The organism is Kribbella sp. CA-245084 (assembly GCF_050942355.1).
GTDB lineage: Bacteria > Actinomycetota > Actinomycetes > Propionibacteriales > Kribbellaceae > Kribbella.
On sequence record NZ_CP192053.1, the window covers coordinates 3,332,691 to 3,389,065 of the forward strand.

Genomic DNA, 56,375 nt, shown 5'->3' on the forward strand with positions numbered 1-56,375 from the left:
CCGAAGGTCACAGTGACCGGAGTGTTCGCAGGAACCGCAGCGGCGATCTCAGTGCGCCCACCGACCGTCGCACCGAGCTGCGGCGAGCTCATGTAGACAGGAGGTGCCTTAGCAGGCTTCGGGACCTTTGTCTGGGCCTGGTACACCGTGACGGACAGGGGAGCCTGGCTGACGACCACACGGCCCTCACGGTCGGTCTTCACCGACTTGGAGCCGCCGTAGACCGGCTTGAGCCACGTGTTCGGACCGTACGTCGGCACTGTCGCCGACGCCGCAGTCTTCGAGTTGTTGGCGACCACTAGGTACTCGACGTTGTCGCTGCCCAGCCGACTGAACGCATAGAGCCCGTTCGTGTTGGAGGAGTACCGGTGCACCTGCCGTCCGTCCGACAGCGCCGGGTACTTCGCCCGCAGCTTCGCCAGCGCAGCGATGTGCTTGTACATCGGCGAGTTGACGTCGTACCGGTCCTTGCTGCCGATAGTCGTCGTACCGGTGCCGTCCACGACCTCGTCGTCCGTGTAGTCGGCGGTCTTGGTCGCGAACATGTCCTGCCGTGCGTCCTTGTCACCGCCCGGACCGGTGAAGCCCTGCTCGTCGCCGTAGTAGATGACCGGCTGGCCACGCGTCAGGTACATCAGCGAGTGCGCCAACTCGTCCCGCGCGAGCAGATCCTGACCGGACGCGCCACCTTGCTTGAGGAACATGCCGACGCGGCCCATGTCGTGGTTGCCGAGGAACGTCGGCAGCTCGTACGCGTTCGAGTTCGTATCGGTGTAATAGTCGTCGTCGGCGTAGAAGTCCTGCAGCTTCGTACTCGGATCGCCCTTCGCGTAGGCGACCGCGTTCTGCTGGAACCCGAAGTCGAGCGTCGCCTGCAGGTCGCCCTTGGTGGTGTACGTCGACATGAACTGCGGGTTCGCGTCGAAGACCTCGCCGAACATGAAGAAGTTCTTCGTCCCGGCGCTCTTCGCCGCGGCCAGGATCTGCGGCGAGAACTTCTGCCAGAACTCGATGTTGACGTGCTTGACGGTGTCGATCCGGAACCCGTCGATCCCGAACTCGGCCCAGGTCTTGTAGACGTCGATCATCCCGTCGCGGACCTTCGGCTGCTCGGTGAACAGGTCGTCCAGCCCGACGAAGTCGCCGTACTCCGCGCTCTCGCCGGCGAACGTCGAGTCGCCGCGGTTGTGGTACAGCGTCGGGTCGTTCAGCCAGGCCGGCACCTTCACGGTCGCGTCGGCCGGGGTCCGGAAGTACGGGACGTTCGGGAACGAGGTCTGCGCGTCGAGCGGCGGGAAGGTGTCGCCGCCGGCGTACTGCTTGTCGTCGAAAACGTTGCCCTGAGCATCCTTGTACGGCGACGTCGACTTCGGGATGTAGCCGTAGTTGTGGGACTGGTAGTCGATCACGTCCGCGGTGTGGTTGGTGATGATGTCGAAGAAGACCTTCATCCCCTTGCGGTGCGCGAGGTCGATCAAGCGCTTCATGTCCGCGTTGGTGCCCAGGTGCGGGTCGATCTGGGTGAAGTCGGTGATCCAGTACCCGTGGTACCCGGCGCTCACGTCCGCCCCGGCCCCCTGCACCGGACGGTTCTTGAACGACGGGGTCAGCCAGATGGACGTCGTACCCAGGGACTTGATGTAGTCGAGCTTCTGCACCACACCGGCCAGGTCGCCGCCGTGGTAGAAGCCCTTGTCGGTCGGGTCGAGCCCGGTCTGCAGGCGATCGCCCGTGAGCCCGCCGGCGTCGTTCGACGTGTCACCGTTGGCGAACCGGTCCGCCATCAGGAAGTAGAACCGTTCCTTGGTCAGGTCCGGCCGCAGACTCGGCGATGCCAGCGACTTGTCCGCGGGGGTGACCGTCGACCCCGCGATGTCGACCGGCTTGACCGTCACAACGTGACTAGTGTCGTCGTAACTAAACTGCAGCTTCGCCGGTCCCGCGATGCTCAGCGGGATGTTCGGCCCGTTCAGCACCCCGCCCGCGCCGTAGTTCTCGTCCCAGCCCTTGTTGATCGTGACCTTGTACTCGTAGGTCCCCGCCGGTACGTCGAACACCTTCGTGTACGGCGCACCCGCCCCAAGACTGGTCGCGTCACAACCCGGATCCCAGTCGGCCGCGCAGCCCAACTCACTCTGCAGTGACCCCGCCAGAGTGACAACCCGATCCACTGCGACTTGAGCAGGCGCCGGAGACGCCGTACCCAGCCCGAGCACGACCACAGCGGCCGCGGTGAAACCTGCCGTCCAACGCCTGAACCCGCGCATCACGGTCCCCTCCCGCCGATTCACCTGCCGGGGACGCTAGCGGTCGGTTTTTACCGTGAGGAGGGCTCGAATGTCACGGTAAGGTCACGAGGTCCGGCAGGGTGGTCTCGATCGGGGTCCGCAGCACAGTCGCGGCCTGTTCGTCGTACGGCGTTGGCTGGGCGTTCACGATGATCAGCGGCTTGCCGGCGTTCAGGGCGAGGTCGCAGAGACCTGCGGCTGGGTAGACCTGCAGCGAGGTCCCGACGGCCAGGAACAGGTCGGCGGCCTCGGTGGCGGCGACGGCTCGATCGAGGACGTCGCGGTCGAGCGACTGGCCGAAGGAAACCGTTGCCGACTTGAGGATGCCGCCGCAGACCTCGCAGGCCGGGTCCTCGTCACCGGACTCGAGCCGGGGGAGCAAGTCGGCCATCGGGATACGCCGGCCGCACTGCAGGCAGTCGACGTACCAGACTGTCCCGTGGAGCTCGTGGACGAGCGACGGCGACGATCCGGCCTTCTGGTGCAGCCCGTCGACGTTCTGCGTGATCAGACCGGTCAGACGGCCCTGCCGCTCCAGCTCGACCAGTGCGAGGTGCCCGGGGTTCGGCTCGGCTGTCCACGCGGGCACAGCGAGACGGTGCTTCCAGGTAGCCACCCGGACGTCACGGCTACCGACGTACTCGTCGATGTCGAACATCGCCTCCGCAGCAGGATCCTTCGTCCACACACCCTGTGGCCCCCGGAAGTCGGGGATCCCGGAAGCGGTCGAGATCCCGGCCCCGGTCAGCACGGCAATGCGGTCGGCGTCGATCACACTCTCGAACCTATGTGGCGGAGACGCGAGGGCTGTGAGGGGGGATCCATTCGGAGGCGAGGATCGACATGACGATCTCGTCGATCCATTCGCCCTCCCAGAGCAGCGCATCCCGCAGCAGGCCCTCGACCTTGAAGCCTGCCTTCTCGTAGGCGCGCTGGGCTCGCGGGTTGAACGCGTAGACGCCGAGGCTGATCCGGTGCAGGCCGATCTGGCCGATGCCGTAGCCGACGATCAACCGGGTCGCCTCGGTGCCGAGGCCGCGGTCCTGACCGGCCGGGCCGATCAGGATCCGGAAGTTGCAGCACTTGTTGGCCGGATCCCAGTCGTTCAGCACCGCCTCGCCGACGACCTGTCCGGAAGCGCGGTCGACGATCGCCAGGTCGAGCCGGTCGGTCCGGTCCTTCCGGGTGCGCATCCACTCCCGGGCGCGCTCCTCGCTGATCTCCTCATGGCTCCCGGTCAGCCGGGTCACGTCCGGGTCGTCCATCGCGGCAGCGAGCGCTTCGTAGTCACCCTCGTCCAGCGGTCTCAGTACGACGAGATCGCCGGTCAGAGTCGGTTTGTGCGCGAAGTCGATCACCCCTCCGAGTCTGTCAGCTGACGCGCCGTACGACGTAGCGTTTTTCGTCTGATTCCACGAGCTCCTGGGATCGCATCCGGCACCAGGCCGGGATGTCGACAGCCGCGGCCGGATCATCGGCCAGAACAGTGACTGTTTCGCCGATGGCAACAGTCGGTAGCGCCTTGGCCAGTTTGATCACCGGGAGTGGACAGAGCAGGCCTTGGCAATCCAGCTCGACGCTCACATCCCCACCTCCGCCCGGATCCGCTGCACGATGCCCGGCAGCACCTGGCAGAACCTGTCGACATCCTCGTACCTCGTCTCACGGCTCAAGGACACCCGCACGTTCCCATGGGTCAGCACGCCCATCGCAGCCAGGACATGCGATGGCTTCAGGGTGCTCGACGTACAGGCGGATCCGCTGGAGACCGCGAAGCCCTGCGCGTCCAGTGCAGTGACCAGTGCCTCGCCGTCGACGTACAGACAGGAGAACGTGAGGATGTGGGGCAGCCGGTCCTCGGAGTCGCCGACCACTTCCACATCCGGTACGTCGGCCGGCACGCGTCGCCGTACCTCGTCGATCCAGGCCCGGTGCTGCTTGTTGAGCTCCTCGGCCTCACTCAGCCGGGCCTGCAGCGCTGCCGCCGCGGCTAACGCATGAGGTACGTCGGGGAAGCCGGGGGAGAGCCCGTCCTCGCGCTCGTCCATCGGCCATACCGGAGCGATCCGCGTACCCTTCCGCACCGCCAGCAATCCGACACCGGCCGGTCCGCCCCACTTGTGCGCACTAGCCGCCAGCACCGACCACCCCTCAGGCACGGCGTCATGCCCCACGGACGCCGACGCATCAACAAACAGCGGTACGTCGCCACAGTCGGCGGCGATCGCGGCGATTGGTTGCCTAGTGCCTACTTCGTGGTTGGCCGACTGGACAGCAGCCACGGCGACGCCAGGCCGCCGTACTGCGTCCGCGAAAGCCTCCTGATCAACCCGGCCGCGGATGTCCACGCCGACCTCGACAGCCTCGTCCCCAGCACTGTGGAGAACGGCGGAGTGCTCGACCGCCGTGTGTACTACGGTCCGGCCGACCCGATGGCGTGCCGCGCGTACCGCGGACAGGCCGGCCTGGATGGCCGTCGTACCGGAAGTCGTCAGGTAGAGCTCGTCCGGGCGTACTCCGATCGCGTCCGCGAGCACAGCGCGGGCGTTGTCCAGCAGCAGCCGGGCGGTCCGTCCTTCGTGGTGCAGACGCACCGGATCGGCCCATCCGGAATCCACTGCCGACAGCAACATTTCCCGTGCTGCCGGGTGCAACGGCTCCGCCGATGCCGCGTCCAGATACCCACGCTCGCTCACACGGGAAACGCTAAGCCCTACCTATGCGCAGAGACGGGAATGGTGTCCAGTAGTGTTTGGTCGTCAGTCTCACTTGGGAAGGGAAAGGCGCCCCGTGGGTTCGAACGGCACGCCCGGAGTGGAGGAGCGACCGGCAGGTTCTGCCGGCGCCACACGACCGGCGAAGCGTCGCCTGCTGGTCGGCAGTGCAGTGGTGCTCGGCACCCTCATGCTGACCGGTTGCTCGACGGCGACCACTGAGCAGTGGAAACGACTCGGTCTCCCCGAGGGCGCATCCGACCGGACCGAAGCGGTCCGAAGCCTCTGGATCGGCGCGTGGATCGCCGCGCTGATCGTCGGCGTGATGGTCTGGGGGCTGATCCTCTGGGTCTCCGTGCGGTACCGCAAGCGCAACGACGACGCACCCCGGCAGGTGCGGTACAACCTGCCGCTCGAGGTGCTGTACACGCTGGCGCCGTTCGCGATCATCGGCGTGCTCTTCTTCTACACGGTGGAGCACGGCAACAAGATCACCGCGATGTCGGACAGCCCGCAGCACACCGTGAACGTGGTGGCCCAGCAGTGGCAGTGGACCTTCAACTACAAGGACACGGTCGACGGGCAGCAGGGTGTCTGGGAGACCGGCACGATGGACAGGCCGTCCACCCTGTGGCTGCCGGTGAACGAGTCGGTCCGCTTCGACCTGACCTCGCCGGACGTGATCCACTCGTTCTGGGTGCCGTCGTTCTACTTCAAGCTCGACGTGATCCCGGGCCGGACGAACAAGTTCGAGCTGACCCCGACCAAGATCGGCACCTTCGAGGGCAAGTGCGCGGAGCTCTGCGGGCTCTACCACAGCCGGATGGTCTTCAGCGTCAAGGTCGTCAGTCGCGACGACTACGACACACACCTCCGTGAGCTGGCCGCCAAGGGCCAGACCGGCGCCGCCACCGGAGGCTCCGACGCCACCACCATTCCCGGCACAGGAGAGGGCGAGAAGTGACCGACTTCGCCGAGCGCACCGGCGCCATCGGTACCAGCACCACCTACCCGCTGCGGCGCACCAAGGGTCAGATGCTGGTCAAGTGGATCACCACCACCGACCACAAGCTGATCGGGCACATGTACCTGATCACGTCGTTCGCGTTCTTCCTGATCGGCGGCGTGATGGCGCTGATCATCCGCGCCGAGCTGGCCAAGCCGGGCCTGCAGATCGTGAACGAAGAGGTCTACAACCAGCTCTTCACCATGCACGGCACGATCATGCTGCTGCTGTTCGCGACCCCGCTGTTCGTCGGCTTCGCGAACGAGATCATGCCGATCCAGATCGGCGCACCTGACGTCGCGTTCCCACGACTGAACATGTTCAGCTACTGGCTGTTCCTGTTCGGCGGCCTGATCACGGTCAGCGGCTTCTTCACCCCGGGCGGCGCGGCCGACTTCGGCTGGTTCGCCTACGCGCCGCTGTCCAACGCGGTCCGCTCGCCCGGTGTCGGCGGCGACCTGTGGATCATGGGTCTGTGGATGGCCGGTCTGGGTACGATCCTCGGTGCGGTCAACTTCGTGACGACGATCATCACGATGCGCGCACCCGGTATGACGATGTTCCGGATGCCGATCTTCACCTGGAACATCCTGGTCACGTCGATCCTCGTCCTGATCGCGTTCCCGATCCTGGCCGGCGCGCTGCTCGTGCTCGAGGCGGACAGATCCTTGGGTGCTCATGTGTTCGATGCCGCGAACGGGGGGCCACTGCTGTGGCAACACCTGTTCTGGTTCTTCGGGCATCCAGAGGTCTACATCATCGCGTTGCCGTTCTTCGGCATCATCACCGAGATCCTCCCGGTCTTCAGCCGCAAGCCGGTCTTCGGCTACATCGGCCTGGTCAGCGCGACCCTGGGTATCGCGGTCCTCTCGGTGGCGGTCTGGGCGCACCACATGTTCGTCACCGGCGCGGTGAACCTGCCGTTCTTCTCGTTCATGACGTTCCTGATCGCGGTGCCTACCGGAGTGAAGTTCTTCAACTGGATCGGCACGATCTGGGGCGGATCGGTGTCGTTCGACACCCCGATGCTCTGGTCGGTCGGCTTCCTGACGACCTTCCTCTTCGGCGGCCTGACCGGCATCATCCTGGCCTCGCCGGCCCTGGACTACCAGCTGTCCGACTCGTACTTCGTGGTCGCGCACTTCCACTACGTCGTCTTCGGCACCGTGGTGTTCGCGATGTTCGCCGGCTTCTACTACTGGTGGCCGAAGTTCACCGGCCGGATGCTCAACGAGCGACTCGGCAAGCTGCACTTCTGGCTGCTGTTCATCGGCTTCCACACGACGTTCCTGGTGCAGCACTGGCTGGGCGTCGAGGGCATGCCGCGTCGGTACGCCGACTACAAGGCCTCCGAGGGCTTCACCACGCTGAACGAGGTCTCCAGCGTCGGCGCCTTCATCCTGGGCATGTCGATGCTTCCCTTCTTCTACAACGTGTACAAGTCGCGGAAGTCGCCGAAGGTTGGCGTCGACGACCCGTGGGGCTGGGGCCGTTCGCTGGAGTGGGCGACCAGCTCGCCCCCGCCGCGGCACAACTTCGAGAAGCTGCCCCGGATCCGTTCCGAGTCCCCGGCGTTCGACCTGCACCACGCGGAGCTCGCCCTCGCGGAGTACCCGGACAACCGGGCCGGCGCCGACAACCTGCTCGACGCGGGTGAGGACCAAGGGCGCGTGGAGCATCTCGAGGAGATCGCCGATAGCGAGACCGAGGGGAAGGACAAGGCGTGAAGGTCGAAGCCTGGGTCTTCGGGATCCTGAGCGTTTTCGTCGTGGTCGTCACGCCGATCTACTGGCTGATGTCCAACGACCCCACCGGCACCACCGCGCTGGTGATGACGTTCTTCCTGTCGCTGCTGGTGGCGTTCTATCTGAGCGTCACCGCGCGCCGGATGGACGCCCGGCCGGAGGATCGCAAGGAAGCGGAGATCGCCGAAGGAGCCGGTGAGCTCGGCTTCTTCCCGCCGTACTCCTGGTGGCCGCTGTGGTGCGCGCTGACGCTGGCGGTCGCCGTGCTCGGCATCGTCTTCGGCTGGTGGCTGTTCATCGCCGGGGTCGGGATCGGCATCGTGACGCTGAGCGGGTTCATCTTCGAGTACTACCGCGGTGACCACGCTCACTGAGTGTGCTGCCGCTGCTCGCTAGTTGAGCATCGTACGAAAAACGCCGTCCGGGAACGAACCGGGCGGCGTCTTCGTGCGTCTTTAGGAATGCCACCGGTACGGACCGTTGTGGTCCGTACCAGTTCGGTGGCGGTGCGGTGCGAAGAAATGTCGCTGCGGCAGGTTACCCTTACCGCGGTTTGACTAAACAGGGGAGAGCTGGGGAATGGTGAGCGGTTCGGTGAGGAAGCACGGGCTTGCCGTGGCGGGGATCTGCGTGCTGCTGCTGGCCGGCACGGCCTGCAGTGACACGAAGGCCGACGCAGGCAACGGCAGCGGTGGTCAGTCGACCCCGGGCACGTCCACGTCGCAGTCGCCCGGTGCGTCGACCACCCCCGGCGACTCGACCACGCCGTCGCAGACGGCCGCGGCCAGCATCGCCGTCGTGCCCGCCACGGGCGCGTCCTCGGTGCAGCCGGACAAGCCGGTGACCGTGACCACGACGGCCGGCAAGCTGGCCGAGGTCACGCTGAAGGACGACGACGGTGACAAGGTCGCCGGCAGCTTCAACACGGACAAGACCCAGTGGACCTCGACGGACCACCTCAAGCCGGGCGCGTCGTACACCGTGAGCGGCTCCGCCGAGGGCAGCGACGGCGGCACCGTGCCGATCAGCTCGACGTTCAAGACGCTGAAGGCGACGAAGAGCCTGAAAGCCTCGGTCGTCCCGCTGAACGGCGAGACCGTCGGCGTCGCGCTGCCGATCCAGATCTACTGGAACAACCCGGTCAAGGACCGCGCCGCCGTCGAGAAGCGGCTGAAGGTCACCACCTCGGTCCCGGTCACCGGCACCTGGCACTGGGTGAACAGCAAGCAGGTGAACTACCGGCCGATGAACTATTGGCCGGCCGGCACCAAGGTGTCGGTGAACATCGACACCCAGGGCGTCAACGCCGGTAACAACACCTGGGGCACCTCCAGCCGCAAGATCGCCTTCAGCATCGGCAAGTCGGTCGTCAGCAACGTCAACGTCAAGAAGCACTCGATGACCGTGACGATCAACGGCAAGCTGGCCCGCACCATCCCGATCACCGCCGGCAAGGACGGGTTCACCACCCGCAGCGGCGTCAAGGTGATCATGGAGAAGTTCACCACCAAGCGGATGGACGCGGCGACGATCGGCATCAAGCCGGGCGACCCGAACTACTACAACATCAGCGACGTGAAGTGGGCCCAGCGCGTCACCAGCTCCGGCGAGTTCATCCACGGCGCCCCGTGGTCGGCCGGCAGCCAGGGCAGCGCCAACGTCAGCCACGGCTGCGTCGGCATGAGCCTCGCGGACGCCCAGTGGTTCTTCAACCAGACCCTCCGCGGCGACCCGGTCACCGTCACCGGCACCTCCCGCCACATGGAGCCCGGCAACGGCTGGACCGACTGGAACACCACCTGGGCCGCCTACAAGAAGGGCTCCGCCCTCTCCTGAACCGAGAGGTAGGAGCGGCGGAGAAGATAAAGACAAACAAGAACAAAGACATTTGAAGTAGTGGTTGAGTTGGGCCGGACACCTCAGGGTGTCCGGCCCAACTCATTCAGCAGAGCGGGCCCGTTCTCCTCAGGCTTTGGCAGTGAACAGCGCTAGTTGGGTCCAGTCCTCCATCGCGGTCGTGAGGATCTTCTTGACCGCGGTCTTGGCCTGCTCGAGCGCCAGATCGATGAAGCACTGGCAGCGACGGAGCTCGTCACCGTTCAGGACGCAGAGCAGGATGCCGGTGATCTGCACGCCGCGGGCTGCGGCGGTTACCTTCGCATCGAACGGCAGTGGGATGCGTTCGATCAATTCCCGAGCGAAACGCTTAGCGAGGCCGCCGAAGCCCAGCAGCGACATGAGTCCGCCACCGAGCAGGCCGAGGACCTCGTGCGCTTTGTTCTTGGCGGCGAGGATGAGCTGGGCGACTTCGGCGAGCGCCTTGCAGTGATGGCGGCGCCTGGAGCGCACAAGCTTTCTGAAGGTATCCGATACCGCGTAGTCAGCCGCACGCTCGGCGACGGTCGCCTGCCAGCTGTCCGTGACAACGGCCGCGCAGAGCTCGATGGCGCCGTCGACCCTCCTGCGCTTGGCGAGCGAGAGGTTGCCGTATGAGCGATCTGGTGGTCGTCCTGGCTTGGGCTTCGGGCGTGGCCGCTTGGATGTGCCAGGGCCTGAGCGGCGCCTCCGCTTTCTTCGGGCGCTGGTTCGTGCCACGGTCCGAGCACTTGTCGCCCGGCGCACCGTCGAGCCCTTGTGCTGCCAGCAACGGACGCCGTCTCGTTTCACGGGCCGTCGGCAGGGCCGACCGTTGCGCTTGATCGCCTTGCACTTGGCCACACAAGAATCATCAGACGTTCAGGTCTGGTCCGTATTGGTGCCGGAGTGTCGGCGCCTTCAGCGGACGAACGGGGTCGACGGCTGCTCCGCGGCGAGACCGGCCAGTTCGAGGACCTAGGGAGCTCCGCCCTCTCCTGACCTCCGCAGAAACGCGTGACAACCTCCTCCCGACCGGTCGGTCGGGAGGAGGTTGTTGGTTTGTCAGCCTGCCTTTGCGTCGGCTGATGCAAACGCCGCCGCTTGGCTGAGGATTGCCGGGTTGGCTCTCCATCGGGATCGGCTGGCTTCGGGCGCGAGAGACTCACCGCCCGGACGAACGTCGGTGGGAGGCTGCGGGTCGGTGGGGTGGTTGGCGGGTCTGGGGGTAGGTGGGCGTCTGGTGGGGGGCGGGTCGGCCCACGTGGGGCGGGTGACGTGGACGGTGCCTTTGGTGATGGAGATGGTCCAGTTGCCTTGGTGTAGGTCGACGTGGTGTTGGCGGCAGAGGAGCGCGAGGTTCGAGATCTTGGTCTCGCCGCCGTCGATCCAGGAGATCAGATGATGCGCGTCGCACATGATGGGTGGTGCGCCGCAGATCACGCAGCCGTGGTCGCGGGCGTTGAGGGCGCGGCGCATGGCGCGGGTGACGAGTCGCTCGGAGCGGCCGACGTCCAGCGGTTCCGAGTTCGAACCGAGGACCAGCGGGATGATCTTCGCGTCGCAGGCGAGGCGCCGGACTGTGGCGGCCGACAGCCCGTCGCCGTACACCAGTTGGCCGCTCGCGTCCGCGGTGGCTGCCTTCAGATCCTCGAAGTCGATGGTCACCGTCAGCTGGGCCTTGGCGCCGTACCCCGGCACAGTGCCGTCTGCCGATGACGACACGTCCGTCACCTGTCCGGCCTCGACCGCTGCGGTCGCGATGCCGAGGGCGGCGGTCAGTGCGTCGGCCTGGCGCTTGTCGCGGGAGCGTGGGTCGGGCTCGCCGTCGACGGTCTTGTGAGGGCGGGCGCCGGCGTGGATGAGGGCGCGGAACAGTTCGGCGTTCTCGTTGGCGAGGTACCCGCGGAACTTCACCCCACGATCCGCGGGCGTGAGGGTCAGCGACTCGCGACCGTACGCCTTGAGTTCCTCCGGCTCGGGACCGTCGGTGTCGAGGATGTTCCGCATCTGGTCGCCGGCCTGGCGCAGCTCACCCGGTGACATGTGTGCGGCCAGCTTCACCAGCTGCCGCTCGGCGGCGTCGCGCTCGTCGATCGGCACGTCCGCCGGGACGCGCTCCAGCGCGGACACGATCGCGTCTGCCTGCGCGGGCCGCAGCAGCCATGCGTCGGCGTCCGCGCCGTCAGTGTCCGCGTCGTCGGCCACCTCGTCAGCCCGGTCGAGGGCATCAGGTGACGCGCCGGTCCGGTCGAGGGCAGCGGACACAGCCGGGTACTTCGACAGCGCCTGCGCGAGTCGGAGCGTACGGCGGGCTGTCTGCGCGTCCAGGCGGTAGCGGAAGCGCAGCAGCTCAGCGGTGTCCCGAGCGCCGAGCTCAGCCGCGTACCCGGTGCTCTCGATGCCGGCGACCACACTCAACCGGTAAGACTCCATCCGGGCGATCTCAGCATCCAGCGCGTCGAGAGTCGACAGCAGTTCGCCGCCGCCCATCGACCACACCGGCCGCTCGCCCAGGAGTTCCATACCTCGACCCTAGGCGGCTCCGCCGACGATCAACGAACCAGAATCCCCTTATTCTGTGGGCAATCCGTGGGCCCACGCAGTCAACAGACCTGCCAGCACTTCCTCCGCGTGGAGGGACGGCAACGAGTGATGGGTAGCGGTCTCGAGCTGTACGACGGTGGCCGCCGGGCTCAGCGTGGTGACGCGGCGCGTGAGCCGGGCCGGGTCCTGGCTCTTGCTCCGGCCGGCGACGAAGACCAGGGGAGCGATGGCTCGCAGCTGGTCATCCGTGGGGCGTTTGGTGCGAACGAAGGGGGTGGAGGGTTCCTCGGCGGCCAGACCTGCGAGTTCGAGGACCTGCGGGTCGACAGGTAGGCCTTGGGTCTCCCAGCGGAGGAACGAGATGCTCCGGGCACGGGACGGGCGGAGGATGCCCGGTAGCGCGCGGAGGATGTAGGGGATGCGCAGACCGGTGTAACAGTCCGTCGGGTCGAGCAGCGCCAGCCGATCCACGCGCTCAGGGTGGGCGATCGCGTAGGTCAGTGCGATCCACGCGCCGTACGAGTGACCGCAGAAGGTGGCCCGGTCGATGCCGAGGCCATCGAGGACGCCCGACAGCCACAGGTGCAGGTCGTCCGGCATCTTCGGCGTACGGCCGGTGTTGGTACTGCGGCCCGCGTCGACGATCAGGTCGATCGCGTACACCCGGTACTGCTCGGCGAGCTGCGGCGCGACGGCGAACCAGACAGGTGAGGTCGCGCCGTGTCCTGGAAGCAGTACGACGGGCGGGCCGTCCGCGGGTCCGCAGGCGTTGACGTGCGTCGTGCCGAACTCGTCGGTCAGCTCGAGTTGCTCGACCGGTACGTCCCAGCGGGTGAGGAGAGCGTCGTACGCGTCCTGGAAGGTCATGTCGCCGAGAATAGCTCACTGAGTGAGGTAATCTACCGGGCATGCGTGAAGGAGTGATGCCGGCCGACCCCGAGCGGGCGGCCGCGCTGGAGTTGGTGCACCGGCTGCGGGACATCGTGCTCAGGTGGGAGCTCGCGATCGGGGAGTTCGCCAGGACGACCGGGCTGCACGCCACCGACGTACGCGCGCTGGTGAGCCTCCTGGACGCCGAACGGGCCGAGGTGGAGGCCACGCCCAGTTGGCTGGCTCAACAGCTCGGAATGACCTCTCAGGCCACGACGGCCGTCATCCACCGCCTGGAGGCTGCTGGGCATCTCGAACGCCTCAGGAGCCGCACAGACGGCCGCAGCGCTCGCCTCCAGGTCTCCGACAGCGCCGTCGACCTCGGCTGGCAGTTCTTCGGCCCGCTCCTCGACCGCATGATCACCACCACCCGGACCCTCGACCCCGACCAGCAGAGGCTCGTGAAGGGCTACCTGACCGCGGTCTCGGAAGCGCTGGGATAAACGAAAGGGCCCCGGCGAGTGCCGGGGCCCTTTCTCGTTCGGTACTTCGTCAGCTGCGGTCGCTGGTGACCTCGCGGTAGGTCTCCGTGTCTTCCGTCAGCTCGTGGATCTCGTCGGCGTCGTGCGCGTGCTCGTGCGCCTCTTCGAGCTCCTGTGCGGTCGGCTTCTGCACCGCGTCGGCGAAGTAGAACCGGGACAGTGCGGCACGGGCCTTGTTGAGGGCCCGGCGCGGTGCGCGTACGCCGTTGTCGTCGGTCTCCGGACCGATCTCGTGCGGTACGACGCGGTCCCGTGCGGTGAGCGAATACGCCTCGTACGTCGAGATCGGCTGGTGCTTCTCGGTGTACTTGCCCTCGGGCGAGCGCACGATGACACCGGTCTCGAGGCCGTGGGTGAGCCGCGCGTAGTCGGCCCGCTGCAGCGAGATCGCCCAGCGGCGCGCCACCCAGAAGGCCAGGATCGGCCCCAGGATCACCGCGAACCGCAGGAACCAGGTCACGTGGTTCAGCGAGACCCCGAAGTGGGTCGCGATCAGGTCGTTACCGCCACCGATCCACAGCAAGGCGTAGAAGGTGATGAACGCGACGCCGACGCCGGTGCGGGTCGGGACGTCCCGCGGCCGGTCCAGCAGGTGGTGTTCGCGCTTGTCACCGCTGATCCAGCCCTCGATGAACGGATACAGCGCGACCAGCGTGACGAACGCGGGCGGGATGATCAACGCCGGGATGAGCAGGTTCCAACCCAGCGTGATACCCCAGAAGTGCGACTCGAAGCCGGGGAATATTCGCACCGCGCCTTCCAGCCAGCCCATGTACCAGTCGGGCTGTGAACCCGCCGTCACCTCTGCCGGGTTGTACGGCCCGTACAGCCAGACCGGGTTGATCTGCATCAGCGCACCCATCAGGGCGGTGACGCCGAAGACCACGAAGAAGAAGCCGCCGGCCTTGGCCGTGTACACCGGGAACAGCGGGTAGCCGACCACGTTCTTCTGCGTCCGGCCGGGTCCGGCGTACTGCGTGTGCTTGTGGTACACGACCAGGAACAGGTGGGCCGTGACGAGCGCCAGGATGATGCCCGGTATCAGCAGCACGTGGACGATGAAGAATCTCGAGACGAACTCGTCGCCCGGGAACTCACCGCCGAAGATGAAGAAGTTCATGTACGTGCCGACGATCGGTGACGCCTGGATCATGCCGTTGGTGATCCGCAGACCGGTGCCGGACAGCAGGTCGTCGGGCAGGCCGTAGCCGATGAAGCCCTCGATGATGCCGAGGAACAGCATCCCGAAGCCGATCAGCCAGTTCAGCTCACGCGGCTTGCGGAACGCGCCGGTGAAGAACATCCGGAGCAGGTGCACCATCATCGCGGCGATGAACAGCACGGCCGCCCAGTGGTGGATCTGCCGGACCAGCAGACCGCCGCGGACGTCGAAGGTGATGTCCAGCGTGGAGGCGTAGGCCTCCGACATGTGCAGACCCTTGAGCAGGCTGTACGAGCCGTTGTACTGGACCTCGGCCATCGACGGCTTGAACCAGAACGTCAGGAACGTGCCGGTCAGGATCAGGATGATGAAGCTGTAGAGCGCGATCTCGCCGAGCATGAACGACCAGTGGTCGGGGAAGACCTTCCGCAGGTTCTTCTTCCCGATCTTCGCGATGCCCAGCCGATCGTCGACCCACTTGACCGGACCCGGAAACTCTGTGTTAGCGGACACGTTTGTCACCCTCGTTCCCAGAAGCTAGGGCCGACCGGCTCGGTGAAGCCGCTCTGCGCAACCAGATAACCCTCGCTGTCCAATGCCAACGGTAGCTGAGGCAGCGGCCGGGCCGCAGGCCCGAAGACGACCTTGGCGCTGTCCGACAGGTCGAAGGTCGACTGGTGACACGGGCAGAGCACGTGGTGGGTGGTCTGCTCGTACAGCGAGATCGGGCAGCCGACGTGGGTGCAGATCTTCGAGTAGCACAGGATGCCGTCGATGCCCCAGTTCTCCCGGCCGGGCTTGGTGCGGATCTCGCTCGGCTTGATCCGGACCACGATCACCGCGGCCTTGGCCTTGGCGTTCTGGTACGCGGTCGGGTTCTCCTCCTGCAGCGGGGCCAGGTTGGCCGGCGCCGCGTTGACCAGCTGGCCGACGATCAGGTCGGACGGCTTGATCGGGCGGTCGGTGACGTCGTTGACGACCCGGATGCCCTTCGCCCAGATGGTGTTGTAGAGCGCCCGGCCCGGCAGCGGGCCGAGGTCGCGCAGGAAGATGATGGCCGGCAGCCCGAGCACACCCAGCGCGCCGATCAGCGAGTTGCGGATCATCTTGCGCCGGCCGAAGCCCGACTCGGCCGTGCCCTGCTGGAACGCCTCGGTGATCTCGGCGATCTGCTCCGGCGACGAGTGCGCCGCGTGCCGGTCCTCGGAGATCTCCTCGTCGACCATCAGCTTCTTGGCCCACTGGATCGCACCGGCGCCGATCAGGAACAGCGCGAGCCCGATGCACAGGCCCATGACCATGTTGTTCGCGTTGCCGGACAGCGGTCCGAACTGGAGGGTCGAGTTCCGCGAGATCGCGAAGTACGCGACACAGGCCCCGAGCACCAGCAGCGTGGCCAGGCCGAACATCGCCGAGACCTGCCGCTCGACGCGGTCGGCGGCCTTCGGGTCGATGTCGGTGATCCGCGGTTCGTGCGGCTCCAGACCCGGGTCCGGAATCGGCTCGGCCACCTCGACCGCGCCGTGGTGCTCGCCGTCGTCCTTCACCGCCGGAAGGTTCTTGTCGTCACTCATGAGCCTTCGCTCCCTTGGCCTTGACGCCCTTGGCGCCGATCCAGACCGCTACGCACACCAGCAGGCCGATGCCGACGAGCCAGCCCCACAGACCCTCGGAGACCGGGCCGAGCCGGCCGAGGCCGAAGCCGCCCGGGTCCTTCTGATTCTGCAGTGCCTTCAGGTAGGCGATGATGTCGGCCTTGTCCTGCGGCTGCATGACCTGGTCGGAGAAGACCGGCATCTGCTGCGGGCCGGTCAGCATGGCCTCGTAGATGTGCTTCTCACTGACGCCCATCAACGACGGCGCGTACTTGCCGTTCGGCAGCGCGCCGCCGCGACCGGCGAAGTTGTGGCAGGCCGTGCAGTTGGTGCGGAACAGCTCGCCGCCACGGGTGATCTGCTCGTCGGTGGCCTTGCTCACGTCGTACGAGTCCTGCGCGGGGACCGCCGGGCCGGGGGCCAGCGAGGCGATGTACGCGGCCAGGGCCTCGATCTCCTCCTGCGTGTACGCCGGGGTCTTGCGCGGGATCTGTGCGCCCGGCTGCATCGCGGGCATCCGGCCGGTGCCCACCTGGAAGTCGACCGCGGCGGCGCCGACGCCGATCAGCGACGGGCCGGCCATCTTGCCCGCGCCGTTCCCGCCGCCCTCGGCGTTCAGGCCGTGGCAGCTGGAGCAGCCGACCGAGAAGAGCTTCTTGCCCTCTTCGATCTGCTGGGACTGGGCCGAGTTGTCCGCCACCGCGTCGTCAGGGGCGAAAGCGGCGTACGCCGAACCCACTGCCAGGAGGCCGAACAGGAGCACGACGAGGCCGGCGGACCGGTGCCGTCGTCGCGCGGAGAGAAAGCGCGCCGGTGACAAGGAAGATCTCTTCTCACTCATTTGAGCAGGTAGATGGTCGCGAACAGGGCGATCCAGACCACGTCGACGAAGTGCCAGTAGTACGACACGACGATCGCCGAGACGGCCTGTTCGTGGGTGAACTTTCGAGCCATGTACGTCCTGGCCAGGACGAACACGAAGGCGATGAGGCCGCCGGTCACGTGCAGCGCGTGGAAACCGGTGGCCAGGTAGAAGACCGAGCCGTAGGCGGTGGACGAGATCGTCAGACCCTCGTGCACCAGCCCGGTGTACTCCGTCACCTGACCGGCGACGAACACGGCGCCCATGATGTACGTGAGGATGAACCACTCACGCATGCCCCAGTTGCGCGGGTTCGTCAGCGAGCCGATCCGGCCCACCTTGCCGTGCTCGGCGGCGAACACGCCGGCCTGGCAGGTGAACGACGACGCGACCAGGATGAACGTGTTCACCGAGGCGAACGGGACGTCCAGGAGGTGCGTCGACACCTGCCACAGCGTCTCCGTCCCCGGAGCCGCGGCGGCGGTCGTTACCGACCGGATCGTGAAGTACGCCGCGAACAGTGCGGCGAAGAACATCAGTTCGCTCGAGAGCCAGACGATCGTGCCGACACTGACCATGCTGGGACGGTCGTGGTGTCCGTGTTCACGAGACGCTGGGAGCGCGGTTGCAGTGGCCACGCCGTCATTATGTCGGTCCTCGCGTTCAGCGCTACGACCACCCCCGTGCATGTCGTGAACCGGGTGTTCCTACTGTTGAAGAGTGCTTCCCCTCCACGCCACGCCCGGCGACCAGATCGAGCCGCTGACACCGGTCCGGTTGCTGACGGCATGGACCTTCGAGCCGGTGTTACTCGGCGTGATCATCATCCTCGGCGGCCTCTACTTGTACGGCGTCCACAAGCTGCGCAAACGCGGTGACAAGTGGTCCCGGGCGCGCACGTTCGCGTTCGTCGGACTGGGCCTCGGGAGCGCCGTGATCGCCACCCAGTCGGCGCTCGGCACCTATGACACGGTCCTGATCAGCGTGCACATGGTGCAGCACATGATCCTGTCGATGCTGACGCCGCTGATGCTGGCGCTCGGCGCGCCGATCACGCTCGCGCTCCGAACGCTGCCGCAGCGGCCCCGGAAATGGTTGCTCTCCGTGTTGCATTCGCGGATCGCCAAGGTGCTGTGCTTCCCGTTGATCGGCTTCACGCTGTTCGTCCTGAGCCCGTGGGCGCTGTACTTCAGCGGCTGGTACGACGCGACGTTGCACTCCGCCGTACTGCATGACTTGTTGCACCTGCACTTCATCCTGGTCGGGTCGCTGTTCTTCTGGCCGCTGCTCGGGCTGGACCCGGTGCCGGGCCGGGTGATCTATCCGTTCCGGCTGATGCTGACGTTCCTGACGCTGCCGTTCCATGCGTTCCTGGGCATCACGATCATGTCGGCCAACAAGCTGATCGCCGAGGACTGGTACACCAGCTTCGGGCGGTCCTGGTCGCCGTCGCCGCTGCGGGACCAGTACATCGCCGGCGGTCTGTTGTGGGGTTCGGGTGACCTCGTCGGCGTGGTGTTCTTCGCCGTACTGTTCGTCCAATGGGTGCGGGAGTCGCAGCGCGAGGCACGCCGCGAGGACCGGCGCCTGGACCGGTTGGAGGAACAGGCTCGCCGGGCCGAACAGTCGCCCCGGTAGCATTCGGCGTGTCCAGTCTTCTTTGAACAAGCTTGGGATGGATCGATGAGTTCAGAGCGTCCGCTGAAGGTCCTGCTCTACAGCGACGACCGTACGACGCGGGAGTCCGTCCGGCTGGCCCTCGGCAAGCGTCCGGCGGCCGATCTGCCCGAGCTCGAGTACATCGAGTGCGCGACCGAGCCGGCCGTGATCAAGACCATGGACAAGGGCGGGATCGACCTCGCCATCCTGGACGGCGAAGCGGTGCCGGCCGGCGGTCTGGGCATCGCCCGGCAGCTGAAGGACGAGATCTTCCAGTGCCCGCCGATCCTGGTCCTCACCGGCCGTCCGCAGGACGCGTGGCTGGCGACCTGGTCGCGCGCCGAGGGCGCGGTCTCTCATCCGATCGACCCGGTCCGGATGGCCCAGGTCACCGCGGACCTGCTCCGCCTGCGGCTGTCCAAGCTGCCCGCCACCACCGCCTGATCCATGACCGCTTACACCTGGCCTCAGGTGCTCGGGCCGCTGATGCGGCGCGAAGACCTGGAGGCCTCCGCCACTGCGTGGGCGATGGAACAGATCCTGTCGGGCGCGGCGACGCCGGCGCAGCTGGCCGGGTTCGTGATCGCGCTACGGTCCAAGGGCGAGACGGTCACCGAGGTCGAGGGCTTGGTCGCGACCATGCGCGACTTCGCCACCCGGATCACCGTGTCAGGCCGGACCCTCGACGTTGTCGGCACCGGCGGTGATCAAGCCCACACGGTGAACATCAGCACGATGTCGGCGATCGTCGCGGCCGGCGCCGGCGCGAAGGTCGTGAAGCACGGCAACCGCGCGGCCTCGTCCGCGTGCGGCGCCGCTGACGTGCTCGAGGAGCTGGGGATCCCGCTCGACCTCACCGGGCCGCAGGTGGCCGAGGTGGGGGAGCGGGTCGGGATCACGTTCTGCTTCGCGTCGGCGTTCCACCCGGCCCTGCGGAACGCGGCGGTGCCGCGGCGGGAGCTCGGCGTACCGACGACGTTCAACCTGCTCGGCCCGCTGGCGAACCCGGGCGATCCGTCCGCGCAGGCGGTCGGGGTTGCGGACGGGCGAGTGGCCGGGCTGATGGCCGGCGTGCTCGCGCGGCGTGGGATCGACGCGCTGGTGTTCCACGGCGACGACGGGCTCGACGAGCTGACCACGCGTACGACGTCGCAGGTGTGGGTCGTCGGCGGCGGGAAGGTCGAGGGACCGGTCACGCTCGATCCGCGCGAGTTGGGGATCGCGCCGGTGTCGGCGGATGCGTTGCGGGGCGCGGACGCGACGTACAACGCGAAGGTTGTGCGGGCCCTGGTCGACGGCGAGCCGGGGGCGGTGCGGGACGTCGTACTGCTGAACGCCGGGGCCGCGCTGGCGGCGTACACGCCGGAAGAGGGTTCTGTGACGGCGCGGATCCGGGCCGGGATGGACCGGGCTGCCGAGGCGATCGACTCCGGTGCCGCGAAGGACGTGCTGGACCGGTGGATCGCTGCTTGCGCTTCGGTGCGCTGAGTTTGCTTGCGGAGGGCCGGCGGGGTTGACCCGCCGGCCCTTTCGTCATTTGTTGATCTGGATCTGGCTGACCTTGTGGCGGTACACGCTCTGCCAGGCGGAGGTCGATCCGGCGATATCGGCGATCGCGACATCCGCCGTACCGTCGCCGCGGTCGATCACCGAGATCATCACGGTGGAGTAGGTCTCCGCGAGCATCGGCACCTTGACGACGACCTTGGCGACGAGCTCGTGGCCGGGGTGGCCGTTCACCGTGATCGCCTTGTGCGTCGTGCCCTTCATCACCTGCGCGTCCTTGTCGTACAGGTTGATGATCGCGCGCGAGCCGATCTGTACGGCGGCTTCCCTCAGGCCTGCCGCGGTGTTCTTGTACGGGATGTCCGGCGGAAGCTGGCCGAAGGCGGTGTAGTTGCCCCAGGACGCGCCCTTGCCGTTGTAGTTCTTGTGGACGGTGAGCCAGATCGCGGCCCCGCCCCACAGGCCGGTCGTCTCGCCGTAGTTGCCCCAGGCCGAGCTCATGATCGGCATCGTGTCGTTGTTCGAGGCAACCATCGAGGTCCCGAGCACCTTGCCGTACGGCGTCGGCGTCTCCGACGGCTTCACCGACGGGCTGACAGTGTCGATCGGCGCACCACCCGACGGCAACGCGACCGGACTGACGGCATCCGCCTTCGACCAGATCCAGCCCACGCTCAACCCGGTCGTGGCAAGAGCCGCCACAACCAACACAATCGCCCCAACCAACCGAGCCCGCCCACCAATCCCAGGCAGCCCCCCACTCCCGCCATCTCCACCCCCACCAGGCAACCGCCCAGCACTTCGCGAGCCACTCACACCCGCAGCGTGCGCACCGCCCGCACCCGCAGCATGCGAGCCAGCCGCGCCGGCAGCGTGTGATCCGGCCTGGCCAGCAACGTAAGAGCCCGCTGCCCCAGCTGCGGCTCCAGCTGCCTGCGCACCGGCGGCGTGTGAGCCTGCTGCTCCGGCAGCATGTGCTCCGGCCTGGCCGGCAACCTGAGAGCCTGCTGCGCCGACCGCCTGTGCACCGGCAACTCCAGCTGCCTGCGCACCTGCAGCCGTGCCAGCGTGCGCACCGCCCGCGCCTACTCCCGGCCCAGCCGCACGCGAGATCGTCTGCCCAAGCGACGGTTGTCCAGCCGCACCGGCCTGCTGCGGCTGCCCGGCATGCTGCCCATGCTGAGGCCCAGTAGCTTGCGTCTGCCACCCAACCTGCCGAGGCCCACGCGAAGGCGCACCCTGCGGCGGCCCCCACATCTGCCCACCTTGCGCCTGCCCACCTTGCGGTTGCCCGAGGGACGGTTGCTGGGGAGCGCCATAGGCGGTCTGGTCCTGCCCAGACGGTTGTCCAGCTTGCGGGTGTCCAGCCTGCGGCTGGGCGACGGGCGGTTGCTGGGGAGCGGCATGGCCCGGCTGACCCTGCCCAGCCCACGGCTGGGCGAAGGGCGGTTGCCCAGCTTGCGGCTGGCCGGCTTGTGGTTGCCCAGCCGGCGGTTGTCCGAGGGGTTGCTGCGGAGCGGCATTGCCTCGCTGAGCCTGGCCGGCCTGTGGCTGACCAACAGGCGGTTGCTGCTGACCTGCTTGCCCCGGCTGGTGCTGACCTAGGTGTGGTTGCCCGGCATGAGCCGGACGAGCGTGCCCCGGACCTGGCTGACCTGGGCCCGGCTGTCCGCCGCTCGTCGTACCCGCCTGCGCCTGGGTCGCCTGTGGGCTACCGCCCACCGCCTGACCCGACCACGGCTGTCCGCCCTGACCCGGGGCTACCTGACCAGCACGCGGTTGACGTCCGCCCGGCTGACCTACGCCTGGTTGTCCGGCGTTGGTCGTACCCGCCTGGCCCTGGTTCGGTTGTGAGCCTCCGGCGACCGGCTGACCTGGCCACGGCTGTCCGCCGTACTCCGGGCCTACCTGGCCCGTGCCCGGCTGTCCGCCGTTCGTCGTACCCGCCTGGCCCTGGTTCGGCTGTGAGCCCCTGGCGCCTGACTGACCTGGCCGCGGCTGGCCGCCGTACTCCGGGCCTGCCTGGCCCGTGCCCGGCTGAGCTGGCCATGGCTGGCCGCTCTGACCTGCGCCTGGCTGACCTGCCGGCTGCGCCGGGCCTACCTGGGCCGCGCCTGGTTGCTGCGGCGGCTGGGCTGGGTGTGGCTGGCTCGTGAACTGCGGGCCTTGCGGTCGGGCTGCGTGCTGCGGTCCTGCGTGTTGCGGGCCGGGTTGCTGGGGAGTGGACTGCTGGGGGTTGGACTGCTGGGCAGGTGGTGGTGCGCCCCACGCCTGTCCGCCCGGCTGCTGGTCGGCCGGCTGTGGTGCCGGTTGGGGTGGTAGTTGCCAGCCTGGGTTTTGGGGGGCTGCGTGTTGGGGGCGGGTGGGGGGCGGTGGGGGTGGGGCGGGGGCGGGGGACTGGCCGAAGAGGGCGTCTGTGGTGTCGGGCGGGGGTTCTGGGGTGTTCTGCGCAGGCTGGATCCACGGGTTGGCGAGGGGGTCGCCGGGTGTGGGTACTGCGGGTGGACCGCCGTCGCCGGTGCGGGGCGGGGTCTGGTCTTCGTTCTCAGCCAACGTTGATTCCCTTGTAGGCCTGGCTCTCGGCCGCCTTGAGGTCTGGGCGGTTGTTGGGGATGCCGCTGATGTAGGCGACCGCCGTACCGTCGCCGAGGTCGAAAACGGCAACCGTCAGCGTAAGCACTCGATCGGTCACTGCCGCCGACTTCGCGGTAACGGTTTGCTGGTAGAACCAGCCCGACTTGTTCGTCCGCTTCACCGCGCCGTTCGCGACCGTCCGGTACGTCGCGGGGATCGATCCGTACATGCTCGTCCGCAGCTGCCCGGACAGCGTCGCCGCGGTCGCCTTCGCGTCGCCGTTGAAGCCCGATCCGGTACCGAGCCCGCCCACGAAGATGTCCGCGGTCCAGTCGTCGGCGCCGCTGACGTGCTCCTGCAGGACGATGTGCTGGCCGCTGGAGTCCAGCAGTTGCTGGACCAGACGCTTGCGGTCCGACCACGGCGGGGTCCGGCGCGGGAACGAGATCGCGTCCGAGGAGATCCGGCCGGTGCCTTCGTGCAGCTTCGGGTTCTTCGACTGGCCCGGCTTGGTGCTGCTCTGGTTCGTCGGCGTACCGCTCGATTGCGGCGGCGTACCAGTCGGGGTCGGATCGGCCTTCTTGTCGTCGCCCCCGCCGGTGATCAGCACGACAGCTAGGACGATCAGCAGCACGAACGCGATCCCACCGCCGACGAACAACGGCAGCTTGGCACCGGACCGGCCGCCACCACCGCCAGAGCTCTTCGACTTCTTGGTCCCGACGCCGGTACTCAGGTCGGTCTGCCCGCCCCAAGCCTCGTTCTCGTCCTCACCCCAAGCCCGCGGCCCCTGCTGCTCCGCCCAAGCCTGCTGCACGCCGCCCTGCTGGCCGCCGTTCTGCTGCTCACCCCAAGCCTGCTGTACGCCGCCTTGCTGGCCGTTCTGCTGTTCACCCCAGGCCTGCTGTGCGCCGCCCTGCTGGCCGCCGTTCTGCTGTTCGCCCCAGGCCTGCTGTACGCCGCCTTGCTGGTCGCCGTTCTGCTGAGCACCCCACGGCGGCTGCTGTTCGCCCTGCCCGTTGCCCCACGGCTGTTGTTCGCCGCCGTGATCGCCCCAGGGTTGCTGCTCGCCCTGTCCGTTGTTCCACGGCTGCTGCTCGGCCTGGTCGTTGTTGCCCCAGGGCTGCTCGCCGTTCTGCTGCATAGGTGCCGGGGTCTGCTGGCCTTGCTGACTCTGGTCCCAGCTCGGCTCGGGAGCCCAGCCGTTGGGGGTCTGCTGGTCGCCGTTCTGCTGTACGGGCCAGCTCTGCCCGCCCCACTGCTGGTCGCTGGCCTGCTGACCGTTCTGCGTCTCGGCAGCCGCCTGCGGACCCCACGGCCCTGACTCCTGTACCGCGTGCTGGTCACCAACAGCCCAGCCGTTGTCCGTCGGCGGCGCGTCATTCCCCGCGGCACCCTGCTGCGGACCCCACGCCTGCCCCTGGTCGGCCTGCCCGGCCTGCGCGCCGCTCCACGTCTGCCCCGGCTCAGTCTGCCCGGTCTGCGGGCCGCTCCACGCCTGCCCCTGGTCGGCCTGCCCGGCCTGCGGGCCGCTCCACCCCTGCCCCGGCTCAGTCTGCCCGGTCTGCGCGCCGCTCCACGCCTGCCCCTGCTCGGCACCCCAGCTCTGGCCCTGCTCGGCCTGTCCGGCGCCCCAGTTCTGGTTCTGCTGCCCGGAGTCCCAGCCCTGGTCCTGCTCGGGCTGCTGCTCAGGCGTCTGCTGTTGGGTGGGCTGGTCGGCCCAGAGTTGGACGGGTACGGGCTGTTCCTGTGTGGCGTCGTCGGCGTCCGGCATGGTCCACAGTGGTGCTGCTGGGTGGTCCGGGGTCTGGAGGTCTTCTTCGTCGCTGGCCTCTACGCCCCACGACGGCTGATCGCTGGACTGCTGTTCCTGCTCGTCGCCCGCCTGGCTGCCCCAGTCCGGCTGTAGCTGCGCGGCAACCTCGGCCGCGTCCGCCGCCTGAACCTCCGGGTCCTGCTCAGTCACATCCGCAGCCGACTCAGCAGCGTCGGCAGTCGCCACAGCACCGTCGGCAGCCAGGACGGCAGCGTCGGCAGCTGGGACGGCAGCCTCGGCAGGCTGGACGGCACCGTTGGCGGCCGGGACGGCGGCGTCGGCAGGCTGGGCTTGTTCCTTGGGCGTCGGAGCGAACCTTGGCTGCTCTGTGAAGCTGACGTCCGACCAGCCCTCGGCCGACTCAGCGGGCGCGGGCTCGGGCGGCGTGGGAGCGAGCTTGAGCGTCCAGCTGGAAGGTTCCTCGGCCTGCACAGCGGGTACGTCGGCAGCCGTCGTACCGAGCTCTGTCTCGAGCTCCTCCTCGGTGACCTCGCGCTGGGTCCAGTGCTCCGGGGGAGCAGGCGCGATCTCCGGCGCACCCCACGTCGCCTGGGCACGCTCTGCCGCGCTCGGCCCGGCGTCCTGGGCAGGTACCTCAGCGGTCACCGCACGCAGACGCGGTCCACCGTTCGCGCGGGTGCCGTCGTCGGTCTGCTCGAGGTCCCAGAGTTGTGGAGTAGCCGTCGGCTGCCACCAACCACCAGACTCCGCCTCGTCGCCCTGAGACTCCTGCACGGACCGCAGCCCCGGACCGGACCCCTCAGCCCCAACCGACTCCTGCCGCACCGGATCCTGCCCGACCGGCTCCCGCCGGCCCGGCTCCGGCCGGCCCGACTCCGGCCGAACCGGCTTCTGTCCGACCGACTCCGGCCGGCCCGACTCTGGCCGGCCCGACTCCGGCCGGCCAGACTCGTGCTGGCCCGACTCGTCGCGGCCCGACTCGTGCTGGGCCGGCTCGTGTAGAGGTTCCGGGTGTTCGGCGGTGTTCTCGTGTTCGATGTCGGTTTCGTTGGTCCACTTCTGGCCGTTCCAGAAGCGGATGGTGTTCGGCTGGCCGGTGGGGTCGGGGTACCAGCCGGCGGGGGGATTGCTCATCCGCGTCCTCGCTCGGCTGTCGCCGCGAGCGCGCCGAACACACCATGCACACCATGCACAAACCCACGAAGTACGCCGTTGTCGGCACGGAACTGGCCCCGGACGTTCATGTGTTCACCGTAACTTCAGCTCGTGTCAGTCGGATCGATCAGAGCGGTCGTCAGACACCGTTCTCTTCGCCGAGGCTGAAGGCCGCCTCCAGGTCGTGGCTGGAGTACGCGCGGAACGCGATATGCGTCTCGGTGCTCACGACGCCGGGCACCCGGTTGACGTGCTCGGGGATGACCGTGGCCAGGTCGTCGTGCCGCGCGACCCGGACGAGCGCGATCAGGTCGAGTCCGCCGGTGACGGAGTACACCTCGCTGACGCCCTCGATCGCCGCCACCTGCTCGGCGACCTCCGGGATTCGTGCGACGTCGGCCTTGATGAACACGATCGCGGTGACCATGCCGTCCTCTCCTCAGAGCTCACACTTCAACCGGCTGAATCATAGTGTGGTCGAGGCCCCGCAACGCCCTCGCCGTCGCTTCGTCCGCGGGCAGGAACGCCTCCATCCGCAGTTCCGACACGGTCACGTCGATCGCCGTGCCGAACCTGGTCAGCGTGGTGATGAGGTGTAGATCACCGTGCTGCGAGCGGAGATGGAGCGGTACGGCGAGTCCCAGGTGGTCGGGCGCCGGCCGGGGCGGGACCAGAGCGGTGAGCTCGTGGATCAGGGCGACGGCCGCGGGTGACGGGTTCTGTGCGGCCTCGCGGGTCAGCGCGTCGATGACGTGCCAGGACCATTGGGCGAAGTTGACGATTCGGGGCGCGAGGCCGCCCGGATCCAGCAGCAGCCGGGGGATGTTGATCGGTCCCGTCAACAGGCGATCGTCCACGTCGGCGGTGAGGACGTGGAAGGCGTTGTTGGCGAGGACCAGATCGCCGTTGCGGTCTACGACCACCGCCGGATACGGGCGGTGCCCCTCGAGGATCGCCTCCAGCGCGGTGCGGATCGCTCCGAGGCCAGGCGCGCCGTACGGCGTCTCGTCGTACGCCGGCGCGTAGCCACCGGCCACGAGCAGCTGGTTGCGCTCGCGCAGCGGAACCTGCAGCGACTCGGCGAGCCGGATGATCATGTCCCGACCCGGCGCCGATCGACCGCTCTCGATGAAGCTGACATGCCGCTGCGTCGTCCCGGCACGGATGGCCAGCTCGAGCTGGCTCACTCGTCGTCGGGTCCGCCACGACCGCAGGTCCGCGGACAGCTCTGATTCCATGCCGCAGTTCTAACGCACGCCACCGACAATCCATACCCAGCAGGGAATTGTCGGCCTACACACACGCCCGGCAAGGTCGTACCCATGAACAGCAAAGACCTGGCGAACCGCTATGTAGCAGTCTGGAACGAGCCCGACGCCGACACCCGCCGCAAGGCGATCGAGGAGCTGTGGACGGAGGACGGCGTACACCTCCTCGAGCCGCCCGAGGACATCGCCAAGCGCGCGACCGAGATCGGCGTGACCGCAAACCTGGAGGCCCGTGGCCACGATGAGCTCGTACGTCGGGTCACCCGCGCGTACGACGAGTTCGTCGCACCTGGCCAGTACGAGTTCGTGCCGCACGGCGAGCCGGCCGCGCTCCGCGACCTGGTGAAGCTCCGCTGGGCGATGGTCCCGGCCGGTGGGGGAGAGGCCCTTGCCATCGGCATCGATCTCCTGCTGCTCGCCCCTGACGGCCGCATCCTCACCGACTACCAGTTCATCGAGGCTTAGGGGGTGTCTGATGGTTCCGCGCCTACTGCGGGGCACTCGGCACGGCACCTCGCCGCACGGGTGCAAAGGGAACGATGCTCCGCATCGACCCCTTCGCCCCCGCGCGCCGATGCACCGTGCCGAGCACCTCCTCGCTACGGCGCGGAACCATCAGACACCCCCTAACCCACCCGAGCAGGACCCAGCGGGCGGAGGTGGCGGCGGCGTTCGGTGGGGTGGTGGTGGGCGTCGGAGTGGGAGTTGTCGAGGCGGGTGAGGTGACGGCCGGCGCCGCTGACCGGGCAGGTCCAGGTGCCGTCCATCTCGACCAGGCGGACGCCGGGGAGCTCGAGCCAGCGCAGGATCAGCTCGATCTCCTCCGGCGACGCGGCTGCCACCGGGCCGATACCCGGCAGCACGGTCTCGGCCGAAGCCCTGAGCATCTCGAGATGCGGGCGCGGATCCGTGCCGCGTGGCGTGAACCCGGCCGCCGCGAGCCGACCACGCCGGATCACATGCAGCTCCCAGCCACCGTCCTCGGTCCGCCGGGCCGCACAGATCTCGGCGCATCCGGTCACCGACGCCATCCGTTGCATCCGCGCCGAACTCCGCACGAACGCACTCAACCGATCCCGATGTACGGCGGCATCCTCGAACCGCTCGTCCGCCGACAAGAGGTCGATCCGCCGGTCCAGCGCCTCGACCACCGGCGTCGGATCCACAGTCAGCGCAGTCCGCAGCCCCGCCACGAACTCGCCGTACGAATCCATCGAGATCCGCCCGTCGCACGGCGCCACGCAGCGACCCATCTCGGCCAGCACACAGGGCGACAGCGAAGGGTGCTTCGACATCCGCGCGGTGCACTGCCGGATCGGGAACGCCTCGTGCAGCGCGGCCATCGCCCGCTCGGCCGTCTTCCGCGAGCTGAACGGCCCGAGGTACCCGGCGTCGTCGTCACGCACCTGTTTGACCAGCGACAAGCGCGGAAACGGCTCGACCGTGACCTTCAGCCAATGCTGCCGCTCGGGAAACTTCGACCGCCGGTTGTACCGCGGCTTGTGCTCCCCGATCAGCCGCAGCTCCCGGACCTCGGCCTCCAGCGGCGTACCGCACTCGATGCCGCGGACGCCGGTCGCGATGCCGACCATCTCGCCGATCCGGTTACGGGTCTCGGAGGCCGTGAAGTACGACCGGACACGGGTGCGCAGGTCCTTCGACTTCCCGACATACAGCACCTCGCCGCGGTCGTCGGTGAACAGGTACACACCCGGTGCGTGCGGCAACGACTCGGCGAGGTGGCGCTTGGCCCGCACCGCCGGCGCGACCCGCGACGAGTACGTCTGCAGGTCCTCCAACGTTTGCACGCCCAACGACCCGACCCGCTCGAACAGCCCATGCAGCACGTCGACCGTCGCGCGCGCGTCCGACAGCGCCCGGTGGTTCGGCGTGACCGTGGTGCGGAACAGTTTGGCCAGCGTCCCGAGCTTGCAGTTCGGCGCCTCGTCCGGGGTGATCACGCGCCGCGCCAGCAGCGCGGTGTCGACGACGGCGAAGTCGGGCCAGTCGTATCCGTGCACGAGGCTCTCGTGCTTCAGGAAGCCCATGTCGAACGGCGCGTTGTGCGCGACCATCACGCACCCGTGCGCGAACTCCAGGAACGCCGGCAGCACCGACTCGATCCGCGGTGACGTGGCAACCATCGAGTTCGTGATGCCGGTCAGTACGGCGATGAACGGCGGGATCGTCTCCGATGGGTTGACCAACGTCTGGAACTCGCCGACCACCTCACCGGCCCGCACCTTCACCGCGCCGATCTCGGTGATGCCGCCCTCGCCGGGTGGATTGCCCGTCGTCTCGAGGTCGACGACGCAGAACGTGATGGCGTGCAGCGGCGTACCCAGGTCGTCGAAGCTGTGCTGCACGCCGCGGATCGGCATCGCTGGATCCGCGGCCTGTGCACGCCCTGGGCTGGTCATGGTCACGACGCTAAGAGCCGCCACCGACAATTCCGCAGGTGACACGCCTGCGAGTCGACTAGGCTCTCTGTATGCGTACACAGGCGATCACTGCGAATCAGGGCCACCAGCCCATCCGCTGTGGTCTGCGTCACTGGAGCACGAGCGTCCAGGTTGCCGTTCCAGCCGGACTGCGGACCGGTGACTGAGGCCGGCACCGCCGCGAGCTCCGCCGCTACGACTTTGCCTGAACCGGTCCGGCAACGCGTCCTCAACCTCGCCGCACATGCACTCGGTCAGCTCCCTGCAACTGACATCCCGGCACCGCTGCGCCGTTTCGCCAGCTTCGCGCCGGCGAAACGGGCCAAGCTGTCCGCCTCGGTGCTCGGTCCGATCCTCGAGACCGACGAACACTTCCGCAAGCTGACGGCCTTCGAGGTACGGCGGGAGCACCCGGAGCTCGGCGACGCCGTTGCGGACGGCGTACCGGTCCCGGCGGCCGACCCGGTCGAGGTGGCCGCACTTGCGTACCTGCTCCGCCCGGACGACTGGGAGCAGCACATCGCAGCGGCCGCCCAGGTCCCGGTGGAAAACCCGCGCGCCGACGACGAGGCCGTCCACCGGCTCGCCGACCAGCTCGATCAAGCTCGCACCGAGACTCGTCAGGTCCGCGAACGTCTTCGTGAACAGGTCAACGAGCTCAAGGCCGAGAACGTCACGCTCCGCCGCAAGCTCAACGAAGCACGGCAGAAGATCACCGGTCTGCAGACCGATCTCGAGCAACGCACCAAAGAGGCCGAGACCGCCGACGAACGCGTCGATGCCGCCCGCACCGAAGTTGAGCGGGAGCTGCGCAAGCTTCGGAGCCGGATCACCGAGCTGGAAGCAGTCGAGCACGCGGCCCGACGTACGGCGGGACAGGAGCGGGAGCTTGCAACGACGCGCACCCGGCTGCTGCTCGACACGTTGCTAGAGGCAGCGAGTGGGCTGCGTCGTGAGCTTGCGCTGCCGCCCGGGGGAGAGCTCCGCCCCGCCGACACAGTGGCCGGTTCAGAGCCCGAAGCGGCTCCGGTCGGACGTACGGCGCCTGAGGACGACCCGGCCTTGTTCGACGAGTTGCTGGCGTTGCCGCAGGTGCATCTGATCATCGACGGCTACAACGTGACGAAGACCGCCTGGCCGAACTCACCGCTGCATTCGCAACGTCAGCGCCTCGTCACTGCGCTGGGTGCGTTGGTCGCGCAACGTCGCGTCGAGATCACGGTGGTCTTCGACGGCGCCGAGTTGTCGGGCCCTGTGCAACTGAATCCGCCGCGCGGGGTGCGGGTGCGATTCAGCCCGGCCGGTGTGATCGCCGATGACGTGATCAGGCAACTTGTCCGCGCCGAGCCTCCGGGCCGGCCGGTTGTGGTCGTGTCGACCGACCGCGAAGTTGCCGAAAGCATCATCAAACTCGGCGCCCGCGCACTCTCCGCGACCAGCCTCATCTCACGCATCGCTCGCACCTGACAACAGAAATTGTCGGCGGGGTTCTCTAGCGTCCTTCTCAGCCGGATGCAAGTCCGGGTGCTTCCCCACTTGGAGGATGTTGTGCTGATCGACTGCGACGCCTGTGTGATGAAGGGTCCGGGCTGCCAGGACTGCGTGGTGACGGTCGTGCTCGGATTCGCTGCTGAGCGGGCCGGCAGCCTGCGCATCGACGACGACGAGCTGGCCGCGCTGGACGCCCTCGCCGATTCCGGCCTGGTGCCACCGTTACGCCTAGTACACGCCGTCAGCAGTGTCGAGCTTGATGCTGCTGCCCAAAACCCTTCCGACGAAGGCGAAACGATCGTTGGGTCGGGATGACGCTTCGTTAATTTTCGATCAAACCCGAGGGGCGAATTGCACTGGTCACGAAACGGTCACTACTGTTACGTCTCGTTGCCTCAGGGTGTCGGCCGCTCCGGCCGACCGGGCAGCGGCAAGCCGAGGGAGTGATCCGGCGAAGCCCACGGACTGATCGTCCGTGGCGGGCCTGATCAACGGGGACGGCGCGAGCAGAGGAAGGGACCGACCGGGCTGTGTCCATCGGACGCATCAACCGCACCAAGGGAATCGCCCTCGCCGCCATCACCAGCACCGCTGTCGCTGCGGGAGTGATCCTGATCCAGGGAGCGGCCAACGCCGACCCCGCGCCCACGCTGGCGGAGGCGAAGAAGCAGGTCGCCGAGCTGCAGCACCAGGCCGAGGTGTCGGGTGAGTCGGCGAACGACCTCCGCGGGCAGATCAGCGCCTCCGGTGCCAGGGTGAAGGCGCTGCAGACCGCGATCGCCAAGCAGCAGGGCCAGGTCGACGGTGTGAAGCGGCAGATCGGATCCCTCGCGGTCGCCGGCTACCAGACCTCGGGCATCTCGACGACGGCGCAGCTGCTGCTGTCGACGAACCCGGACCAGTTCCTCAGCCAGGCCTCCACCGCCCAGGCCTTCGCCGGCCAGCAGAACTCCGCGCTGCGTCGCTACCAGGTCGCCCAGGGCAAGCTCACCGACCTGCAGGCCAGCGAGCAGACCGAGCTGGCCGCGTTGCAGGCCGTGCAGGCCAAGCAGGACGCGTTCAAGACGCAGCTCCAGACGAACCTCGACAACGCGGAGAAGGTGCTCGACAAGCTCAGCGCCGCCGACCGCAAGCGGATCGAGGAAGAGAACGCCAAAGAGGCCGAGAAGGCGCGCAGCGAGCGCCCGACCCGCGGCGGCGACCGGGAAGACACGGACCTGCCGAACGTGCCGGCCAGCGGCCGTGCGGCGATCGCGGTGAACGCCGCGCTGTCCCAGCTCGGCGACCCCTACGTCTGGGGCGCCGACGGCCCCAGCTCCTACGACTGCTCCGGCCTGATGATGTACGCCTGGGGCAAGGCCGGCGTCTCGCTGTCGCACTCGTCGAAGGCGCAGACCGGTGAGGGCCGCCACGTCAGCAAGTCCGACCTGATGCCGGGCGACCTGATCTTCTACTACTCCCCGGTCAGCCACGTCGCGATGTACCTCGGCAACGGCCGGATCGTGCACGCCCCGCGTCCGGGCAAGAGCGTCGAGATCGCCCCGATGGACGAGATGCCGTTCAACTCCGCGGTCCGCCCGGGCTGACCTGCGCCCTTGACATACTCTGCGGCTCCGGGGGATCCCTCCCCCGGAGCCGATTCATTTGATGACGTAATGTCGGAGGAGGCCGGGTGTCCCGCCTGACTGGGGCAGGTGAGCAGCGAAGGGTCGAGGTGATCGACGATCAGGGCGACACGGTGCCGCTGCCAGTGATCCCGTCAGCCGATGACCCACGGGAGCCGAGTGGCCACCGGCAGATGCAGATCCTCAAGAAGGTCGCTCTCGGTGTCGCCGTCTGTCTCGTCGCCGGAGCCGGGTACGCCGGTCTGCGGCAGGTCGCCAACGCGCCCGCCGACCCGAACGGTTCGCCGGCGCACTCGCATCCGGGCACCTCGGCGACACCGGACCAGGCCGAGGCCGGAGTACGCCGGGCCGTCGCGGGCGAGGCCGTCCTGCAGAAGATGACCGACGCGGTCGAGAACGACAACCGCACCGAGTTCCTGGACACCATCGACCCGAAGGCCACGGACTTCCGGGGCAGCGCGCGGACGATCTTCTCGAACCTCACGACGCTCCCGATCAGCACCTTCCAGTTGCGCTACGTGAGCGACGACCCTGGCGCGCTGACGCCGGACCGGCAGACCCAGCTCGGCGGCACCCAGTCCTGGCTGGCCCAGGTCGAGGTCTCCTGGCAGCTCTCCGGGTACGACGTGAAGCCGGCCCGCGAGACCCTTCCGGTGACGTTCGTCACCCGCGACGGGACGACGTACGCCGCGTCGTTCTCGGAGCGGTTCGCGGCGGGGCAGCGGCGACCGGTGTGGGCGCTCGGCCAGGTCGAGGTCGCCAAGGGCAAGCACAGCCTGGTGGTCAGCCTCGGCTCGGAGTCGGAGGCGAAGAGCTACGTGTCGGTCGCCGACAAGGCGGTCGAGTCGGTGACCAAGGTCTGGGGCAAGAACTGGCGGCAGAAGGTGATCGTCTACCTGCCCGCCAAACAGGCCCAGATGGAAGGCATCCTCGGCGCCCAGCCGAACACGTACACCCAGATCGCCGCGGTCACATTCGCCGAGCTCGACTCGCCGGCCGTCGGCGCGCCGGTGCGGATCGTGGCCAACCCGAAGCTGTTCGAAGAGCTCGGCAAGCAGGGCCGCCGGATCGTGCTGACCCACGAGACCACCCACGTCGCGTCGACCGCGACCGCTTCGCCGGTGCCGTTGTGGCTGGCGGAAGGTTTCGCGGACTACGTCGCGTTCACCGCCGTGCCCGTGCAGGACGAGTCGGCGGCGAAGGAGCTGTTCAAGGCGGTCCGCGCCGGGAAGGTGCCGACCACGTTGCCTACGCCCGAGGCGTTCGCCGCGTCGGCGACCGAGCTGCCGCAGGCCTACGAGTCGGCGTGGCTTGCGTGCCGGCTGATCGCCGAGCATGACGGTCAGGCCAAGCTGGTGAAGTTCTACCGGGCTGTGCACGCCTCGAAGAGCTCGACCGGTCTCGCGGACGCATTCAAGTCGGTGCTGGGCACGACCGAGGCCGAGTTCGTCGCCGACTGGCAGAAGTACCTCGAGAGGCTCGCCGGTGCCTAAGCCGGCCGGCCGGTCGGCTCCCTGGATCGCCGCCGGCGTGCTCGCCGTCGCGCTCGTCTTCACGATCGCCGTCACGACTCCGTGGCACCTGATCGACCTGCCGGAACCCGATGCCACGCTGGACTTCACAACCGCCGAGATCGCCCGCCAGAACGCGTTCCGTCACGAGATCCTGCCGTGGTCGACGGCGTCCTGGATCATCTCGCTCGTGGTCCCGCTGGTCATCGGCTTCACCCCGCTCGGCCGCCGGTTGTACGACGCTCTGCACGTCCGGCTCTGGTTCATCGCCGTACCGATCACGGTCGCCGGCGTCGTCCTGATCACGAGTCTGCTCACCGTCCCGACCGACGTCTTCGCGGAACGGGTCAGTCTCAAGTACGGCCTGTCGGTGGAGAACTGGCGGCTGTGGGTGTGGGACCGCGGCGTCAACTGGGCCATCACCTCGCTCGGGCTCGCGGTGGTCGCCGTCCTCCTGATGGCGTTCGCGAAGATCTGGCGGCAGCGCTGGTGGTTGCCTGGGGCAATCGTTGCGGCGCTGCTCGTGCTCGGCGTCTCGTTCGCGTACCCGGTGCTGATCGAGCCGCGGTTCAACCACTTCACGTCGATGCCGGCCGGTGCCCAGCGCAACGAGTTCCTGGACCTGGCCAAGCAGGACGGCGTACCGGTCAAGGACGTGCTCGTCGCGGACGCGTCGAAACGGACGACGGCCCTGAACGCGTACGTCTCCGGCTTCGGCTCGACCCGTCGGCTGGTCGTCTACGACACGCTTCTCAAGGACACCCCGCCCGCGCAGGTACGGCTCGTCGTCGCGCACGAGCTCGGTCACGCGGCGGAGGACGACGTACTGCACGGAACGCTGATCGGCGTTCTCGGTACGGCGTTCGGTGTCACGCTGCTGTACTTGCTGCTCGGGAACCGGATGGCCGATCCGCGGCGGGCCGCGCTGCTGGTCGCGTTGATTGCCGCCGCGACGACGCTGGCGAGCCCGGTGCAGAATCTGGTCAGCCGAAAGATCGAGGCCCGCGCCGATTACCACTCGCTGCGGCTGACGAACGATCCGCAGAACTTCGTCGCGATGCAGCACGACCTGGCCGTGCAGAACATCTCCGGTCTCGACCCGAGCCGCTGGCGGTACTGGATGTTCGCCGACCACCCGACCCCGCCGGAGCGGATCGCGATGGGCCGGGCCTGGGGGACCGAGAACGGCGACCCGGTCCCGCCCCTGGTCAAGCGATGACCGTCCTGGTCGTCACCAACGATTTCCCACCACGCCAAGGCGGGATCGAGACATTCGTCCGCTCCCTCTGCGACGAGCTCCCGGACATCGTCGTCTACACCTCCCGAGAGCCGGGCGACACGGCGTACGACGCCACGCTGCCGTTCCCGGTGATTCGCGACCGTACGTCGATGTTGTTGCCGACGGCACGTACTACGAAGCGCGCCGTCGGACTGATGCGGGAGCACGGCGCGGATCGGGTCCTGTTCGGGGCGGCGGCACCGCTGGGGTTGATGGGGCCCGCGCTGCGCCGGGCGGGGGCGCAGCGGATCGTCGCGATGACGCATGGGCATGAGACCTGGTGGGCCGGCGTACCGGGAGCTCGGCAGGCTTTGCGGCGAATCGGGGATGCGGCGGACACGCTCACGACGGTGTCGTCGTGGTGTGAGGAGCAGATCGTCCCAGCCCTTTCCCCGGCAGCGGCTCAACGCGTACGAAGGCTGACGCCGGGAGTGGACACGCACCGCTTCGCCCCGGGCTGTGGTGGCGAGCAGGTGCGCAAGGGGCTCGGTCTGGAAGGCGTCCCGGTGGTCGTGTGTGTATCGCGGCTGGTTCGGCGCAAGGGGCAGGACACGTTGATCCGGGCGTGGTCGCGCGTTCGCCAGTCTGTGCCGGGCGCCACGCTGCTACTCGTCGGTGGCGGGCCGGATCGCGAGTACCTCGAAGAGCTGGCGTCGGCGGCCGGGGTCGCGGAGTCGGTGGTGTTCACGGGTGCGGTGCCGTGGGCCGACATCCCGCCGTACATCGATGCTGCTGATGTGTTCGCGATGCCTTGCCGGACAAGGCGGTTCGGGCTGGAGCCGGAGGCGTTGGGGATCGTGACGTTGGAGGCCTCGGCTACCGGAAAGCCGGTGATCGTGGGGGATTCCGGGGGAGCGGCTGACACGGTGAGACACGGGGAGACGGGGTACTTGGTCGACCCGCACAACCCGGTCGCCGTAGGTGTGCGCGTTGTGGAGCTGCTGACGAACGCCGGGCACCGTGATGCTTTGGGTGCGGCGGGGCGCGAGTGGGTCACTCAGGAATGGTCCTGGGGGAGGTCCGGTGCGGTGCTGCGGGAATTACTGGACAGCTGATGCGTTGAATCGTGTACTGTGATCGACATGCACCGGATGTTCCGACTTGCCGCAGCCGTACGAGCTTCCCGCTCCCCGGCTGCCGCTGCCTGACATCTTCGAAACTCCCACCGGCGACCGGAAACGGTTCGCCGGTGTTGTTGTTTCTGAGCCCGGTGGTCTGATTCCGGTCCGATCTGAACAAGGACCCCGAAATGACCATCAGCAGGACTTTCATCGACTTCTTCATCGACCGCGACCACGTCCCGACCACCGGGTCCACGCTCATCCCGCGGCAGGGTGATCCGGTGCTCTTCACGACCTCCGGGATGCATCCGCTCACGCCGTACCTGGAAGGCGAGCCGCATCCACTGGGGCGCAGACTCGTGGGCATCCAGCGATGCCTGCGAACCACCGATCTCGACGAGGTGGGGGATCCGACCCACCTGACCGTGTTCGAGATGCTGGGCTCGTGGTCGCTCGGCGACTACGGGAGCAGCGAGACGCTGAAGTGGGGCTACGAGCTGCTCACCACCCGCTTCGGCCTCGACCCGCGGCGGATGTACGTGACTGTGTTCGGCGGTGACGAGCAGGTGCCGCTGGACCAGGAATCGCTGCGGACCTGGCAGGAGCTCGGCTTGCCGATCGAGCTGACCATCGAGGACAACTGGTGGTCGAACGGCCCGACCGGTCCGTGCGGCCCTGACTCGGAGATCTTCGTCTGGACCGGCGACGGCGAGCCGGAGGGTACGCCGACCACTGACGACCGCTGGGTCGAGGTGTGGAACCACGTGATGATGCGTTACCGCCGGCTCGACGACAGCTCGCTGGAGCCGCTCAAGCAGCAGAACATCGACACGGGCCTCGGCCTCGAGCGGCTGACGATGCTGCTCGAGGGCAAGCGGTCGGTGTACGAGACCTCGCTGTTCGAGCCCTGGATGCGGACGATCCCGAAGCTGTGGAAGCTCGACGAGCGGTCACAGCGGATCGTGATCGACCATCTGCGCTCCAGCATCGTGATCGTCGGCGACGGCGTGTACCCGTCGAACACGGGCCGCGGGTACGTGCTGCGCCGGCTGATCCGCCGGATGCTGACCACGCTGTGGCGCGACGACGACTCACGGTCGCTGTCCGACGTGCCGATCGACCTGTTCGAGCACACGCTGAACCATTTCCACCAGGGCGAGACGGTGACGCTGATCCGGCGGATCCTGATCGACGAGGAGATCCGGTTCAGCAACCTGCTCGACCGCGGCCGGAAGGTGCTCAGCCACGAGCGGTTCCACAAGTCGCTCGACGACACCGACTACGAGTACCTGCACGAGACCCACGGTCTGCCGCGGGAGTTGGTGGACTCGCTCAGATGACCGGATCCAGTACGTCGGTGCGGGGAGCGCCAGAACCAGGATCAGAATCCGGGATCTCCGGCGAGGCGACCTTCCCGACCGACGACTGGGCCACGAACGCGCCGACGAGCACGATCACGCCGCCGATGATCTGGTTGGTCCGCAGCGTCTCGCCGAGCAGGATCAACGCGAAGATGCACGCCGCCACGACCTCGACATACGCGACCGCGCCGGCGATCGCCGCGGACAGGCGCTGCACCGCGGCCGCGCCGGCCAGGTAGGCGACGACCGTACTCACGAGGATCAGCCAGGCGGCCATCAGCCAGCCGGGTGCGTGCCGGTGGCCGATCGCGATCGAGTCGACGAGCACGTGCCACGGCGTACCCCATGGTGCGGCGATCAAGGTGAGTACGACGGCACCGACCACGCTGCCGGCCGCGGTCATCACCAGCGGATCCGCGGCGCCGGTCAGCTTGTCGATCAGGATGAAGTACGTCGCCTGGCACGCGGCCGCGCCGAGTCCGGCGAGCAGACCGATCGGGTCGATCTGCAGGCCGGTCCAGATCTCGGCCACTGTCGCGAGGCCGACGACCGCGATGCTGACGCCGATCGCGGCCGATCGCGGTACGGCGACCTTCTGCCCGAACTTCAGCCAGGCGACCACCAGGATCGGGCCGGAGAACTCGAGCATCAGCGCGACCCCGACCGGCAGCCGGCTCGCCGCGAGGAAGAACAGCGTCTGGCAGCCTGCGATGCCCGTCAGGCCGTACAGCACGAGCGCCTTCCAGGATGCCCTCGCCGCCCGCAGCCCGGCCCGGCCGCGGAACGCCAGCACGAGCGGGACGAGTACGACGGCGGCGCCGAGGATGCGCAGCCAGGCCGCCTGCTCAGGCGTGAACCCGGCCCCGATCAGCGCTTTGGCGAACGGTCCCGAGCCGCCGAACGTGATCGCGGAGAAGATCGCGAACCCCAACCCCACCGACTTCGTGCTGTACATGGGCATAACGGTCTCATGCTCATTACAGGACTGTCGAGCCAGATCTCACAGGATGTTCACCGCCCGAGCCGCCACCACCGCGATCGTCAGCAAGGAGATGAGTGATTGGGCGCCCATCAGCGTCTTGGTGCGTGCGGTCAGCGGCATCGTGTCGGTCGGGCTGAACGCGGTTGCCGCGGTCAGCGACACGAACAGGTAATCGGTGAATCCGGGCAGCCAGCGCTCCCAGCCGGGCAGGTCGACGGTCAGCTGCGGGAACAGCAGGTCGACCCGCTCCTCCTTGCGGACGTGCTCGGGCGCCCGCGCGAACGGCCCGCCGCGGTCGACCTCCCAGTACCAGACCGCGAACGCGACGACGTTGGTCACCCAGATCACGACGGCGCCCTTCACCAGGACGTCGCCGTTGTTGGCGGAGCCATGGTTCAGGAAGTAGATCAGTCCGCCGAGGTACACCGCGTTGGCGACCACCAGCAGGCCGATGAGCACCAGCGCGACCCAGCGCAGCCAGGGCTCGTCCCGGGACAGGTGGAACGGGTTCATCCACACCAGCGGCAGCAGGAGCAGCAGCCCGAGGCTCGGCAACAACCATTGCGGCAGCACGTTGATCTGTGTCGGCACGAGCACCTGCAGGATCAGCGCCGCGCACACCGCCAGGGACGCCGGCCATCGCCGGATGTGACGCATGGTCGGCGCTGGAGCTTTCTGAACCTTGTTCACCCCCGCATTCTGTCTCCGATGCCGTGCTATCCGACGGAGGCGTCGACGACGGCCTGTCCAACCTCGGTACGCCGGTAGTGGACCTGATGGCCTGTACGACGCCGTGTGGCGAGCCCGGCGTCGTACAGAGCGGAGAGATGTTCGGCCACCGTTGCCAGCGCGAGGCCGTATTGGTTGGCGAGGGCGCTGGTGGTCGCCGGTGGGTCGAGTGCGACGAGGAGGGTGGCGCGGGTGCGGCCGAGGAGGCGGGCCAGCGGGTCCGGGGGAGCGGGTGCGTCGGACCAGAGCCGGGCGGCGCCGCGGGCCGGGTAGACGAGGGTCGGGTGGTACGCCGGGTCGGCGACGATGACGAGGTACGGCCAGGCGAAGACTCCGGGCACGAGGAGCAGGCCCTGGCCGGTGAGGTCGCGGTCCTCGGAGCGGTACCGGGTGGCGATCAGGCGGTCGTCTTCCCAGGCGAGCGTGGGGTGCAGGTCGTCGAACAGGCCGGCGAGGCCGCCGTCGGTGAGTTGCTGACCGCGGTACGCGATGTCGTCCTCGAGGACGCGGCTGATCAGCGGCCAGTCGGGCTTGATCAGGGTCTCCCAGGCGCCCTCGATCTCGTCCGCGAGCCGTTCACGCGTTCCGGCGAGATCCTCGAGCATCTTGTCGATCTCGGGCGCGGCCGGGTTCTTCAGCTCGTCCCGCGAGCGGATCAGTTCCGTCCGCACCGTCTCGAGCGGGGTACTGCGCACGCGGGCGATCTCGGTCGCGAACTTGGCGCGGGACGCCTTGGGCGGCGGTGTCAGGAAGTCCGGCGTGAATCCGACCCGCGGCTGCACCGCCTTCAGCCCGCGCAGCTCGAGCGCGCTCGCGGCTTCGCGGTTCGCGTCGATCCAGTCGCCGTACAGCGGGCGGTGCTTCGACCCGTTGAGCACTCGTACTGCGGACATCGTCTCCCACAGCGGCGACGCCCCGAACCGGCAGCGCAGGGCATCCGCCTGCGTGAACCGCAGTACGGTCATGAGCGCGAACTTTCGGCCACAACCAAAACTCTACGCCGGACGGGCGGCGGTCGTGCACCCTCTCGGCGTGAGGTCCTACGGAGCTGTCCTGAGCGTTCCCGGTATGCGGGCAGTGTATGCAGCGCACACGGTCTCGATGCTGGGTACGGTCGCGGCGCAGGTCGCGCTCTCGATCCTGGTCTTCGAGCGCACCGGGTCGCCGTTACTGTCGGCACTCGTCCTGGCGTGCTCGTTCCTGCCGTACGCCGTGGGCGGCGTCCTGCTGTCATCGGTCGCGGACCGGTTCCCGGCGCGGAGGGTGCTGGTGGTCTGTGATCTGCTGAGCGCTGCCTGCGTGGCCGCCATGCTGCTGCCCGGGATGCCGGTTGCGGGACTGCTCGGCTTGCTGCTGGGGACCGGGATCATCGCCCCGCTGTTCGCCGGGGCGCGGGCGGCGAGCTTGGCGCACCTGCTGCCGGGTGATCTGTTCCCGATCGGGAGATCGTTGCTCCGGGCAATCAGTCAGGTAGCAGTGCTGAGCGGCTTCGCTCTCGGCGGGATCGCGGTCGCGCTGATCGGCGCGAACTGGCTGCTGGCTCTCGATGCGGCGAGCTTCGTCGCATCCGCCGTCCTGATCGGTGCGGGGACGCCGTACACCCCGCCGGGTGAGCGGAAGAGCAACACGGTCCGGGACTCGTGGTCCGGGCTGCAACTGCTGTTCGGCAACGCGAAGCTTCGCTACCTCATCCTGCTGACCTGGGTGGCCCCGGCGTTCTCCTCGGTGCCGGACGGACTGGCCGTTGCCTATACCGCTCAGGTCGGCACCGCTGCCGCCGCTGCCAGTGTGCTGTTCACCGGCTATGCGGTCGGCTCCGTTCTCGGCGAGCTCGTCGTCGCGCGGTTTCCCCCTTCCGCGCGGCGACGGCTCGTCGTCCCACTCCTGCTCACGAGCCAGCTGCCCGCGATCGCCTTCCTGGCCGAGCCGTCGGTCCCGGTCGCGGCCGTCCTGCTCGCGATCGCCGGCGCCGGCTACGCGTTCAACCAGGGCATCGACCCGCTGATCCTGGAGTCGGTCGATCCGTCGTACCGCGGCCGCCTGTTCACTGTCCAGACCAGCGGCCTGATGGCAATCCAGGGCGTCAGCATCGCCCTGGCCGGCGTCGTCGGCTCATTCCTGGCGCCAAACCTCACGATCGCCGCGGCAGGCATCCTCGGCACGGCGACCACCCTCCTGATCGCCCGTCAGGCCCTCACCACGGAGCGACGTCGTCCAGTGAGCCAGGTCCTCTGAAGACGCCGGTCGGGCCGTCTGTCGGCAGCATTGCGAGGGCGACCGGGACGGCTGCTCCGTCTGTCACAGTGCGCTCGCCGCGCGGGACTGAGGCCTGCGAGTTGAGGTCGGTCGGGACGAGGCCGGGGGTTGCGGCGTTCACCTTGATGCCGTCGGCACGGAGGGCGCTGGCGTAGACGAGGGTGAGCGCGTTGAGGGCTGCCTTCGAGGAGCTGTAGGCGAGCAGGCCTTGGGTGGCGAGGCGGCCGTCCAGTTCGGAGAGGAGATTGACGGAGCCGAGACCGCTGGACATGTTCACGATCCGCGCGTTCGGCGACCGTCGTAGCATCGGTACGAAGGCGTGGATCGCGGACACGACTCCGAACACATTGACGTCGTACGCCGCGCGTACCTGGTCGGCGGTGATGTCCGCGACCGACGTACCCCACTCGGCGACGATGCCGGCGTTGTTCACCAGCACGTCCAGCCGGCCGGAGTCAGCCTCGACCTGCTTCGCGGCCGCGTCGACCGACTCCACGTCCGCGACATCGAGCTGCACGAACCGTACGTCGAGACCCTCGTCCTTGAGCTCTGCCGCGGCGGCCGAGCCCAGCTCCGGGTTGCGTGCCGCCAGATAGACCGTGAGTCCGCGCCGGCCGAGTTGCCTGACGATCTCGCGGCCGATGCCTTTGTTTCCGCCCGTCACCAGGGCGACTTCGTTCTGATTCATGTGTCCAGTTGAGCCCGGACCAACCGCCGCGGACCAACACCGATCAGGTGGTCCGCCATACCCTGGAGGTATGCCGGAACCTGAGATCCGCGAACTGCGGTACTTCCGCGCGGTCGCCGAGGACCTGAACATCACCCGCGCCGCCGAGCGGCTGGGGATCGCCCAGCCGCCGCTGTCGCGCGCGATGCGCCAGCTCGAGCACCGCCTCGGCGTCGACCTCTTCGACCGCTCGGGCCAACGCCTCGAGCTGACCGACGCGGGGGAGACGCTGCTCAAAGAGTCCGGGCCGGTGCTCGACGCGTTGGATTCCGCCGTACGGCGGACGCAGCGGGCGGGGCAGTCGTCGCGGGGACTCGTGGTGACGGCGAAGCCCGGCGTCGCGACCGAGCTGCTGCATCGGATCGTCTCCGAGCTCCGCGGCGAGTTTCCGGGGATCGAGGTTGTGGTGAGTGGGTTCGGGGAGCAGGCGGACATGGTGCGGGACGGGCGGGCGGATGTGGCGTTGGTGAGTCGCCCGTTCGATGATCCCGGGCTGGAGATGGAGGAGTTGTACACGGAGCCTCGGGTGGCCGCGTTGCCTGCGGGGCATGAGCTGGCCGGGCGTGAGGTGCTGGTGGCGGAGGATCTGGCCGGGATTCCGGCGCCGCGGTGGAGTCGATCCAATGTTGCCGAGCGCAACTACTGGTCGGCACGGCCGGACGATCCGGTCGAGGGGCCGATCGTGCAGGACTCGTCGCAGTTGCTCGAGGTGGTCGCGTTCGGGCAGGCGGTCGCGCTGGTGCCGCAGTCGATGGCCGAGCGCAACATCCGCCCGGACGTCGTCTATCGACCAGTGACCGACGTCGAGGCCTACCGGATGTTCGTCGTCTGGCCCGCCGGCAGCCGCTCGAAGGAGCTCGCGCGCTTCGTCGAGGCAGCAATCAGACACTCGAGCCAGGAAGAGGCTTAAAGAAAAGAAAGAACGAGGGCTATTCGGAAGTTCTGTGTCAGTCCGCGCCGTGGAAGCGCGGTGGGACCGTGGGAAGAGCTTGAAGACCAGAGAAGACGAGATGCTTCGCTGTCCGGTCCGGGGTTGGCTTGCGCCGCCAAGTCGTGCTCGTGCTTGGAGCAGGCCCCGACACCATCCGGATCCGGTGTCGGGTTCGTCGAGTCGTGGGTTCTGGCGATATTTTGCAGCCGCTGTCCACGACTCGGCGTACTGGCCCGGGGCCCTTCTCCACGACTCGGCGAACGGGCCGGCCGGAGTTGCCGCTGGAGTCGGGCACTCCGCCGAATCCGTTTCCCTGCGGCTTCATCCGAGACTTCTGAATAGCCCTCTACTTCTCCTTCCCTTCATTAGGCACTCGAGCGGACGACCAGTGGTGCGGTGACTAGTCGTCCGGGTGTGTCCGGTTCGCCGCTGATCTCCTGTAGGGCACGGTCGAACAGGCAGGTGGCGATGTCCCGTAACGGGATCCGGGCGGTTGTCAGCGGGGTGTCGAGCATGCTCGCGAACGGGAAGTCGTTGAACCCGGTGACCGCGACGTCCGCGCCGATCGCGATCCCGCGACGCTGCAGCGACCGCATCGCCACGACCGCGAATGCGTCGTTGTCCGCGACGAAGACATCTGGTGCCGCGGACTCCTCGACGTACGCCGCCACGGCCTCGAGCGTTGCGAACGATCGCACCACCGTTGACGGGAACTCCCGGACGAAACCGGCCTGCCGCTGATGCACCCACGGCAGCGAGCTGTCGGTCGCGAGGTACACGGCGCGCTCCCGGCCGGTCGATCGCAGGTGCTGCGCGATACCGGCCATCGACGTCTCGTTGTCCACGTCGACCCAGCACTGTCGCTGCGTCGGCCCGGTCCGCCCGAACGCGACGAACGGGAAGCGCCGCTGGCTCAAGAACTCGATCCGCTCGTCGTGCGGCATCGTCTCCAGGACGACGATCGCATCCACCTGCCGAGCCGCGATCAGCTTCTCGTACAGCGCGATCTCGGTGGCGCCTTCGACCGGTGTCGCAACATGCACGCCGTACCCCGACAACGCCGCCGACTTCACCAGGCCGCCGAGCAAGCCGTGCAGGAAGCCGCCGAGGCCTGGGTTCTCCTCGTCCTCGAAGTACAGCGGGAGTCCGATCACCTGACTGCGTCCGGACGAGAGCGCGCGGGCCGCGTGGTTCGGGGTGTACCCGAGCTGCTCGATCGCGGCGCGCACGGTCTGGACCGTCGGCGGTGCCACGCGATGCGGTGCGTTCAGGACGTTCGACACCGTCATCGCCGACACCCCGGCAAGCTTTGCCACGTCCGCAACAGTTGTTCGCTTCAATCGATCCCCCTCAGATCCGTACGATCCGGGCCACCCCGCCGACCGGTACGTCGATCGCCCACAGCCCTGTCGGTGTCGTGGTGGTGCGATTGACCTCGACGCCGGCGCAGTCCGACACTACGAGCTCGACCGGCCGATCCTCGGCACCTTCGACGTAGATCCTGCCGTCGGCGCCGCCGTTCACGACCAGCGTGCACGGATCCGATACCCGCACGACGGGGTTGGCGAACACGGCGACCACAGTCTCCGACGTTCCGACCGCACGTACCTGCGTGTAGCGCGCGTCCGCACGAGACGGCAGCAGTACGCCGTGCAGCAGCGTGTCGGCGTGATCGCGCATGAACCCGAGCCAATGCCGCACAACCTGCTCGTGCTCCGGCGACAACGCGTCGAGCTCCATCGACACCTGCGGCGTACTGAACAAGGCACCGATGAATTGCTGTGCGACGTTCTCCACCGACGCTTGTGGATGCCACAGGAGCATGTCGGAGTGCACCGCGCGATCGCCGGCCAAGAGTCGGCAGTCGACCGTGCGGACGCGGTTCTCCACCGGGTCGAGCGCGCAGTCGCCGGCCCGCAAGAACGTGCCGAACTGCCAGAGCCGCGGGTGCACGTAGTCCTGCCGGAACTCGATCAGTACGTCGGCCCGCAATCGGCGCAGCTCGTCCGTCACGTCCTGCAGGAACCGTTCCACACCTTCGTCGACCGAGGTGCAATCGCCATCTGGTGCCGGGGGTACGTCGTCGCGTGCCCAGGAATCGATGAAGTCCAGCTTGAGTCCGTCAACTCCCCAGTCCCGGACCGGCCGCACACAACACTCGACGAGGTGCTCCCGAACCTCCGGGTATCGCGGGTCGAGCACCGCGGTCACCTCGCCATCAGCAAAGCCCAGCGTGCGATCCTTCAATCGGTCCCACGCCTTCGAGTGCACCCCGATCAGCGGCGGCGCGAGCCACAGCACGTACCGCTGGCCGAGCTCGTGCACCCGCCGTACGTGCTCCGCCATGTCGGGGAACGTCTGACTGGTCGGCTCCCAGTCGCCGCAGTACGCGTACCCGCGCCGCGTGTCGTCGGTCTGCCAGCCGTCGTCGACGATCACCGCGGTGCAGCCGTACGCCGCTCCCGCGCGGGCGTGCCGCTCCACCGACTCGGCCGACACGTGCTGGTGGTCGCTGTACCAGGTCGAGTACATCGCGGTCCGCGCAACCTCCGGGACGGCGGCGATCCGGTTGCCGAGCTCGGCTGTCCACTCGTCCGTCACGCCGCGCAGCGCCTCGGCGAAGTGCCGGGGGCGGGTGTCGATCCGGAGGGTGAATGCTTCGTCCTCGACGTCTGTGACGGTCAGCTCGATCAGCTGCTCGGCCGTCTCCTCGTTGACTCCCACCGCGAAGTCGCACACGCGAACGCTTGCCGACAAGGAGATTGTCAACAATGCGCGGTCCTGTGCGTCGACAAGCGCCGCGACCGGGGCCGAGCGGACCGAGCGGATCTCGCAATGTGAGCCCCAGTCGGTCGGCAGGTTCCGCCGGGAGTCCTGCGTCGCCCGCCAGAGCGTGATTGCCTCCTCGGCAGGCCACGTCCACCGCAACGTCACTGCGCCGGCGGACGCCTCGCCCGGCAGGGCCGACGGGGCCGGTGTGAGGCGCACCTCGTAGGACTGCACTCCGGGCTCCGAGGCCGGCCCGGGCGCGAGCGTGCCGGGGCCGGTGAGGGTGCCGGTGCGCTGCGTGCGGCCGTCGGGGGAGCGCAGGTCGAAAGTCGTCACGAGCTGGACTATAGCGGTAAAACCAGACTCCAAGAAGGTATTGACGGAATTGGCCGCCGTCTCTAGTTTTAGCGCTAATATCCGATTCTCCGAGGAGTCGTCGTGCTGACCCTGACGTCCAGCAGTACCTACGTCGAGGACGCCTTCGCGTGGGCTCGCAAGCGGGCTCTGGACTGGGTGCAGACCGGCACCGGGAACCTGCCGTCGTACTGGGCCGGCTACCCGTCCCGGCCGATGTTCTACTCGCGCGACGTCTGCCACCAGGCGGCCGGCGCGCACCTGCTCGGCCTCGACGCGGAGAACTTCGCGATGTTCCGGCACTTCGCCCGCTCCGCGACGCCGGCGCGGAAGTGGTTCCCGATCTGGGCGTTCCACTTCGACGGGCGGATCGCCGCCCTCGACTACCACGACGACGAGCACTTCGTCCGGGAGATCCCCGCGGTGTTCGACCTGACCTACCGGGCGCTGGAGCAATACGACTGGACCGGTGACCGCCGCTGGATCGACGACCCCGACCTGGCGGCGTACTACCGGCACAGCGTCGGCGAGTTCGTCGAAGCACACGATGCCGACGGCGACGGCATCCCCGAAGCCGGCGGTACCGCGGACATCTTCCTCGGCACCGCCACCTACAACGAGCGGGAGGCGCCGCTCTTCGTCGCGGGCGACGGCCTCGCCACGCAGTACGCCGTACTCCGCAAGCTCGGCCGTCACGCCGAGGCGGACCGGATCCAAGCCACGTATGGCAAATGGTGGAACGGCGACCACTTCGCCCGGGGCATCACCAAGGACGGACTGGACTTCGACTGGGGACTGGAGTCACACACGCTGGTCCCGTTGTTCGGGCTGAGCGGCGACGAACGTTTCCTCGATTACCTCGAGGGCCAGATGGAGTCCCATCCGCCGCTCAACATCGAGTCGTTCAGCTATTGGCCCGAGTTCTTGTTCAAGTACGGCCGGGACGAGTCCGCCTGGCGCTGGACCAAGCATCTGATCGACAGTCGCGACGACTACCCGGAGATCTCGTTCACCGTCGTCGAGCACCTCGTCGCCGGCCTGCTCGGGATACGCCCGGACGCACCGAACGCCGGCCTCTCGATCACGTCCCACCTGCCCACAGAGATCGACGATCTGATTGTCGACAATCTCCCGATCGGCGCGTGGACAATCCGAATCCACCAAGAAAGCCGCCACGCGACCGAAGTCACCGTGCACAGCGGAGCCGCTCCGCTCACCGTGACCGTCGGCTCCGAGACCCACTCCGTCGAACCCGGCAGCACCGTCCGGGTTACCCAGCCCAAGGACCCCTCATGAAGAAACTCATCCCCGCCGCACTCGCGCTCCTGCTGGCCGCCGGTTGTGCGACCGGTAATGCACCCGCATCCACCAAGGACTCCGGCACCGCGGAGATCAGCTTCTCCTTCTGGGGGACGAACTCCGAAGCCGCGTCGCTGAAGGCGATCGCCGCCGCCTTCGAGAAGGCGAACCCAGGCACCAAGGTGACCACCAACTGGATCCAGTCGGACTACGAGCAGAAGCTGCAGACCTCGATCGCGGCCGGCACCCAGTCGACGGTGATGGAGATCAGCAACACCAGCCTGGCCGGGTTCGCGCCCAGCTTCGCCGAGCAGACCGTTGACCCCGGCAAGTACGTGCAGCCGAACATTTCGTCCGCGATGCAGTACCAGGACAAGTACTACGCGATGCCGTTCGCGGCCAAGCCCAAGGTGATGGCGATCAACACCGACGCGTTCAAGGCCGCCGGCGTACCGTTGCCCAGCGCAACCACACCGTTGAGCCTCGACGAGTTCAAGACGATCGCCGCCAAGCTGTCCCACGGCGACGGCAAGGCCCGCGTCTACGGTTCCAGCAACCTCTGGTACCGCGGCTGGCTGACCGCCGCGGGCGGCGGCTACTACAACGCGGACGCGACCCAGTGCACCTTCGGCGACGGCACCGGCGTACAGACAGCGCAGTACGTCGTCGACATGCAGAAGAACCGCTACGCGCCGACGTCGACCGACATCCAGGGCCAGGACCAGGCGCAGTGGTTCGCGGCCGGCCGGCTCGCGACGTTCAGCGACTTCGGGCCGTGGACGGTCGCCGACTTCGCCAAGATCAGCAAGCCGAACTGGACGCTGGTCCCGGTGCCGGGCAAGGGATTCCCGATGGAGGTCGACGGGCTCGGGATCGCGAAGAACGCGAGCGGCAAGCAGCTCGAGACCGCGAAGAAGTTCGTCGAGTTCGCCAGTACCCAGCAGGTCGCTCAGGACCAGCTGATCCAGGGCAACACGGCGCTCGGCGTACCGATCATCGCGGCCTCGACACCGACGCTGGAGAAGGTGCTGCCGGCCGAGCGCAACCTGGCCGCGTTCACCACCGCGCTGAAGTCGGGCATCGTCGGCGTCTCGGTCGCCAAGGAAGCGCAACTCTCCGGTGACGCCGAGAAGGGCATGACCAGTTACACCGCGCTCGGCACCGGCAAGGACGACGTCGCGAAGATCCTGCCGCAGCTCGCGGAGAAGTGCACGCAGGCCCTGAAGAAATGAACCCCACCATCGGCTGGATCCGCGACCTGGCGGCGTCGTGGGGTGTCCCTGACGCTCTCGTGCCACTGGTCCCGTTCCTGCTCCTGCTGATCGTCCTGTACGCCGTCATCGGACTGGCGGCGTACGGGGCGCGGCGGCGGTGGCCGCGGGCCGACAAGACGATCGCGTTCTGGCTGTTCGTCTCGCCGTGGCTGATCGGGTTCTGCCTGTTCACGCTCGGGCCGATGGCGTCGTCGATCTACGTCAGCCTGACCTCATGGGACCTGATCACCCCGCCGCAATTCGTTGGCCTCTCCAACTACACCGAGGCCTTCAAGGATCCCCAGGTCGCGCAGGCACTGAAGGTCACCCTCCTGTACGCCGTGATCAGCGTTCCACTGCAGACCGCGCTGGCGTTCCTGGTCGCCCTGCTGCTCAACAGCGATCTCCCGGGCATGCGGTTCTTCCGGACAGTCTGGTACCTGCCTTCGCTCGTCTCGGGTGTCGCGCAAATGGTGCTGTTCCTGTGGGTGTTCAACCCGCAGTACGGACTGGCGAACGACGTACTCGCGCACTTCGGCATCCAAGGACCGGGCTGGTTCAACGACTCGTCGTGGGCACTGCCGACGGTGATCCTGATGAGCCTGTGGACGGTCGGCGGTGCGATGGTGATCTACCTGGCCGGGCTGAAGGACGTGCCGCAGAACCTGTACGAGGCGGCGGCGCTGGACGGTGCGGGCGCCGTACGACAGTTCTGGCATGTGACGCTGCCGCAGTTGTCGCCGATCATCCTGTTCAACGCGCTGACCGGCATCATCGGCTCGCTGCAGATCTTCACCCAGGGCTTCATCGCGAACGGCGGCCCGAAGGACTCGCTGCTGTTCTTCGTCTACTACCTCTACGACAACGCGTTCCAGAACTTCCGGATGGGCTACGCGTCCGCGCTGGCGTGGATCCTGTTCGTCGTGATCCTCGCGCTGACCGCGGTCACGCTCCGCGGGAGCGCGTTCGCCGTGTACTACGAGACCGAGCTCGGCCGGAAGCGGAGGCGTCGATGACTGCAGTCGCAGAACCTTTGGTCGTGCGTGCGGACCGGCCGGTGTGGCGCCGCAACCTCACGCTCACCGTCGTCCTCTACGTCGTGCTCGCACTCGGGTCGCTGGTGTTCGTCTACCCGTTCCTGTGGATGATCGCGACCTCGTTGCGATCGCTCGCCGGAGTCGGCAGTTCGGGCGCGAGCGTCGTACCGCACGAGCTTCTGTGGGACAACTACCGGAGGGCGGTGACGTCGTTCCCGTTCTGGCGGTACGCGTTGAACTCGGTGCTGACCACGCTGATCCCGATCGTCGGGACCGTCTTCTCCTGCTCGCTCGCCGGGTTCGCGTTCGCGCGGCTTCGGGTGCGATTCGCCGGTGTGCTGTTCGCCGTCGTCCTCGCGACGATGCTGCTGCCGGGGGAGGTGACGATGGTGCCGCAGTTCATGCTGTTCAACAACCTCGGCATGGTCGACACGCTGTACCCGCTGATCCTGCCGGCGTTCTTCGGGTCGCCGTTCTACATCTTCCTGTTCCGGCAGTTCTTCGCGCGGATGCCGTCCGAGCTGGCCGACGCGGCGGTCGTCGACGGGTGCGGCTGGTTCAAGACGTTCTGGCTGGTCTACCTGCCGCTGGCCCGGCCGGCTGTGGTTGCGGTCTCGATCCTGTTGTTCATGGGCTACTGGAACAACTTCCTCGGCCCGGCGATCTACATCAACTCCGACAAGTGGAAGACCCTGCCGCTGGCCCTGGCCGGCTTCCAGTCCGTGAACGGCACCGACACGCCGTTGCTGATGGCAACGTCTGTGCTGATCACGCTCCCGTGCCTGCTGATCTTCTTCGTGGCCCAGAAGCAGATCACCAACGGCATCACGTTCAGTGGTGGTAAGTAAGCCCGGCCGCGGCCGGGCGGTAGGACGGGAGCGCGTCGGCGAGGGTGGCGTAGTGGTCGAGGGGGCGGTCGGAGCGGGTGGCCCGGATCAGGTCGGCGAACCATTGGCCGGCGCCGGATGTCCGCAGCCAGCCGCCGTTCTCGACGGCGAGGTCGTGGGCGTCGGCGAAGATGTCGAGGGCCGCCGCTTCCATCCGGGAGACCCGGCGCAGGTCGACCACCAGCCGCGGGAGCTTGGTGGTGATCACGTGCCGGAGCTCGCCGGCGAACGTCGGCAGCGCGACGAGGTCGATCGCACCGGCGACGCGGACGATCGCGCACGAGCCGACGGCACTCCAGCTGCAGACGAAAGGCCCGCTCACATCAGCCGGCTGACGGACGGAGCGGACCACCTGAGGTTTTGGGACTGGCTTCATGCGTCACCGGTACCCGCGCGCTAACCGCATTACTCAGGACATGGGTTCGGCGCGCAGTGTGCTCCAGGCCGCGCGGACGTGGCTGCGCATCACCGATTCGGCCCAGTCCGGATCTCCGGCGGTGAGCGCCGAGACCAGCTCGTGGTGGTGCGCGAGGCTGCGCCGGAGTGCCTCGGGGGAGTAGCGGGTGAAGGTCCGCCAGACCAGCGGGACCTGCACGACCGACGCGATCACGGCGGTCAGCCGGCTGTTGTCCGCGGCCTCGAGGATCGCGCCGTGGAACCGGTTGTTCAGCTCGGTCAGCCGGTCGACATCGGTCGGCCGCCCGTCGGGTGCCACGCGGTCCATTGCGTCGGCGAGCTCGGTCAGCATCGTCAGGTCGGCGCGCCCGGAGGTGGCCGCGAGCCGACAACCCCACGGCTCCATCACCGACCGCAGGCTGAAGATCTCGTCCAGGTCGCGCACGCTCCAGACCTGGACCTGCACGCCGCGGTTGCGCTCGTACCGGACCAGCCCCTCGGCGGTGAGCCGGCGTAGCGCCTCCCGGACGGGGGTCCGGCTGACGCCGAACGCCTCGGCCAGCTCGCCCTCGCGCAGCCACTCGCCGCCGTCCCGCCGCCCGGTCAGGATCTGCTCGCGGATCAGCCGGTACGCCTCGTCGGCGGCATGCCCGTTGTCGGCCGCGCGGATGGTCTCTTCCATGGTGAGCGTCACCGTACCGCGAGCCCTTATCGTATGCAATCCATTGACGGCCTGAGCGTATCGGCGTAGCTTCTCGGCCAGCGGGAGACAGAATTGCATGCAATCTGAGGATGGTGGATGAGTACACCCCTGCCGTTGGACGACGTCCGCGTGGTCGAGCTCGGTCAGCTGCTGGCCGGCCCGTTCTGCGGTCAGCTGCTCGGTGACTTCGGCGCCGAGGTGATCAAGGTCGAGGACCCGGCGCGCGGCGACCCGATGCGGCAGTGGGGCCGCGAGCGCCCGTACGGCAAGTCGCTGTGGTGGCCGGTCGTCGCCCGGAACAAGCTGTCGGTCACCGCGGACCTGCGCACCGAGCAGGGCCAGGACCTGGTACGCCGGCTCGCCGCGCAGGCCGACGTACTGCTGGAGAACTTCCGGCCGGGGACCCTCGAACGCTGGGGCCTCGGGCCGGAGCGGCTATGGGAGCTCAACCCGGGCCTGATCGTCACCCGGGTCAGCGGCTACGGCCAGTCCGGTCCGTACGCCGGCCGCGCCGGGTACGGCTCGATCGGTGAGGCGATGGGCGGGATCCGGTACGTCACCGGCGACCCGGACCGGCCGCCGGCGCGGGCCGGGATCTCGCTCGGCGACTCGCTGGCGGCGACGTTTGCCTGCCTCGGCACGCTGGTCGCGCTGCACCAGCGCGGCCGGACGGGGAAGGGGCAGCTGGTCGACTCGGCGATCTACGAGGCGGTGCTGGCGATGATGGAGTCGCTGGTACCGGAGTACCAGGTGGCCGGATACCAGCGCGAGCGGACCGGGACCACCCTGCCGAACGTTGCCCCAAGCAACGTCTACCCGACCGCGGACGGCGAGATGGTGCTGGTCGCGGCGAACCAGGACACCGTCTTCCGCCGGCTCGCGGAGGCGATGGGCCGCCCCGGGCTCGCCGACGACGAGCGGTACGCGACGCACGGCGCCCGCGGTACGTCGATGGAAGAGCTGGACGGCCTGATCGCGGCGTGGAGCAGCACGCTGAAGGCCGACGACCTGCTCGAGCGGCTGAACGAGCACGGTGTACCGGCCGGGCGGATCTACACCGCCAAGGACATGCTCACCGACCCGCACTTCAAGGCGCGGGAGGCGATCGTCCGGCTGATGCACCCCGAGCTGGGCGAGTTCGCCATGCACAACGTGGTTCCCAAGCTGTCCGGCACGCCGGGCCGGGTCCGGCACGTCGGCCCGGCCCTCGGCGAGCACAACGACCTGATCTACCGCGACCTGCTGGGTCTCGGCGACGGCGAGCTGGACTCGCTGCGCGCGGCCGGTGTGATCTGAGGAGGAGACATGACATATCGGCTCGGCGTGGACGTCGGCGGCACCTTCACCGACATCCTGCTGATCGACGAGGACACCGGCCGGACCTTCCGGGCCAAGACCTCGTCGACCCCCGAGGACCAGTCGATCGGCGTACTGCGCGGGATCGAGCGCGCGTGCGCCGCGGCCGGGATCGGGACGACGGCGATTGGTGAGGTGTTCCACGGGACGACCGTCGCGACCAACGCGATCCTGGAAGGCAAGGGCGCCCGGGTCGGGTTGGTGACGACCGAGGGGTTCCGGCAGGTGCTGCAGATCGCGCGGTCGTTCGTGCCGGGTGGTCTGGCCGGTTGGATCATCTGGCCGAAGCCGGAGCCGCTCGCCGCGCTGGAGGACACGGTCGAGGTCCGGGGCCGGTTCGCGTCGGACGGCGAGGAGGTGACGCCGCTGGACGAGGACGACGTACGGGCGAAGCTCGGCCGGCTGAAGCAGCGCGGGGTCGAGGCGCTGAGCATCAGCCTGATCAACTCCTACGCGAACCCGGACCACGAGCAGCGGGTCGCGGCGCTCGCGGCCGAGATCCTGCCAGGCGTGCCGGTGTCGCGCTCGTCGGCGGTGCTGCCCGAGTTGCGCGAGTACGAGCGAACGATCACGACGGTCGCGAACGCGGCGGTCCAGCCGCAGGTGACGCGGTACGTCGCCAACCTCGAGGCGCAGCTGCGCGAGTCGGGGGTGCAGGGGCGGTTGTGCATCCTGCGCAGCGACGGCGGGCTGGTGTCGGCGAGCGTCGCGGCGGACAGCCCGGTGAACCTGCTGATGTCCGGTCCGGCCGGTGGAGTGACCGGCGCGACGTGGGTCGCGGAGCAGGCCGGTTACCCGGACTTCCTCAGCTTCGACATGGGCGGTACGTCGACGGATGTCGCGCTCGTCCAGGGGCTGACACCGCGGGTCGGGCGGGAGACGACTGTTGGTGACCTGAAGGTGCGGGCGACCTCGGTCGACGTACGGACGGTCGGTGCCGGTGGCGGGTCGATCGCGCACGTACCGCCGCTCACGCAGGCGTTGCGGGTCGGTCCGCAGTCGGCGGGCGCGGCTCCCGGGCCGGCGGCGTACTCGGCCGGTGGTACGCAGCCGACCGTCACCGACGCGAACGTCGTACTCGGCTACCTGCCGACCGACCTGGCCGGTGGTGAGATCACCCTCGACCGGGAGGCCGCGCGGGCGGCGGTCAAGCCGATCGCGGACGCGACCGGGCTGCCGTCGGTCGAGGCGGCCGCGGCCGGGATCGTCGACATCGTCAACGAGAACATGTTCGGCGCGCTCCGGCTGGTGTCGGTCCAGCAAGGGTTCGACCCGCGCGACTTCGCGCTGGTCGCCTTCGGCGGCGCGGGGCCGTTGCACGCGAACGCGCTGGGCAAGCTGACCGGGGCGTGGCCGGTGATCATCCCGCCGTCGCCGGGCGTCCTGTGTGCGTACGGCGATGCGACGACGAACCTGCGGGACGAGGCGGTGCGCACGCTGGTACGGCGGTTCGGCGAGCTGACCGACGACAGCCTGCGGGAGCTGTTGACCGACCTTGCCGCGAAGGCGCGGGCGACGCTGGTCGAGCAGGGCGAGGACGAGCAGGACGTCGTGTACTCGGTCGACCTGCGGTACCACGGTCAGGGCTTCGAGATCCCGATCCCGGTCGACCTGGACAGCTTCGACAGCAACGGTGGCGGGCTCGAGGCTCTGCGGCAGGCGTTCGACGCCGAGCACCAGCGGCTGTTCTCGTTCGTGCTCGACACCGAGCACGAGCTGGTCACCGCTCGCGCCACCGCGCACGGGCCGCGGCCCGAGGTTGCTGCCGCCGAGGTCGCCGCAGGAGAGGCGGATCCGTCGCCGGCGCTGCGGTCGCGGTCGCCGATCTGGGTCGAGGGCGCCGAGGTGAGCGCCGCGATCTACGACCGGGCGTTGCTGCGCGCGGGGAACGTCGTACCCGGTCCGGCGATCGTGACCGAGATGGACTCCACCACTTTGATCCTGCCCGGGCACGCCGCGACCGTCCATCCCGGCGGCAGCCTGCTGATCCGACCTATCGACGAGGAGAACTGAGATGGCCCGCCTGATCGAGACCGCCACCGAGCCGCTGGCGACGGTGGACGTCGACGTGGTCACCCTGGACCTGATCGAGAACGGGCTGCGGAACGCGCGGTACGAGATGGACGAGGTGCTGTTCCGGACCGCGCTGTCGCCGGGGATCCGGGAGCAGCACGACGAGTTCCCGCTGATCGCCGACCCGGCCGGGAAGATGGTGGTCGGGCAGTTCGGGCTGTCGATCCCGGACTTCCTGGCGAACTTCGCCGGCGACATCGAGGACGGTGACGTGCTGCTCACGTCGGACCCGTACTCGTGCGGCGCCGCGATCAGCCACGCGAACGACTGGCTGGTGGTGATCCCGATCTACGTCGACGGCCGGATCGTCGGCTGGTCGGCGATGTTCGGGCACATGTCGGACGTCGGCGGGAAGTCGCCGGCCTCGATGCCGACCGACGCGCGGACGATCTTCGAGGAAGGCGTGGTGATCCCGCCGTTCAAGCTCTACAAGGCGGGCAAGCTCGACGACGACGCGCTCCGGATCATCCTGAACCAGGTCCGCAAACCGGACTGGAACCGGGCCGACCTGCACGGGATCGTCGCCGCCTGCCGGACCGCGGCGCGGCGGGTGCAGGAGATGTGCGCGCGGTTCGGGGTCTCGACGTACACCTCGGCGCTGGACGCGTTGCTCGACCGGAACTACCGGGCGATGAAGACGCTGCTGGAGCTGGTGTTCAAGGACGGGGAGACGATCTCGTTCACGGACTACATCTGCGACGACGGGCTCGGGTACGGGCCGTACGAGCTG

Annotated in this window: 53 protein-coding genes (2 of these 53 cut by a window edge); 27 read left to right on the forward strand and 26 right to left on the reverse strand. The window is 68.2% G+C overall.

All coding sequences use genetic code 11. From position 1 onward, the window contains the following. The 5 genes from pulA to ACQPYH_RS16035 form a co-directional block, all read right to left on the reverse strand. On the reverse strand, positions 1–2,267 hold the beginning of the coding sequence (gene pulA, locus ACQPYH_RS16015) for a pullulanase-type alpha-1,6-glucosidase (RefSeq protein ID WP_432892076.1). 3,385 nt of this gene lie to the left of the window's left edge; 2,267 of the gene's 5,652 nt are visible here — the first part of the coding sequence; it begins with the start codon at positions 2,265–2,267; the stop codon falls past the left edge of the window. Between the two features lie 73 nt (positions 2,268–2,340). Next, entirely contained in the window at positions 2,341–3,063 is a 723-nt protein-coding gene (locus tag ACQPYH_RS16020) for an SIR2 family NAD-dependent protein deacylase (RefSeq protein WP_432892079.1), read from the reverse strand. A 10-nt stretch (positions 3,064–3,073) separates the two neighbouring features. Continuing rightward, entirely contained in the window at positions 3,074–3,646 is a 573-nt protein-coding gene (locus ACQPYH_RS16025; RefSeq protein WP_432892082.1) for a GNAT family N-acetyltransferase, read from the reverse strand. A 13-nt stretch (positions 3,647–3,659) separates the two neighbouring features. Beyond that, positions 3,660–3,872 (reverse strand): sulfurtransferase TusA family protein, encoded by a 213-nt coding sequence (locus ACQPYH_RS16030; protein ID WP_432892085.1) that lies wholly within the window; start codon positions 3,870–3,872, stop codon positions 3,660–3,662. Further along, positions 3,869–4,984 (reverse strand): cysteine desulfurase family protein, encoded by a 1,116-nt coding sequence (locus tag ACQPYH_RS16035; RefSeq protein ID WP_432892087.1) that lies wholly within the window; start codon positions 4,982–4,984, stop codon positions 3,869–3,871. Before ACQPYH_RS16035 ends, ACQPYH_RS16030 begins: the two co-directional genes overlap by 4 nt. Before the next feature lie 94 nt (positions 4,985–5,078). Here ACQPYH_RS16035 and ctaC point away from each other — a divergent pair, with 94 nt between their 5' ends. The 4 genes from ctaC (at position 5,079) to ACQPYH_RS16055 (ending at position 9,589) form a co-directional block, all read left to right on the forward strand. Further along, complete coding sequence (gene ctaC, locus ACQPYH_RS16040) at positions 5,079–5,966, forward strand: aa3-type cytochrome oxidase subunit II (protein WP_432892090.1); 888 nt, start codon at positions 5,079–5,081, stop codon at positions 5,964–5,966. Positions 5,967–6,037: 71 nt separating this feature from the next. After that, positions 6,038–7,735, forward strand: a complete 1,698-nt coding sequence (gene ctaD / locus ACQPYH_RS16045) for an aa3-type cytochrome oxidase subunit I (protein WP_432894406.1) — start codon at positions 6,038–6,040, stop codon at positions 7,733–7,735. Further along, positions 7,732–8,127 carry a cytochrome c oxidase subunit 4 gene (locus tag ACQPYH_RS16050; protein WP_432892093.1) on the forward strand — a complete coding sequence of 132 codons (396 nt, stop codon included), beginning with the start codon at positions 7,732–7,734 and terminating at the stop codon, positions 8,125–8,127. Before ctaD ends, ACQPYH_RS16050 begins: the two co-directional genes overlap by 4 nt. A gap of 220 nt (positions 8,128–8,347) precedes the next feature. Next, the gene (locus tag ACQPYH_RS16055; protein ID WP_432892096.1) at positions 8,348–9,589 is read left to right on the forward strand and encodes a L,D-transpeptidase; all 1,242 of its coding nucleotides are present in this window, start codon (positions 8,348–8,350) and stop codon (positions 9,587–9,589) included. Between the two features lie 129 nt (positions 9,590–9,718). Here the strand turns inward: ACQPYH_RS16055 and ACQPYH_RS16060 are convergent, their stop codons facing one another. The 3 genes from ACQPYH_RS16060 to ACQPYH_RS16070 all read right to left on the reverse strand — a co-directional run bounded on the left by ACQPYH_RS16060 (position 9,719) and on the right by ACQPYH_RS16070 (position 13,021). Next, positions 9,719–10,348, reverse strand: a complete 630-nt coding sequence (locus tag ACQPYH_RS16060) for a hypothetical protein (RefSeq protein ID WP_432892099.1) — start codon at positions 10,346–10,348, stop codon at positions 9,719–9,721. A 324-nt stretch (positions 10,349–10,672) separates the two neighbouring features. Further along, positions 10,673–12,133 (reverse strand): DUF222 domain-containing protein, encoded by a 1,461-nt coding sequence (locus tag ACQPYH_RS16065; RefSeq protein ID WP_432892102.1) that lies wholly within the window; start codon positions 12,131–12,133, stop codon positions 10,673–10,675. Positions 12,134–12,181: 48 nt separating this feature from the next. Continuing rightward, positions 12,182–13,021: an alpha/beta fold hydrolase gene (locus ACQPYH_RS16070; RefSeq protein ID WP_432892105.1), complete on the reverse strand. Its 840-nt coding sequence runs from the start codon at positions 13,019–13,021 to the stop codon at positions 12,182–12,184. A 41-nt stretch (positions 13,022–13,062) separates the two neighbouring features. Between ACQPYH_RS16070 and ACQPYH_RS16075 the strand changes: the two genes are divergently transcribed. Beyond that, positions 13,063–13,527, forward strand: coding sequence for a MarR family winged helix-turn-helix transcriptional regulator (locus ACQPYH_RS16075; RefSeq protein ID WP_432892108.1), 465 nt, complete (start codon positions 13,063–13,065; stop codon positions 13,525–13,527). A 49-nt stretch (positions 13,528–13,576) separates the two neighbouring features. On the opposite strand, the gene qcrB is transcribed toward ACQPYH_RS16075, so the two are convergent. From qcrB to ctaE, 4 genes are read right to left on the reverse strand one after another with little or no spacing between them, the layout of a single operon-like run. Next, positions 13,577–15,241, reverse strand: a complete 1,665-nt coding sequence (qcrB, locus tag ACQPYH_RS16080) for a cytochrome bc1 complex cytochrome b subunit (RefSeq protein WP_432892111.1) — start codon at positions 15,239–15,241, stop codon at positions 13,577–13,579. A gap of 5 nt (positions 15,242–15,246) precedes the next feature. Next, positions 15,247–16,302 carry a cytochrome bc1 complex Rieske iron-sulfur subunit gene (gene qcrA / locus ACQPYH_RS16085; RefSeq protein WP_432892114.1) on the reverse strand — a complete coding sequence of 352 codons (1,056 nt, stop codon included), beginning with the start codon at positions 16,300–16,302 and terminating at the stop codon, positions 15,247–15,249. Beyond that, positions 16,295–17,164 carry a cytochrome bc1 complex diheme cytochrome c subunit gene (gene qcrC / locus ACQPYH_RS16090; RefSeq protein WP_130446767.1) on the reverse strand — a complete coding sequence of 290 codons (870 nt, stop codon included), beginning with the start codon at positions 17,162–17,164 and terminating at the stop codon, positions 16,295–16,297. Before qcrC ends, qcrA begins: the two co-directional genes overlap by 8 nt. Further along, positions 17,161–17,763, reverse strand: coding sequence for an aa3-type cytochrome oxidase subunit III (gene ctaE / locus ACQPYH_RS16095; protein ID WP_432892117.1), 603 nt, complete (start codon positions 17,761–17,763; stop codon positions 17,161–17,163). The genes qcrC and ctaE overlap by 4 nt, the downstream gene beginning before the upstream one ends. A gap of 142 nt (positions 17,764–17,905) precedes the next feature. On the opposite strand from ctaE, the gene ACQPYH_RS16100 reads away from it, so the two are divergent. The 3 genes from ACQPYH_RS16100 to trpD are packed head-to-tail and all read left to right on the forward strand — an operon-like array spanning position 17,906 to position 20,332. Beyond that, positions 17,906–18,823, forward strand: a complete 918-nt coding sequence (locus ACQPYH_RS16100) for a cytochrome c oxidase assembly protein (protein ID WP_432892120.1) — start codon at positions 17,906–17,908, stop codon at positions 18,821–18,823. Between the two features lie 45 nt (positions 18,824–18,868). Then, positions 18,869–19,288, forward strand: coding sequence for an Rv3143 family two-component system response regulator (locus tag ACQPYH_RS16105; RefSeq protein WP_130446764.1), 420 nt, complete (start codon positions 18,869–18,871; stop codon positions 19,286–19,288). A 3-nt stretch (positions 19,289–19,291) separates the two neighbouring features. Continuing rightward, the gene (trpD, locus tag ACQPYH_RS16110; protein ID WP_432892124.1) at positions 19,292–20,332 is read left to right on the forward strand and encodes an anthranilate phosphoribosyltransferase; all 1,041 of its coding nucleotides are present in this window, start codon (positions 19,292–19,294) and stop codon (positions 20,330–20,332) included. Positions 20,333–20,377: 45 nt separating this feature from the next. Here the strand turns inward: trpD and ACQPYH_RS16115 are convergent, their stop codons facing one another. Together ACQPYH_RS16115 and ACQPYH_RS16120 are read right to left on the reverse strand one after the other, a co-directional pair. After that, positions 20,378–21,052 carry a hypothetical protein gene (locus ACQPYH_RS16115; RefSeq protein WP_432892126.1) on the reverse strand — a complete coding sequence of 225 codons (675 nt, stop codon included), beginning with the start codon at positions 21,050–21,052 and terminating at the stop codon, positions 20,378–20,380. Between the two features lie 110 nt (positions 21,053–21,162). Further along, the gene (locus ACQPYH_RS16120; protein WP_432892128.1) at positions 21,163–21,378 is read right to left on the reverse strand and encodes a hypothetical protein; all 216 of its coding nucleotides are present in this window, start codon (positions 21,376–21,378) and stop codon (positions 21,163–21,165) included. Positions 21,379–21,703: 325 nt separating this feature from the next. On the opposite strand from ACQPYH_RS16120, the gene ACQPYH_RS16125 reads away from it, so the two are divergent. Next, the gene (locus ACQPYH_RS16125) at positions 21,704–21,955 is read left to right on the forward strand and encodes a hypothetical protein (RefSeq protein WP_432892130.1); all 252 of its coding nucleotides are present in this window, start codon (positions 21,704–21,706) and stop codon (positions 21,953–21,955) included. Between the two features lie 15 nt (positions 21,956–21,970). Further along, positions 21,971–22,204, forward strand: coding sequence for a hypothetical protein (locus ACQPYH_RS16130; RefSeq protein WP_432892132.1), 234 nt, complete (start codon positions 21,971–21,973; stop codon positions 22,202–22,204). Between the two features lie 691 nt (positions 22,205–22,895). Here ACQPYH_RS16130 and ACQPYH_RS16135 read toward each other — a convergent pair. From ACQPYH_RS16135 to ACQPYH_RS16145, 3 genes are all read right to left on the reverse strand, one after another. Continuing rightward, positions 22,896–25,835, reverse strand: a complete 2,940-nt coding sequence (locus ACQPYH_RS16135) for a hypothetical protein (protein ID WP_432892134.1) — start codon at positions 25,833–25,835, stop codon at positions 22,896–22,898. 160 nt (positions 25,836–25,995) lie between these two features. Further along, a complete protein-coding gene (locus ACQPYH_RS16140) occupies positions 25,996–26,283 on the reverse strand; it encodes an Lrp/AsnC family transcriptional regulator (protein WP_130446761.1) in 288 nt (95 codons plus the stop codon). Positions 26,284–26,302: 19 nt separating this feature from the next. Next, positions 26,303–27,094 (reverse strand): helix-turn-helix domain-containing protein, encoded by a 792-nt coding sequence (locus tag ACQPYH_RS16145; RefSeq protein ID WP_432892136.1) that lies wholly within the window; start codon positions 27,092–27,094, stop codon positions 26,303–26,305. 84 nt (positions 27,095–27,178) lie between these two features. Here ACQPYH_RS16145 and ACQPYH_RS16150 point away from each other — a divergent pair, with 84 nt between their 5' ends. After that, the gene (locus ACQPYH_RS16150) at positions 27,179–27,589 is read left to right on the forward strand and encodes a hypothetical protein (protein ID WP_432892137.1); all 411 of its coding nucleotides are present in this window, start codon (positions 27,179–27,181) and stop codon (positions 27,587–27,589) included. 161 nt (positions 27,590–27,750) lie between these two features. Here the strand turns inward: ACQPYH_RS16150 and ACQPYH_RS16155 are convergent, their stop codons facing one another. Beyond that, positions 27,751–29,544: a DEDD exonuclease domain-containing protein gene (locus ACQPYH_RS16155; RefSeq protein ID WP_432892139.1), complete on the reverse strand. Its 1,794-nt coding sequence runs from the start codon at positions 29,542–29,544 to the stop codon at positions 27,751–27,753. A 180-nt stretch (positions 29,545–29,724) separates the two neighbouring features. Between ACQPYH_RS16155 and ACQPYH_RS16160 the strand changes: the two genes are divergently transcribed. From ACQPYH_RS16160 to ACQPYH_RS16190, 7 genes are all read left to right on the forward strand, one after another. Further along, positions 29,725–31,032 carry an NYN domain-containing protein gene (locus ACQPYH_RS16160; RefSeq protein ID WP_432892141.1) on the forward strand — a complete coding sequence of 436 codons (1,308 nt, stop codon included), beginning with the start codon at positions 29,725–29,727 and terminating at the stop codon, positions 31,030–31,032. Between the two features lie 81 nt (positions 31,033–31,113). Further along, positions 31,114–31,371, forward strand: coding sequence for a hypothetical protein (locus ACQPYH_RS16165; protein ID WP_130446756.1), 258 nt, complete (start codon positions 31,114–31,116; stop codon positions 31,369–31,371). Between the two features lie 215 nt (positions 31,372–31,586). Further along, positions 31,587–32,642, forward strand: coding sequence for an NlpC/P60 family protein (locus tag ACQPYH_RS16170; RefSeq protein WP_432892143.1), 1,056 nt, complete (start codon positions 31,587–31,589; stop codon positions 32,640–32,642). Between the two features lie 86 nt (positions 32,643–32,728). Then, positions 32,729–34,174, forward strand: coding sequence for a hypothetical protein (locus tag ACQPYH_RS16175; RefSeq protein WP_432892145.1), 1,446 nt, complete (start codon positions 32,729–32,731; stop codon positions 34,172–34,174). Beyond that, complete coding sequence (locus ACQPYH_RS16180; protein ID WP_432892147.1) at positions 34,167–35,411, forward strand: M48 family metallopeptidase; 1,245 nt, start codon at positions 34,167–34,169, stop codon at positions 35,409–35,411. Before ACQPYH_RS16175 ends, ACQPYH_RS16180 begins: the two co-directional genes overlap by 8 nt. Next, positions 35,408–36,526 (forward strand): glycosyltransferase family 4 protein, encoded by a 1,119-nt coding sequence (locus tag ACQPYH_RS16185; RefSeq protein WP_432892149.1) that lies wholly within the window; start codon positions 35,408–35,410, stop codon positions 36,524–36,526. The genes ACQPYH_RS16180 and ACQPYH_RS16185 overlap by 4 nt, the downstream gene beginning before the upstream one ends. Before the next feature lie 194 nt (positions 36,527–36,720). Continuing rightward, complete coding sequence (locus ACQPYH_RS16190) at positions 36,721–37,872, forward strand: alanine--tRNA ligase-related protein (protein ID WP_432892151.1); 1,152 nt, start codon at positions 36,721–36,723, stop codon at positions 37,870–37,872. Here ACQPYH_RS16190 and ACQPYH_RS16195 read toward each other — a convergent pair. The 3 genes from ACQPYH_RS16195 to ACQPYH_RS16205 are packed head-to-tail and all read right to left on the reverse strand — an operon-like array spanning position 37,865 to position 40,569. Further along, a complete protein-coding gene (locus ACQPYH_RS16195; RefSeq protein WP_432892153.1) occupies positions 37,865–38,848 on the reverse strand; it encodes an EamA family transporter in 984 nt (327 codons plus the stop codon). The genes ACQPYH_RS16190 and ACQPYH_RS16195 overlap by 8 nt on opposite strands. Positions 38,849–38,893: 45 nt before the next feature. Then, a complete protein-coding gene (locus tag ACQPYH_RS16200; RefSeq protein WP_432892154.1) occupies positions 38,894–39,565 on the reverse strand; it encodes a hypothetical protein in 672 nt (223 codons plus the stop codon). 26 nt (positions 39,566–39,591) lie between these two features. Then, complete coding sequence (locus ACQPYH_RS16205; RefSeq protein WP_432892156.1) at positions 39,592–40,569, reverse strand: DUF5937 family protein; 978 nt, start codon at positions 40,567–40,569, stop codon at positions 39,592–39,594. 103 nt (positions 40,570–40,672) lie between these two features. Between ACQPYH_RS16205 and ACQPYH_RS16210 the strand changes: the two genes are divergently transcribed. Beyond that, positions 40,673–41,839, forward strand: coding sequence for an MFS transporter (locus ACQPYH_RS16210; RefSeq protein ID WP_432892157.1), 1,167 nt, complete (start codon positions 40,673–40,675; stop codon positions 41,837–41,839). On the opposite strand, the gene ACQPYH_RS16215 is transcribed toward ACQPYH_RS16210, so the two are convergent. After that, complete coding sequence (locus ACQPYH_RS16215; RefSeq protein ID WP_432892159.1) at positions 41,799–42,548, reverse strand: SDR family oxidoreductase; 750 nt, start codon at positions 42,546–42,548, stop codon at positions 41,799–41,801. The genes ACQPYH_RS16210 and ACQPYH_RS16215 overlap by 41 nt on opposite strands. Before the next feature lie 70 nt (positions 42,549–42,618). Here ACQPYH_RS16215 and ACQPYH_RS16220 point away from each other — a divergent pair, with 70 nt between their 5' ends. After that, positions 42,619–43,497 (forward strand): LysR family transcriptional regulator, encoded by an 879-nt coding sequence (locus ACQPYH_RS16220; RefSeq protein ID WP_432892160.1) that lies wholly within the window; start codon positions 42,619–42,621, stop codon positions 43,495–43,497. A gap of 386 nt (positions 43,498–43,883) precedes the next feature. On the opposite strand, the gene ACQPYH_RS16225 is transcribed toward ACQPYH_RS16220, so the two are convergent. Then, positions 43,884–44,834 carry a LacI family DNA-binding transcriptional regulator gene (locus ACQPYH_RS16225; RefSeq protein WP_432892161.1) on the reverse strand — a complete coding sequence of 317 codons (951 nt, stop codon included), beginning with the start codon at positions 44,832–44,834 and terminating at the stop codon, positions 43,884–43,886. A gap of 34 nt (positions 44,835–44,868) precedes the next feature. Continuing rightward, a complete protein-coding gene (locus ACQPYH_RS16230) occupies positions 44,869–46,623 on the reverse strand; it encodes a glycoside hydrolase family 36 protein (protein WP_432892163.1) in 1,755 nt (584 codons plus the stop codon). Positions 46,624–46,725: 102 nt separating this feature from the next. Here ACQPYH_RS16230 and ACQPYH_RS16235 point away from each other — a divergent pair, with 102 nt between their 5' ends. From ACQPYH_RS16235 to ACQPYH_RS16250, 4 genes are read left to right on the forward strand one after another with little or no spacing between them, the layout of a single operon-like run. Beyond that, positions 46,726–47,937, forward strand: a complete 1,212-nt coding sequence (locus ACQPYH_RS16235) for a hypothetical protein (RefSeq protein ID WP_432892165.1) — start codon at positions 46,726–46,728, stop codon at positions 47,935–47,937. Beyond that, complete coding sequence (locus ACQPYH_RS16240; RefSeq protein WP_432892167.1) at positions 47,934–49,172, forward strand: extracellular solute-binding protein; 1,239 nt, start codon at positions 47,934–47,936, stop codon at positions 49,170–49,172. The genes ACQPYH_RS16235 and ACQPYH_RS16240 overlap by 4 nt, the downstream gene beginning before the upstream one ends. Next, on the forward strand, positions 49,169–50,209 hold the full coding sequence (locus ACQPYH_RS16245) for a carbohydrate ABC transporter permease (protein ID WP_432892168.1): 1,041 nt from the start codon (positions 49,169–49,171) through the stop codon (positions 50,207–50,209). Before ACQPYH_RS16240 ends, ACQPYH_RS16245 begins: the two co-directional genes overlap by 4 nt. Next, entirely contained in the window at positions 50,206–51,078 is an 873-nt protein-coding gene (locus ACQPYH_RS16250) for a carbohydrate ABC transporter permease (RefSeq protein WP_432892169.1), read from the forward strand. The genes ACQPYH_RS16245 and ACQPYH_RS16250 overlap by 4 nt, the downstream gene beginning before the upstream one ends. On the opposite strand, the gene ACQPYH_RS16255 is transcribed toward ACQPYH_RS16250, so the two are convergent. Continuing rightward, positions 51,062–51,493, reverse strand: coding sequence for an STAS domain-containing protein (locus tag ACQPYH_RS16255; protein ID WP_432892170.1), 432 nt, complete (start codon positions 51,491–51,493; stop codon positions 51,062–51,064). The two genes, ACQPYH_RS16250 and ACQPYH_RS16255, sit on opposite strands and share 17 nt — an antisense overlap. Before the next feature lie 33 nt (positions 51,494–51,526). Further along, a complete protein-coding gene (locus ACQPYH_RS16260) occupies positions 51,527–52,195 on the reverse strand; it encodes a GntR family transcriptional regulator (protein WP_432892172.1) in 669 nt (222 codons plus the stop codon). Positions 52,196–52,312: 117 nt separating this feature from the next. Here ACQPYH_RS16260 and ACQPYH_RS16265 point away from each other — a divergent pair, with 117 nt between their 5' ends. The 3 genes in view from ACQPYH_RS16265 to ACQPYH_RS16275 are tightly spaced (at most 9 nt apart) and all read left to right on the forward strand, a layout consistent with a single transcriptional unit that may run on beyond the window. Then, on the forward strand, positions 52,313–53,512 hold the full coding sequence (locus tag ACQPYH_RS16265) for a CaiB/BaiF CoA transferase family protein (RefSeq protein ID WP_432892173.1): 1,200 nt from the start codon (positions 52,313–52,315) through the stop codon (positions 53,510–53,512). Positions 53,513–53,521: 9 nt separating this feature from the next. Next, entirely contained in the window at positions 53,522–55,585 is a 2,064-nt protein-coding gene (locus ACQPYH_RS16270; protein ID WP_432892175.1) for a hydantoinase/oxoprolinase family protein, read from the forward strand. Position 55,586: 1 nt separating this feature from the next. Beyond that, positions 55,587–56,375: the beginning of a hydantoinase B/oxoprolinase family protein gene (locus ACQPYH_RS16275; protein ID WP_432892176.1), read on the forward strand. The gene runs 1,083 nt beyond the window's last position; 789 of the gene's 1,872 nt are visible here — the first part of the coding sequence; its start codon is at positions 55,587–55,589; its stop codon lies beyond the right edge, outside the window.

What these genes read in the sequence shown, in the direction of transcription:
- ctaD (WP_432894406.1), top strand. Translation starts at nt 6,038, where the DNA reads ATGCTGGTCAAGTGGATCACCACCACCGACCACAAGCTGATCGGGCAC.
- ACQPYH_RS16065 (WP_432892102.1), bottom strand. Translation starts at nt 12,133, where the DNA reads ATGGAACTCCTGGGCGAGCGGCCGGTGTGGTCGATGGGCGGCGGCGAA.
- ACQPYH_RS16070 (WP_432892105.1), bottom strand. Translation starts at nt 13,021, where the DNA reads ATGACCTTCCAGGACGCGTACGACGCTCTCCTCACCCGCTGGGACGTA.
- ACQPYH_RS16075 (WP_432892108.1), top strand. Translation starts at nt 13,063, where the DNA reads ATGCGTGAAGGAGTGATGCCGGCCGACCCCGAGCGGGCGGCCGCGCTG.
- qcrA (WP_432892114.1), bottom strand. Translation starts at nt 16,302, where the DNA reads ATGAGTGACGACAAGAACCTTCCGGCGGTGAAGGACGACGGCGAGCAC.
- qcrC (WP_130446767.1), bottom strand. Translation starts at nt 17,164, where the DNA reads ATGAGTGAGAAGAGATCTTCCTTGTCACCGGCGCGCTTTCTCTCCGCG.
- ctaE (WP_432892117.1), bottom strand. Translation starts at nt 17,763, where the DNA reads ATGGTCAGTGTCGGCACGATCGTCTGGCTCTCGAGCGAACTGATGTTC.
- ACQPYH_RS16105 (WP_130446764.1), top strand. Translation starts at nt 18,869, where the DNA reads ATGAGTTCAGAGCGTCCGCTGAAGGTCCTGCTCTACAGCGACGACCGT.
- trpD (WP_432892124.1), top strand. Translation starts at nt 19,292, where the DNA reads ATGACCGCTTACACCTGGCCTCAGGTGCTCGGGCCGCTGATGCGGCGC.
- ACQPYH_RS16130 (WP_432892132.1), top strand. Translation starts at nt 21,971, where the DNA reads ATGAGCCGGACGAGCGTGCCCCGGACCTGGCTGACCTGGGCCCGGCTG.
- ACQPYH_RS16135 (WP_432892134.1), bottom strand. Translation starts at nt 25,835, where the DNA reads ATGAGCAATCCCCCCGCCGGCTGGTACCCCGACCCCACCGGCCAGCCG.
- ACQPYH_RS16140 (WP_130446761.1), bottom strand. Translation starts at nt 26,283, where the DNA reads ATGGTCACCGCGATCGTGTTCATCAAGGCCGACGTCGCACGAATCCCG.
- ACQPYH_RS16145 (WP_432892136.1), bottom strand. Translation starts at nt 27,094, where the DNA reads ATGGAATCAGAGCTGTCCGCGGACCTGCGGTCGTGGCGGACCCGACGA.
- ACQPYH_RS16150 (WP_432892137.1), top strand. Translation starts at nt 27,179, where the DNA reads ATGAACAGCAAAGACCTGGCGAACCGCTATGTAGCAGTCTGGAACGAG.
- ACQPYH_RS16155 (WP_432892139.1), bottom strand. Translation starts at nt 29,544, where the DNA reads ATGACCAGCCCAGGGCGTGCACAGGCCGCGGATCCAGCGATGCCGATC.
- ACQPYH_RS16185 (WP_432892149.1), top strand. Translation starts at nt 35,408, where the DNA reads ATGACCGTCCTGGTCGTCACCAACGATTTCCCACCACGCCAAGGCGGG.
- ACQPYH_RS16190 (WP_432892151.1), top strand. Translation starts at nt 36,721, where the DNA reads ATGACCATCAGCAGGACTTTCATCGACTTCTTCATCGACCGCGACCAC.
- ACQPYH_RS16195 (WP_432892153.1), bottom strand. Translation starts at nt 38,848, where the DNA reads ATGTACAGCACGAAGTCGGTGGGGTTGGGGTTCGCGATCTTCTCCGCG.
- ACQPYH_RS16205 (WP_432892156.1), bottom strand. Translation starts at nt 40,569, where the DNA reads ATGACCGTACTGCGGTTCACGCAGGCGGATGCCCTGCGCTGCCGGTTC.
- ACQPYH_RS16210 (WP_432892157.1), top strand. Translation starts at nt 40,673, where the DNA reads ATGCGGGCAGTGTATGCAGCGCACACGGTCTCGATGCTGGGTACGGTC.
- ACQPYH_RS16215 (WP_432892159.1), bottom strand. Translation starts at nt 42,548, where the DNA reads ATGAATCAGAACGAAGTCGCCCTGGTGACGGGCGGAAACAAAGGCATC.
- ACQPYH_RS16220 (WP_432892160.1), top strand. Translation starts at nt 42,619, where the DNA reads ATGCCGGAACCTGAGATCCGCGAACTGCGGTACTTCCGCGCGGTCGCC.
- ACQPYH_RS16240 (WP_432892167.1), top strand. Translation starts at nt 47,934, where the DNA reads ATGAAGAAACTCATCCCCGCCGCACTCGCGCTCCTGCTGGCCGCCGGT.
- ACQPYH_RS16245 (WP_432892168.1), top strand. Translation starts at nt 49,169, where the DNA reads ATGAACCCCACCATCGGCTGGATCCGCGACCTGGCGGCGTCGTGGGGT.
- ACQPYH_RS16250 (WP_432892169.1), top strand. Translation starts at nt 50,206, where the DNA reads ATGACTGCAGTCGCAGAACCTTTGGTCGTGCGTGCGGACCGGCCGGTG.
- ACQPYH_RS16255 (WP_432892170.1), bottom strand. Translation starts at nt 51,493, where the DNA reads ATGAAGCCAGTCCCAAAACCTCAGGTGGTCCGCTCCGTCCGTCAGCCG.
- ACQPYH_RS16260 (WP_432892172.1), bottom strand. Translation starts at nt 52,195, where the DNA reads ATGGAAGAGACCATCCGCGCGGCCGACAACGGGCATGCCGCCGACGAG.
- ACQPYH_RS16265 (WP_432892173.1), top strand. Translation starts at nt 52,313, where the DNA reads ATGAGTACACCCCTGCCGTTGGACGACGTCCGCGTGGTCGAGCTCGGT.
- ACQPYH_RS16270 (WP_432892175.1), top strand. Translation starts at nt 53,522, where the DNA reads ATGACATATCGGCTCGGCGTGGACGTCGGCGGCACCTTCACCGACATC.